Annotated in this window: 57 protein-coding genes (2 of these 57 only partly in view); 34 read left to right on the top strand and 23 right to left on the bottom strand. The window is 67.7% G+C overall.

Annotation, left to right across the window (positions count from 1 at the left end; genetic code table 11):
• The 6 genes in view from MHN84_RS00695 to MHN84_RS00670 are tightly spaced (at most 22 nt apart) and all read left to right on the top strand, a layout consistent with a single transcriptional unit that may run on beyond the window.
• Positions 1–168: the end of a mycofactocin-coupled SDR family oxidoreductase gene (locus tag MHN84_RS00695; RefSeq protein ID WP_241202719.1), read on the top strand. 639 nt of this gene lie to the left of the window's left edge; only the last 168 of its 807 coding nucleotides appear in the window; its start codon lies off the left edge, out of view; the stop codon is at positions 166–168.
• A complete protein-coding gene (locus tag MHN84_RS00690) occupies positions 165–998 on the top strand; it encodes a mycofactocin-coupled SDR family oxidoreductase (protein ID WP_241202718.1) in 834 nt (277 codons plus the stop codon). The genes MHN84_RS00695 and MHN84_RS00690 overlap by 4 nt, the downstream gene beginning before the upstream one ends.
• A gap of 22 nt (positions 999–1,020) precedes the next feature.
• On the top strand, positions 1,021–1,815 hold the full coding sequence (locus MHN84_RS00685; protein ID WP_241202717.1) for an SDR family oxidoreductase: 795 nt from the start codon (positions 1,021–1,023) through the stop codon (positions 1,813–1,815).
• 2 nt (positions 1,816–1,817) lie between these two features.
• Entirely contained in the window at positions 1,818–2,666 is an 849-nt protein-coding gene (locus MHN84_RS00680) for a TIGR03619 family F420-dependent LLM class oxidoreductase (protein ID WP_241202716.1), read from the top strand.
• Positions 2,663–3,178, top strand: coding sequence for a nuclear transport factor 2 family protein (locus tag MHN84_RS00675; protein ID WP_241202715.1), 516 nt, complete (start codon positions 2,663–2,665; stop codon positions 3,176–3,178). Before MHN84_RS00680 ends, MHN84_RS00675 begins: the two co-directional genes overlap by 4 nt.
• A 1-nt stretch (position 3,179) precedes the next feature.
• A complete protein-coding gene (locus MHN84_RS00670; RefSeq protein WP_241202714.1) occupies positions 3,180–4,049 on the top strand; it encodes an SDR family oxidoreductase in 870 nt (289 codons plus the stop codon).
• 47 nt (positions 4,050–4,096) lie between these two features.
• Here MHN84_RS00670 and dmpG read toward each other — a convergent pair whose 3' ends face one another.
• The 4 genes from dmpG to MHN84_RS00650 all read right to left on the bottom strand — a co-directional run bounded on the left by dmpG (position 4,097) and on the right by MHN84_RS00650 (position 7,895).
• Entirely contained in the window at positions 4,097–5,140 is a 1,044-nt protein-coding gene (gene dmpG, locus MHN84_RS00665; protein WP_241202713.1) for a 4-hydroxy-2-oxovalerate aldolase, read from the bottom strand.
• A complete protein-coding gene (locus MHN84_RS00660) occupies positions 5,137–6,087 on the bottom strand; it encodes an acetaldehyde dehydrogenase (acetylating) (RefSeq protein ID WP_241202712.1) in 951 nt (316 codons plus the stop codon). Before MHN84_RS00660 ends, dmpG begins: the two co-directional genes overlap by 4 nt.
• A gap of 33 nt (positions 6,088–6,120) precedes the next feature.
• Positions 6,121–6,915 (bottom strand): 2-keto-4-pentenoate hydratase, encoded by a 795-nt coding sequence (locus tag MHN84_RS00655; protein ID WP_241202711.1) that lies wholly within the window; start codon positions 6,913–6,915, stop codon positions 6,121–6,123.
• Between the two features lie 98 nt (positions 6,916–7,013).
• Positions 7,014–7,895, bottom strand: coding sequence for an alpha/beta fold hydrolase (locus tag MHN84_RS00650; protein ID WP_241202710.1), 882 nt, complete (start codon positions 7,893–7,895; stop codon positions 7,014–7,016).
• 212 nt (positions 7,896–8,107) lie between these two features.
• Here MHN84_RS00650 and MHN84_RS00645 point away from each other — a divergent pair, with 212 nt between their 5' ends.
• Genes MHN84_RS00645 through MHN84_RS00610 form a run of 8 tightly spaced genes read left to right on the top strand, consistent with a single transcriptional unit; the run spans position 8,108 to position 17,270 of the window.
• Positions 8,108–8,878, top strand: coding sequence for an ABC transporter permease (locus MHN84_RS00645; protein WP_241202709.1), 771 nt, complete (start codon positions 8,108–8,110; stop codon positions 8,876–8,878).
• Positions 8,875–9,738, top strand: a complete 864-nt coding sequence (locus tag MHN84_RS00640) for an ABC transporter permease (protein ID WP_241202708.1) — start codon at positions 8,875–8,877, stop codon at positions 9,736–9,738. Before MHN84_RS00645 ends, MHN84_RS00640 begins: the two co-directional genes overlap by 4 nt.
• Positions 9,739–9,769: 31 nt before the next feature.
• A complete protein-coding gene (locus MHN84_RS00635; protein WP_241202707.1) occupies positions 9,770–10,936 on the top strand; it encodes an MCE family protein in 1,167 nt (388 codons plus the stop codon).
• The gene (locus MHN84_RS00630; RefSeq protein WP_241202706.1) at positions 10,933–11,967 is read left to right on the top strand and encodes an MCE family protein; all 1,035 of its coding nucleotides are present in this window, start codon (positions 10,933–10,935) and stop codon (positions 11,965–11,967) included. Before MHN84_RS00635 ends, MHN84_RS00630 begins: the two co-directional genes overlap by 4 nt.
• Positions 11,967–13,049 (top strand): MCE family protein, encoded by a 1,083-nt coding sequence (locus MHN84_RS00625; RefSeq protein ID WP_241202705.1) that lies wholly within the window; start codon positions 11,967–11,969, stop codon positions 13,047–13,049. Before MHN84_RS00630 ends, MHN84_RS00625 begins: the two co-directional genes overlap by 1 nt.
• Positions 13,046–14,509, top strand: coding sequence for an MCE family protein (locus MHN84_RS00620; protein WP_241202704.1), 1,464 nt, complete (start codon positions 13,046–13,048; stop codon positions 14,507–14,509). Before MHN84_RS00625 ends, MHN84_RS00620 begins: the two co-directional genes overlap by 4 nt.
• On the top strand, positions 14,506–15,750 hold the full coding sequence (locus MHN84_RS00615) for an MCE family protein (protein ID WP_241202703.1): 1,245 nt from the start codon (positions 14,506–14,508) through the stop codon (positions 15,748–15,750). Before MHN84_RS00620 ends, MHN84_RS00615 begins: the two co-directional genes overlap by 4 nt.
• On the top strand, positions 15,750–17,270 hold the full coding sequence (locus MHN84_RS00610; RefSeq protein WP_241202702.1) for an MCE family protein: 1,521 nt from the start codon (positions 15,750–15,752) through the stop codon (positions 17,268–17,270). Before MHN84_RS00615 ends, MHN84_RS00610 begins: the two co-directional genes overlap by 1 nt.
• A 13-nt stretch (positions 17,271–17,283) precedes the next feature.
• Here the strand turns inward: MHN84_RS00610 and MHN84_RS00605 are convergent, their stop codons facing one another.
• The gene (locus tag MHN84_RS00605) at positions 17,284–17,793 is read right to left on the bottom strand and encodes a hypothetical protein (protein WP_374238287.1); all 510 of its coding nucleotides are present in this window, start codon (positions 17,791–17,793) and stop codon (positions 17,284–17,286) included.
• Positions 17,794–17,911: 118 nt separating this feature from the next.
• Here MHN84_RS00605 and MHN84_RS00600 point away from each other — a divergent pair, with 118 nt between their 5' ends.
• From MHN84_RS00600 to MHN84_RS00580, 5 genes are all read left to right on the top strand, one after another.
• The gene (locus tag MHN84_RS00600; RefSeq protein WP_374238301.1) at positions 17,912–18,289 is read left to right on the top strand and encodes a hypothetical protein; all 378 of its coding nucleotides are present in this window, start codon (positions 17,912–17,914) and stop codon (positions 18,287–18,289) included.
• Between the two features lies 1 nt (position 18,290).
• Complete coding sequence (locus MHN84_RS00595) at positions 18,291–18,722, top strand: hypothetical protein (protein ID WP_241202701.1); 432 nt, start codon at positions 18,291–18,293, stop codon at positions 18,720–18,722.
• 111 nt (positions 18,723–18,833) lie between these two features.
• On the top strand, positions 18,834–19,517 hold the full coding sequence (locus tag MHN84_RS00590) for a hypothetical protein (RefSeq protein ID WP_241202700.1): 684 nt from the start codon (positions 18,834–18,836) through the stop codon (positions 19,515–19,517).
• On the top strand, positions 19,514–20,098 hold the full coding sequence (locus MHN84_RS00585) for a twin-arginine translocation pathway signal (RefSeq protein WP_241202699.1): 585 nt from the start codon (positions 19,514–19,516) through the stop codon (positions 20,096–20,098). Before MHN84_RS00590 ends, MHN84_RS00585 begins: the two co-directional genes overlap by 4 nt.
• A gap of 111 nt (positions 20,099–20,209) precedes the next feature.
• Positions 20,210–21,073, top strand: a complete 864-nt coding sequence (locus MHN84_RS00580) for an enoyl-CoA hydratase (RefSeq protein ID WP_308192897.1) — start codon at positions 20,210–20,212, stop codon at positions 21,071–21,073.
• A gap of 9 nt (positions 21,074–21,082) precedes the next feature.
• On the opposite strand, the gene MHN84_RS00575 is transcribed toward MHN84_RS00580, so the two are convergent.
• The 3 genes from MHN84_RS00575 to MHN84_RS00565 form a co-directional block, all read right to left on the bottom strand.
• A complete protein-coding gene (locus tag MHN84_RS00575; protein ID WP_374238286.1) occupies positions 21,083–21,535 on the bottom strand; it encodes a hypothetical protein in 453 nt (150 codons plus the stop codon).
• Positions 21,536–21,617: 82 nt separating this feature from the next.
• The gene (locus MHN84_RS00570) at positions 21,618–23,564 is read right to left on the bottom strand and encodes a YhgE/Pip domain-containing protein (protein ID WP_241202697.1); all 1,947 of its coding nucleotides are present in this window, start codon (positions 23,562–23,564) and stop codon (positions 21,618–21,620) included.
• Positions 23,561–24,262 carry a hypothetical protein gene (locus MHN84_RS00565; RefSeq protein WP_241202696.1) on the bottom strand — a complete coding sequence of 234 codons (702 nt, stop codon included), beginning with the start codon at positions 24,260–24,262 and terminating at the stop codon, positions 23,561–23,563. Before MHN84_RS00565 ends, MHN84_RS00570 begins: the two co-directional genes overlap by 4 nt.
• A 91-nt stretch (positions 24,263–24,353) precedes the next feature.
• Between MHN84_RS00565 and MHN84_RS00560 the strand changes: the two genes are divergently transcribed.
• The gene (locus tag MHN84_RS00560) at positions 24,354–24,965 is read left to right on the top strand and encodes a TetR/AcrR family transcriptional regulator (protein WP_241202695.1); all 612 of its coding nucleotides are present in this window, start codon (positions 24,354–24,356) and stop codon (positions 24,963–24,965) included.
• Between the two features lie 13 nt (positions 24,966–24,978).
• On the opposite strand, the gene MHN84_RS00555 is transcribed toward MHN84_RS00560, so the two are convergent.
• Entirely contained in the window at positions 24,979–26,790 is a 1,812-nt protein-coding gene (locus MHN84_RS00555) for a serine/threonine-protein kinase (protein WP_241202694.1), read from the bottom strand.
• A gap of 108 nt (positions 26,791–26,898) precedes the next feature.
• On the opposite strand from MHN84_RS00555, the gene MHN84_RS00550 reads away from it, so the two are divergent.
• A complete protein-coding gene (locus tag MHN84_RS00550; protein ID WP_241202693.1) occupies positions 26,899–28,317 on the top strand; it encodes a DUF2252 family protein in 1,419 nt (472 codons plus the stop codon).
• Positions 28,318–28,326: 9 nt separating this feature from the next.
• Here the strand turns inward: MHN84_RS00550 and MHN84_RS00545 are convergent, their stop codons facing one another.
• Positions 28,327–29,199, bottom strand: a complete 873-nt coding sequence (locus tag MHN84_RS00545; RefSeq protein ID WP_241202692.1) for a lytic murein transglycosylase — start codon at positions 29,197–29,199, stop codon at positions 28,327–28,329.
• Positions 29,200–29,425: 226 nt separating this feature from the next.
• Here MHN84_RS00545 and treS point away from each other — a divergent pair, with 226 nt between their 5' ends.
• Complete coding sequence (gene treS / locus MHN84_RS00540) at positions 29,426–31,645, top strand: maltose alpha-D-glucosyltransferase (protein ID WP_241202691.1); 2,220 nt, start codon at positions 29,426–29,428, stop codon at positions 31,643–31,645.
• On the opposite strand, the gene MHN84_RS00535 is transcribed toward treS, so the two are convergent.
• The gene (locus MHN84_RS00535; RefSeq protein WP_241202690.1) at positions 31,646–32,890 is read right to left on the bottom strand and encodes a sulfotransferase; all 1,245 of its coding nucleotides are present in this window, start codon (positions 32,888–32,890) and stop codon (positions 31,646–31,648) included. It abuts the gene before it with no gap.
• 31 nt (positions 32,891–32,921) lie between these two features.
• On the opposite strand from MHN84_RS00535, the gene MHN84_RS00530 reads away from it, so the two are divergent.
• Positions 32,922–33,497, top strand: a complete 576-nt coding sequence (locus MHN84_RS00530) for a TetR/AcrR family transcriptional regulator (RefSeq protein ID WP_241202689.1) — start codon at positions 32,922–32,924, stop codon at positions 33,495–33,497.
• The gene (locus MHN84_RS00525; protein WP_241202688.1) at positions 33,494–34,609 is read left to right on the top strand and encodes a DUF1214 domain-containing protein; all 1,116 of its coding nucleotides are present in this window, start codon (positions 33,494–33,496) and stop codon (positions 34,607–34,609) included. Before MHN84_RS00530 ends, MHN84_RS00525 begins: the two co-directional genes overlap by 4 nt.
• A gap of 6 nt (positions 34,610–34,615) precedes the next feature.
• On the opposite strand, the gene MHN84_RS00520 is transcribed toward MHN84_RS00525, so the two are convergent.
• The 4 genes from MHN84_RS00520 to MHN84_RS00505 form a co-directional block, all read right to left on the bottom strand.
• Complete coding sequence (locus MHN84_RS00520) at positions 34,616–35,047, bottom strand: VOC family protein (RefSeq protein WP_241202687.1); 432 nt, start codon at positions 35,045–35,047, stop codon at positions 34,616–34,618.
• 63 nt (positions 35,048–35,110) lie between these two features.
• Positions 35,111–35,650 (bottom strand): nuclear transport factor 2 family protein, encoded by a 540-nt coding sequence (locus MHN84_RS00515; protein ID WP_374238300.1) that lies wholly within the window; start codon positions 35,648–35,650, stop codon positions 35,111–35,113.
• A 13-nt stretch (positions 35,651–35,663) separates the two neighbouring features.
• Positions 35,664–36,467 (bottom strand): aminoglycoside phosphotransferase family protein, encoded by an 804-nt coding sequence (locus tag MHN84_RS00510; protein ID WP_241202685.1) that lies wholly within the window; start codon positions 36,465–36,467, stop codon positions 35,664–35,666.
• On the bottom strand, positions 36,467–37,633 hold the full coding sequence (locus tag MHN84_RS00505) for an LLM class flavin-dependent oxidoreductase (protein WP_241202684.1): 1,167 nt from the start codon (positions 37,631–37,633) through the stop codon (positions 36,467–36,469). The genes MHN84_RS00510 and MHN84_RS00505 overlap by 1 nt, the downstream gene beginning before the upstream one ends.
• Before the next feature lie 114 nt (positions 37,634–37,747).
• On the opposite strand from MHN84_RS00505, the gene MHN84_RS00500 reads away from it, so the two are divergent.
• The 5 genes from MHN84_RS00500 to MHN84_RS00480 are packed head-to-tail and all read left to right on the top strand — an operon-like array spanning position 37,748 to position 44,712.
• Positions 37,748–39,109: an APC family permease gene (locus MHN84_RS00500; RefSeq protein WP_241202683.1), complete on the top strand. Its 1,362-nt coding sequence runs from the start codon at positions 37,748–37,750 to the stop codon at positions 39,107–39,109.
• Positions 39,110–39,140: 31 nt separating this feature from the next.
• A complete protein-coding gene (locus MHN84_RS00495; RefSeq protein ID WP_241202682.1) occupies positions 39,141–39,827 on the top strand; it encodes a PAS and ANTAR domain-containing protein in 687 nt (228 codons plus the stop codon).
• Positions 39,828–39,887: 60 nt separating this feature from the next.
• Positions 39,888–40,250, top strand: coding sequence for an STAS domain-containing protein (locus MHN84_RS00490; protein ID WP_241202681.1), 363 nt, complete (start codon positions 39,888–39,890; stop codon positions 40,248–40,250).
• Positions 40,244–44,398, top strand: a complete 4,155-nt coding sequence (locus tag MHN84_RS00485; protein WP_374238299.1) for a SpoIIE family protein phosphatase — start codon at positions 40,244–40,246, stop codon at positions 44,396–44,398. The genes MHN84_RS00490 and MHN84_RS00485 overlap by 7 nt, the downstream gene beginning before the upstream one ends.
• Positions 44,398–44,712, top strand: a complete 315-nt coding sequence (locus MHN84_RS00480; RefSeq protein WP_241202679.1) for an STAS domain-containing protein — start codon at positions 44,398–44,400, stop codon at positions 44,710–44,712. The genes MHN84_RS00485 and MHN84_RS00480 overlap by 1 nt, the downstream gene beginning before the upstream one ends.
• A gap of 1 nt (position 44,713) precedes the next feature.
• Here MHN84_RS00480 and MHN84_RS00475 read toward each other — a convergent pair whose 3' ends face one another.
• On the bottom strand, positions 44,714–45,679 hold the full coding sequence (locus MHN84_RS00475) for an ATP-dependent DNA ligase (RefSeq protein ID WP_255729725.1): 966 nt from the start codon (positions 45,677–45,679) through the stop codon (positions 44,714–44,716).
• Positions 45,680–45,939: 260 nt separating this feature from the next.
• Between MHN84_RS00475 and MHN84_RS00470 the strand changes: the two genes are divergently transcribed.
• Positions 45,940–48,762: an RND family transporter gene (locus tag MHN84_RS00470; protein WP_241202677.1), complete on the top strand. Its 2,823-nt coding sequence runs from the start codon at positions 45,940–45,942 to the stop codon at positions 48,760–48,762.
• Here the strand turns inward: MHN84_RS00470 and MHN84_RS00465 are convergent.
• From MHN84_RS00465 to MHN84_RS00455, 3 genes are all read right to left on the bottom strand, one after another.
• Positions 48,752–49,429, bottom strand: a complete 678-nt coding sequence (locus MHN84_RS00465; protein ID WP_241202676.1) for an HAD family hydrolase — start codon at positions 49,427–49,429, stop codon at positions 48,752–48,754. The genes MHN84_RS00470 and MHN84_RS00465 overlap by 11 nt on opposite strands.
• A gap of 8 nt (positions 49,430–49,437) precedes the next feature.
• The gene (locus MHN84_RS00460; RefSeq protein ID WP_241202675.1) at positions 49,438–49,761 is read right to left on the bottom strand and encodes a hypothetical protein; all 324 of its coding nucleotides are present in this window, start codon (positions 49,759–49,761) and stop codon (positions 49,438–49,440) included.
• A 72-nt stretch (positions 49,762–49,833) separates the two neighbouring features.
• A complete protein-coding gene (locus MHN84_RS00455; protein WP_241202674.1) occupies positions 49,834–50,580 on the bottom strand; it encodes a hypothetical protein in 747 nt (248 codons plus the stop codon).
• A gap of 178 nt (positions 50,581–50,758) precedes the next feature.
• Here MHN84_RS00455 and MHN84_RS00450 point away from each other — a divergent pair, with 178 nt between their 5' ends.
• Entirely contained in the window at positions 50,759–51,697 is a 939-nt protein-coding gene (locus tag MHN84_RS00450) for a DUF808 domain-containing protein (protein ID WP_241202673.1), read from the top strand.
• A 3-nt stretch (positions 51,698–51,700) separates the two neighbouring features.
• Here the strand turns inward: MHN84_RS00450 and MHN84_RS00445 are convergent, their stop codons facing one another.
• Positions 51,701–51,889 carry a hypothetical protein gene (locus MHN84_RS00445; protein WP_241202672.1) on the bottom strand — a complete coding sequence of 63 codons (189 nt, stop codon included), beginning with the start codon at positions 51,887–51,889 and terminating at the stop codon, positions 51,701–51,703.
• 84 nt (positions 51,890–51,973) lie between these two features.
• Here MHN84_RS00445 and MHN84_RS00440 point away from each other — a divergent pair, with 84 nt between their 5' ends.
• Complete coding sequence (locus MHN84_RS00440; protein ID WP_255729764.1) at positions 51,974–52,348, top strand: hypothetical protein; 375 nt, start codon at positions 51,974–51,976, stop codon at positions 52,346–52,348.
• On the opposite strand, the gene MHN84_RS00435 is transcribed toward MHN84_RS00440, so the two are convergent.
• From MHN84_RS00435 to crcB (MHN84_RS00425), 3 genes are read right to left on the bottom strand one after another with little or no spacing between them, the layout of a single operon-like run.
• On the bottom strand, positions 52,349–53,368 hold the full coding sequence (locus tag MHN84_RS00435) for a DUF190 domain-containing protein (protein ID WP_241202670.1): 1,020 nt from the start codon (positions 53,366–53,368) through the stop codon (positions 52,349–52,351).
• On the bottom strand, positions 53,365–53,730 hold the full coding sequence (gene crcB / locus MHN84_RS00430; protein ID WP_241202669.1) for a fluoride efflux transporter CrcB: 366 nt from the start codon (positions 53,728–53,730) through the stop codon (positions 53,365–53,367). Before crcB (MHN84_RS00430) ends, MHN84_RS00435 begins: the two co-directional genes overlap by 4 nt.
• Positions 53,727–54,122 (bottom strand): fluoride efflux transporter CrcB, encoded by a 396-nt coding sequence (crcB, locus tag MHN84_RS00425; RefSeq protein WP_241202668.1) that lies wholly within the window; start codon positions 54,120–54,122, stop codon positions 53,727–53,729. The genes crcB (MHN84_RS00430) and crcB (MHN84_RS00425) overlap by 4 nt, the downstream gene beginning before the upstream one ends.
• A 72-nt stretch (positions 54,123–54,194) precedes the next feature.
• Between crcB (MHN84_RS00425) and pgm the strand changes: the two genes are divergently transcribed.
• Complete coding sequence (gene pgm, locus MHN84_RS00420) at positions 54,195–55,829, top strand: phosphoglucomutase (alpha-D-glucose-1,6-bisphosphate-dependent) (RefSeq protein WP_241202667.1); 1,635 nt, start codon at positions 54,195–54,197, stop codon at positions 55,827–55,829.
• A protein-coding gene (locus tag MHN84_RS00415; RefSeq protein WP_241202666.1) for an MFS transporter crosses the window boundary here: on the top strand, positions 55,826–56,153 show its 5' portion. The gene runs 935 nt beyond the window's last position; the window shows 328 of its 1,263 coding nt (coding positions 1–328); the start codon lies at positions 55,826–55,828; its stop codon lies off the right edge, out of view. The genes pgm and MHN84_RS00415 overlap by 4 nt, the downstream gene beginning before the upstream one ends.

Here is a 56,153-nt window from a genome sequence, read left to right as displayed (position 1 = left end):
GAGGACGCCGCCGAGGTGCTCACAGCCCGCAATCTTCTTCCCGTGCCGTGGGTGCAGTGTGTCGACGTCGCCAACGCCGCGGTGTTCCTGGCGTCCGAGGAGGCCCGCTACGTCACCGGCGCACAGCTGGTCGTCGACGCCGGCCTCACCCAGAAGACCACGGTATGACCGGGCGGCTGAACAACAAGGTCGCGCTGATCACCGGTGCGGCGCGCGGTATCGGGCGCGCCCAGGCAGTGCGGTTCGCCGAGGAGGGCGCGAACGTGATCGCGGTCGATCTGTGCGGCCCCGTCGACACCGTGCGGGTACCGCCGAGCACGCCGGCCAACCTCGCCGAAACGGTCCGTCTCGTCGAGCACGCGGGAGGTCGCATCAGTACCTGCGTCGCCGACGTGCGCGACGCCGACGCCTTGGCCTCGACCGTCACCCGGAATGCCGAACACTTCGGGGGGCTCGACATCGTCTGCGCCACTGCGGGAATCACGTCCCGTGCAGCGGCCGTGGACATGTCAGAGGAGACCTGGCGAACCATGATCGACGTCAACCTCACGGGCGTATGGCACACCTGCACGGCAACGGCACCCCATCTCATCGAACGTGGCGGCGGATCGATCGTGTTGGTCAGTTCGATCGCCGGAATGCGCGGGTTGGGTGGCGTCGCCCATTACACCGCCGCCAAGCACGGGGTGGTCGGGCTGATGCGCAGCCTCGCCCACGACCTGGCACCGCATGCCGTGCGGGTCAACACCCTTCATCCCACCAACGTCGACACGCCACTGATCCAAAACGACGCCGTCCGCGCCGCCTTCCGTCCCGATCTCGACCACCCGCCGAACCGGGCGGAGTTCGCCGAGGCGGCAGCACGCATGAACCTGCTGCCGGTGCCGTGGGTCGACCCGGTAGACGTTGCCAACGCCAGTTTGTTCCTGGCCTCTGACGAGGCCCGCTACATCACCGCCGCTTGCCTGCCCATCGACGCGGGGGCCACCCAGCGCTGACCACAAGAAGAGGAGCTCATCGATGATCGATCGCAGCAAGTACGGACCGTGGGCCGTCATCGCCGGCGGGTCAGAGGGAGTCGGGGCCGAGTTCGCCAGGCAACTGGCCGAGGCCGGTATGAACCTGGTGCTCATCGCACGCAAGCCCGGACCGCTGGCCGACACCGCGCAGCGCTGTCGTGACCTGGGTGCTGACGTACGCACCATCGCCGTCGATCTGCTCGACATCGACGCGGTGGCCGAAATCGCCTCTCGGACCGCTGACCTCGAAGTGGGGTTGTTCGTCTACAACGCAGGGGCCAGCACGTGCAACGAACTGTTCCTCGACACCGACCTGAACGAGTTTCGGAAGGTGAACGACCTCAACGTCACTCGCATGATGGAGTTGGTTCAGCACTTCGGGCGACCCATGTCCGACCGACAGCGCGGCGGCATCCTGATCGTCGGATCGCTGGCGGGTTACATGGGTGCGTGGAGGCACACGGTGTATGCGGGCGCGAAAGCCTTCTCCCGGATCTTCGCCGAGAGCTTGTGGCTGGAGCTGCGAGACCGCAACGTCGACGTTCTCGAATTGGTGCTCGGTGTGACTCGCACGCCCGCAATGGAACGCGTGGGCCTGAACTTCGACGCCCCTGGTATCAGTGTCGACGAACCCGCCGATGTCGCTGCAGAAGGTCTGGCTCACTTGGGCGATGGGCCGATCTGGGTGGCTGGTGGCAATGCCGCGACCGCGGAGGCCAACAGTGGACCCGACCGGGCGCGCGTGGTGCTCGGCGCCCATGAGGCCATCAAAGCCTTGATCGACGGGGCGCACTGACTGTGCGCCTCGGGGTATCCACGCCCGTGGTGGTTCAGGCGCCCGGAGCCGCTTCGCCGTGGGAGGCCCACGCTGGGTCCGGGGATCTCTCGCGGATCGCGATGGCTGCTGATGAATTGGGCTTCGACTACCTCACCTGTTCCGAACACGTGGCCATTCCGACCCAAGGCGCCGAGCGGCGAGGAGCCACCTACTGGGATCCGCTGGCCACCCTGTCCTACCTCGCGGCGTACACCAGCCGCATCCGACTGGTAACGGCGGTGCTCGTGTTGGGCTACCACCATCCTCTGCAGATCGCGAAGAGCTACGGCACCCTGGATCGGATCAGTGACGGCCGTGTCACGCTCGGGGTGGGCATCGGCACACTCACCGAGGAATTCGAGCTCCTCGGCGCGCCGTGGCAGCAACGGGCGGCCCGCGCCGATGACGCGATTCGCGCATTGCGCGCGTCCCTGTCCACGCCGACACCGGCCTATCGTGGTGCTTTCTACGACTACGGCGCAATGACCGTGTTGCCCCACGCCCAGCAGGTTGCGATGCCGATCTGGGTCGGCGGTAGCAGTGCGGCCTCGCTCCGCCGCGCCACACTTTTGGCTGATGGCTGGATGCCTTTCGGCCTGAGCGCGCAGGAGGTGTCGGAGATGCTCTCCTCCGTCGACCTGCCGGGGCAGTTCCAGGTCGTGCTCTCCGCTGCCGTGGACCCGGAGGCAGATCCCGACGGCGTCCGCGTGCAGCTCGCGCGGCTACGCGACGCCGGCGCGACCGCGATCACATGCTCCGTGCGTGCCAACAGCGCGCCGCACTATTGCGACCAACTGTCCCGACTACGAGACCTCGGAGGCGCACGGTGAGCGATTCCACTCATGCTGTGGCGCTGCAACAGCTGCTCGACGAGCACGCCATCGCCAAGCTCATCGCGTCGTACGGCCCTGCGGTCGACGCCGGGAATGCGGATGCTGCAGCGCATCTGTGGGCAATCGACGGCGCTTACGACGTGGAGGGTTGGCAGATGACGGGCCGGCAGGGCGTTCATGACATGGTTGCCTCGTCCGCTCATCAGGACCTGGTGGCCAACGGCTGCTGCCACTTCCTGGGCCCTGCCGTCGTCAGCGTCGACGGTGACGAGGCGGTGGCGGTCTGTGAGTCGCTGGTACTGCTGCGCCACAACGACGATGGATCGGCCGGTGGCGATTACCGGGTGTGGCGAGCGACGGCCAACCACTTCGCGCTGCAGCGGATCGACGGGCGCTGGCAGATCACACGGCGAAGCAGCCGCGTGATCAACGGAGATCCACATGCTCGGGCGTTGCTCATCGCCGGTCTCACCGGGATCAGCGCCCCCGACGAGAAGGGCGATTGGTGACGTGGGGGTTCACGTTGTCACCGGAGCCGCATCGGGAATGGGATGCGCCGCCGCGCAACGGTTGCGCGCAGACGGTCATCGGGTGATCACCGTCGATCTGCGCGATGCCGACGTCATCGCCGACCTGTCGAGCCCGCAGGGGCGCGCACACGCCGCGGCCACTGTGCTCGAGGCGTCGCAGGGTCATCTCGATGGTGCGGTGCTGGCCGCCGGGGTGGGGCCACGCCCCGGGAGGGGGAGCGCGGAGACCATCCTCTCGGTCAACTACTTCGGTGTCGTCGACCTCGCACGAGCCTGGCGACCGGCGCTTGCGGCTGCCGGATCGGCCAAGGCGGTCGTCGTAGGGAGTAACTCGGCGACGACCATGCCGATGGTGCCCCGGCGCGCCCAGCGGGCGCTCCTGCGTGACGATCTACCCGCTGCGCTGCGCGCGGTCCGGGTGTTCGGCTCGACCGCGCCGGCGATGGCATATGGCGCGTCGAAGATCGCCGTGGCGCGCTGGGTCCGTCGCACGGCGGTGCAGCCGATGTGGGCCGGTGCCGGGATCCGGCTCAACGCGATCGCGCCCGGCGCGATCGATACCCCGTTGCTCGGAGAACAGCTCGCCTCGCCTCGTCAGGCCAAGGCCGTCAGGACCTTTCCGGTGCCCGTCGGCGGCTTCGGAGATCCCGAGCACATCGCGGCCTGGATACAGTTCATGCTCTCCGACGCCGCCGACTTCCTCTGTGGCAGTGTGATCTTCGTCGACGGCGGCTCTGATGCGTACTTCCGCGCCGACCACTGGCCCCGCCGGGTTCCCACGGCGACGATCCCGCGCTACCTGTACCGGATGGCTGCGTTCTCCAGAAACTCGCGAGTGCACGGTTTCTGACGTCGCGTCTCGCGTTCTGCGTCAGAAACCGTGCGTTCGGTGGCGGTCTACTGAGCTCCGTCCATCTCGCGTGTGATCTCCAGGGCGATGTCGATGAGTTGGTCCTCTTGGCCGCCGATCAGCTTGCGTTGTCCGGCGCGGTGCAGCAACTGGTGGGCGGGCACCCCGTAGCGCTCGGACTGGCGGATGGCGTGTTTGAGGAAACTCGAATACACCCCCGAGTAACCCATGATCAGCGCGTTGCGATCCAGCAGACACTCGGCCGGCATCGCCGGGGCCACGACCTCCTCGGCGGCATCGGCGATGTCGAAGAAATCGATGCCGGTCTTGACGCCGATCTTGTCGAACACCCCGATCAACGCCTCCACCGGCGCGTTACCCGCCCCGGCGCCGAACCGGCGGCACGACCCGTCGATCTGCTTGGCGCCCGCCCGCACCGCCTCGATCGAGTTGGCGACCCCGAGGCCGAGGTTCTCATGCCCATGGAAACCCACCTGGGCGTCGTCACCGAGTTCGGCGACCAACGCCGCCACCCGATCAGCGACACCCTCGAGGACCAGCGCACCGGCGGAGTCGACGACGTAGACGCACTGACATCCGGCATCGGCCATGATGCGGGCTTGCTTGGCGAGCTTCTCAGGACTGATGGTGTGGCTCATCATCAAGAACCCGACCGTCTCCAACCCCAGCTCGCGGGCGAGCCCGAAATGCTGGATCGACACATCGGCCTCGGTGCAGTGCGTGGCGATCCGGCAGATCGACCCGCCGTTGTTCTGCGCCTCTTTGATGTCTTCCTTGGTGCCCACCCCGGGCAGCATCAGGAACGCGATCTTCGACTCCTTGGCCGTCTCGGCGGCCAGTTTGATCAGCTCCTGCTCCGGGGTCTTGGAGAAGCCGTAGTTGAAGCTCGACCCACCCAACCCGTCACCATGGGTGACCTCGATGACCGGCACCCCCGCCGCATCCAAGGCCGCCACGATAGCCCCGACCTCGTCTTTGGTGAACTGGTGCCGCTTGTGATGCGACCCGTCACGCAGCGACGTGTCCGTCATCCGCACATCCCACATCGGATCGAAATAGATGCCGCTCATGCGTGACCTCCTGAGACTGTCTGCTCTTCGCGCGAGCGCTCATCGCGGGTCGCACCGAGCCTGTCTTTGGCGATCTCCTCGCCCACCTTGGTGGCCGCGGCAGTCATGATGTCCAGATTTCCAGCGTAGGGCGGCAGGTAGTCGCCCGCACCCTCCACTTCGATGAACGTCGTGACGACATGGGTGCCTCCGTTGACCACCGACGGCTCATCGAATTGCGGCTCGTTGAGCAACCGATAGCCGGGCACATAGGTCTGCACCTCGGCCACCACCTCCTTGATCGACGCCGTGATCGCGGCGTGGTCGGCGTCCTCAGGAATGGCGCAGAAGATGGTGTCGCGCATGATCATCGGCGGATCCGCCGGATTCAAGATGATGATCGCCTTACCGCGGGCCGCACCACCGATCCTCGACACCCCCGCGCTCGTGGTCTTGGTGAACTCATCGATGTTCGCCCGGGTGCCCGGACCCGCCGACGCCGAGGACACCGACGCCACGATCTCGGCATAGGGCACCCCCACCACACGACTCACGGCGTAGACGATCGGAATGGTCGCCTGCCCACCGCAGGTGACCATGTTCACGTTCGGCGCGTCCAGATGCTCGCGCAGATTCGCCGGCGGGATCACCCCCGGCCCCACCGCCGCCGGTGTCAGGTCGATCGCCCGGATACCGGCCTCGGCATAGCGCGGGGCGGCATCCCGGTGCACGTAGGCACTGGTCGCCTCGAACACCATGTCCGGCATCTCGTCCCGGGCGAGCAGCCAGTCCACCCCCTCATGGCTGGTCTCCAAACCCAGCGTGCGGGCGCGAGCCAAACCCTCACTGGCCGGGTCGATCCCGATCATCCAGCGCGGCTCCAGCCACTCCGACCGCAACAACTTGTACAACAAATCAGTACTGATGTTGCCCGAGCCCACGATCGCCACGGTTGCCTTGTCAGCCACAGGGCTCACTCCTGACATTGAAAGTTCACTGTTTCAGATGAATTCGACGAAGACTTCACCGAGTCCGGTGAGTTCGGCTCGGAAATGGTCACCCTTGGCCACATCGACAGCGCGGGTGCACGAGCCGGACAGCACGACATGGCCTGCGTCGAGCGTGACGTCGTATGCGGACAGAGTGCGCGCCAGCCACGCGACCGCGTTGGCGGGGTGACCGAGGACGGCGCTGGTGCAGCCGCGGGTCACCAGGACGTCGCGGCCGCCGAAGCCCGAGTACAGCGCCGCATCCACATCGGCGAGATCGACCGCATCGGGCGCCGCGCGGTCAGGACCCAGGACGAATTTGCCCGACGACGCGTTGTCGGCGATCGTGTCGATGATGCCGATGCGCCAGTTCGAGATACGGCTGTCGATGAGTTCGACTGCGGCGCAGACATACTCGGTGGATTTCAGGACATCCTCGCTGGTGCAATCCGCCGGCAGCGCGGCGCCGAGGACGAACGCCACCTCCACTTCGACGCGGGGGTGGCACAGCGACGACAGATCGACGGCGGCGCCGTTCTCGACGATCATGTCGGTCAGCAGGTGTCCGAAATCGGGCTCGTCGACGCCCATCATCTGCTGCATCACCGGCGAGGAGAGGCCGATCTTGTGTCCGCAGATCTGCGCGCCTGCGGCGAGTCGCTCGGCGATGTTGGCGCGTTGGATCGCGTAGGCGTCGGAGATGTCGAGGCCCGGGTAAGCCTCGATGAGCGGGTCGATCGGGCGGCACTGCTGTTCGGCGTGGCGCAGCATGTGCGCGGCGGCGTCGCGAGTCGTGGTGTCCAGCATGGGAATCCCTTCGGGCGGGCGGTGCGGCCGCCTGCGAATGCACCTTAGGAATGCGTCCGCGGGTGCCAGCCGGTCGTGTTCCGCCCAGTGGACGTGTGCTAGGCCACCCGGCGAAGGAACGCGGTGACCACCGACTCGAACGCGGCCTTGGCTTCGATCATCGCCCAGTGCCCGCACCGGGGGAACACGTGCAACTCGGCGTTGGGGATCGTCCGCATCGGTATCAACGCCATGTCGAGCGGGCTGACCCGGTCGTCGCGCCCCCAGGTCAGCAACGTCGGGGCCGCGACCTTGTGCATGCGCGCCCATGGCAGTGGCGCCTCGGAGGAGGCCATCGCCGTCATCATCGCGGCGAAGGCAGCCTTGCCGTACATGCGGCGCGCAGCCGCCAATGTCTCGGGGTCGGTGGCCAGAGCCCAGCGCTCGTCGATCAACTGCTCGGTGACCAGCGATTGGTCGTAGACCATTGAATTGAGCCAGTCGACCAGGCGTTGCCGCGTCGGGTCCTCGGTGAACTCTTGGAGCAGCCGGATGCCCTCGCTGGGGCCGGGGGAGAAGATGTTGGTGCCGATCCCGCCGATGGTCACCAGCCGGTCCACGCGTTCGGGCGCGGTGATAGCGGTGTTGATACCCACGCCGCCGCCCATGGAGTTGCCGACGATGTGAACCCGCTCGATGTCCAACGCGTCGAGGAACGGGGTCACCGTGCCCTGCGCGGTGACCATGGGATGCCCACCCCAGTCGTCGGACACCCCGAAGCCGGGGAACTCCAGGATCAAGCAGCGGAAGTGCTCGGCGAACGTCGGCAGGACGCCACGGAAGTTCCGCCACCCCGTCACGCCGGGCCCCGACCCGTGCAAGAACAACACCACCGGTCCCTGACCGATGTCGTAGTAGCGCAAAGCCCCCGCACTGGTGGGTGTTTCACGCAATGTCTCGGCTGCGCCGGACGTGCTCGGAACAGCAGCGGTATGTGACACGGGTCCTCTTCTCGTCGCCGCAGATCGTCATGCGCAGCGTCACACGCGGGCACCGGCACGCGCAACGCCGCGTTCCGGTGACCGGTGGCCCGCCGTTCTCCCCAGGCGCCGGATCGCGTTCTCCCGATGGGCGGGACGCCCCATGGTCCGGCCGCCGCGAAGCTGCGAGGGTTCCCCGGGGCCGAACGTGTCCCCGGTCACAGGAGGAAGCGATGCCGCAGCGACAACTCGCCGTCCCGCTGCAGGGGATCGGTGGCTTGTTCGCCATGTCGGTCGATGCCGCCAAGTTCGTCTTGCGCCGGCCATTTCAGTGGCGCGAGTTCCTCGACCAGTCGTGGTTCGTGGCCCGGGTGTCCATGGCGCCCACGCTGTTGGTGGCGATCCCGTTCACCGTGCTGGTGTCGTTCACCCTCAACATCCTGCTGCGTGAGCTCGGGGCGGCCGATCTGTCGGGGGCCGGCGCGGCCTTCGGCGCGGTCACCCAGGTCGGTCCGATGGTGACGGTCTTGATCGTCGCCGGGGCGGGCGCGACCGCGATGTGCGCGGACCTGGGGTCGCGCACGATTCGCGAGGAGATCGATGCGATGGAGGTGCTGGGCATCAACCCCGTGCAGCGACTGGTGACACCCAGAATGCTTGCCTCGGGCCTGGTCGCCTTGCTGCTCAACAGCCTGGTCGTCATCATCGGCATCCTCGGCGGCTACCTCTTCTCGGTGTTCGTCCAAGACGTCAACCCCGGTGCCTTTGCTGCCGGTATCACCTTGCTGACCGGCATCCCGGAGGTCGCGATCTCGTGCGTCAAGGCCGCGCTGTTCGGCCTCATCGCCGGGATGGTGGCCTGTTACCGCGGGCTGACCATCTCCGGCGGTGGAGCGAAAGCCGTCGGCAATGCCGTCAACGAGACCGTCGTCTACGCATTCATGGGCCTGTTCGTGGTCAACGTCGTGGTCACCGCCATCGGCATCCAGTTGACCAGCAGATGACAGGGAGTACCCAGGTGGCTCTTCAATCGACGTACCCGCGCCTGGCGAGGGCGACGAGACGCCCGGCGCTGATCGTCGGCGGCATCGGCGATCACGTGCTCTTCTACGGCAGGGCGCTGCGGGCCGTACCGTACGCAGCAGCGCACTACCGCAGCGAGGTCGTCCGCCTCATCGCCGAGATCAGCATGGGCGCAGGCACATTGGCGATGATCGGTGGAACGGTGGTCATCGTCGGCTTCCTGACACTGGCGACCGGTGGGGTGTTGGCGATCCAGGGCTATAGCTCGCTGGGCAACATCGGCATCGAAGCGCTCACCGGCTTCCTGGCCGCATTCATCAACGTGCGCATCTCGGCGCCCATCGTCGCAGGCATCGGTCTCGCGGCCACATTCGGTGCCGGTGTCACTGCGCAACTGGGGGCGATGCGCATCAACGAAGAGATCGACGCTCTGGAATCGATGGGCATCCGGGCAGTGGAATACCTGGTGAGCACCCGCATCGTCGCCGGTATGGTGGCGATCACGCCGCTCTACTCGATTGCGGTCATCCTGTCGTTTCTGGCCAGCCAGTTCACCACGGTGGTGCTGCTGGGCCAGTCCGGCGGTCTGTACGACCACTACTTCAACACCTTCCTCAACCCGATCGATCTGCTGTGGTCGTTTCTGCAGGCGTTGCTGATGGCGTTGGCCATCCTGCTGGTCCACACCTACTTCGGATTCTTCGCCTCCGGCGGCCCCGCGGGGGTCGGGGTCGCCGTTGGCAACGCGGTGCGCACCTCGCTGATCGTGGTCGTGTGCATCACCCTGCTCGTCTCGTTGGCCGTCTACGGCTCCAACGGCAACTTCAACCTCTCCGGTTAGCAGGAATCTGTTGTCTGCCAACGCTGTACGCATGTGGACCGGCGCGGTTGCCGTGGCGGTCGCCATCGCCGTGATCGCCGGCGCCGTCGTGATGTTCCGGGGCGGGGTCGCCCCGACGGCCTCGGTGACCGTTCTCTCGCCTCGTGCCGGTCTGGTGATGAACCCCGAGGCCAAGGTCAAACTGCACGGCGCCCAAGTGGGCAAGGTGGTCGCCATCGACGCACTGCCCGACGGGCAGGCCGCGATACGGCTGGCGATGGATCCCGACTACCTCTCGCTGATCCCGGCCAACACCGGCGTCCAGATCGCGTCGAGCACTGTGTTCGGCGCGAAGTTCATCGACCTGGTTCCCCCGCCGACGCCGTCGACCGACACGATGCACCCCGGCCAGGTGCTCGACGCCCGGCATGTCACTGTCGAGATCAACACAGTGTTCGAACAATTGGTCACGGTGCTGCGAGAAATCCAGCCCGAGAAGTTGAACGAGACCCTCGGGGCACTCGCCCAAGCCTTCGACGGGCGAGGCGACAAGCTCGGTCAGACCATGACCGACTTCGACGATCTGCTGGTCAAGCTGAACCCCAGCCTGCCTGCGCTACGCCGCGAAATGGCGGTAGCTCCCGGTGTTCTCAACGCCTACGCCGACGCCGCGCCCGACTTGGTCGCCACCGCCACCCACGCGATTCGGCTCAGCGACACCCTCGTCGATCGTCAGACAGACCTCGACAGCCTGCTCGTCAGCACGATCGGACTGGCCGACATCGGTACCGACGTCGTCGCCACCAACCGCGACCCGTTGATCGACGTCATGCGCCTTCTCGTCCCCACCACCACGTTGACCAACCAGTACAACCCCGCGTTGACGTGCGCGCTCAAAGGCGTCGAGCCGCTGGCCCTGGGCGCGCCGCAGCCACTGCCGGGAGTCATGCTGCTGGATTCGTTCCTCCTCGGCACGGAGCGCTACCGGTATCCCAAGAACCTGCCGAAGGTCGCCGCCACCGGTGGCCCCCAGTGCATGGACTTGCCGAATGTCCGCTTCGGGGCGCGCCCGCCGTTCGTGGTCACCGACATCGACGCCAACCCGGCCCAATACGGAAATCAGGGAATTCTGTTGAACTCCGACGGCCTCAAAGAAGCGTTGTTCGGCCCGTTGGACGGCCCGCCGCGCAACACCGCCCAGATCGGTCAGCCAGGATGAGCGGCGGCCGATACGGGACGGCGCTCAAGTTCGGCGTGTTCGGCGTGATCATGACGCTGCTGACAGGCGCCCTGTTCGTCATCATGGGGCAGTTCCGCACCGGGTCCACCAACGGCTACTCTGCGGTGTTCACCGACGCCTCCAGCCTCAAAGCCGGCGATTCGGTACGCGTCGCGGGATTACGCGTCGGCACCGTCGACGATGTGTCGCTGCAGCCGGACAACACGGTGGTGGTCCGATTCGACGCCGACCGCGACGTGGTGCTGACCACCTCCACCAAAGTCGCCATCCGCTATCTCGACCTGGTCGGCAACCGGTATCTCGAGTTGCTCGACAGTCCCGGCTCGACACGCTTGCAAGCGCCGGACTCACAGATCCCGCGGGAGCGCACCCAGCCCGCACTGGATCTCGATCTGCTGCTGGGCGGGCTCAAACCTGTCATCCAGGGCCTCAACGCGCAGAACGTCAACGCCTTGACCAACTCACTGATCCAGATCCTGCAAGGACAGGGCGGCACCGTGGAATCCCTGCTGTCGCATACGTCGTCGTTCACCCAGGCTCTCGCGGACAACGGCCAGACCGTGCAGCAGCTCATCGACAACCTCAACACCGTCATGGCGACGGTGGCCCACGACGGAGAGCAGTTCTCCGGCGCTGTGCAGCGTCTGCAAGAACTCGTCACCGGTCTGTCCGAGCAGCGTGATCCCATCGGGGAGGCCATCACGGCCCTGGACAACGGCACCGCGTCATTGACCGATCTGATGACCCAGGCGCGACCCCCGTTGTCGGGCACCGTGGACCAGCTCACCCGGCTGGCGCCGCTGCTCGCCAGCGACGACGGCAAGGCGCGGTTGGACCTCTCGCTGCAGAAGGCGCCGGCGAACTACCGCAAGCTCGTCCGCCTCGGTTCCTACGGCAGCTTCATCAATCAATACCTGTGCGGGATGAACGTCCGGGTCACCGACCTGCAGGGCAGGACCGCCTACTTCCCCTGGATCATGCAGACCACCGGCCGTTGTGGGGAGCCCTGATGTTGAAATATCGCGGGTCCCAGCTCATTCGCAGTGGACTCATCGGCTTGATCCTGATCGCACTCGTCATCGCTGTCGGATTGCAGCCCCAGGCGCTGTGGTCATGGGCCACGGCCATCAAGTACCGAGCTCTGTTCGCCGAAGCCGGCGGCCTCACTGCCGGCAATGACGTCAAGGTGTCGGGTGTGACGAAAGGATCCGTCACCGACGTCTCGCTCAGTCACGGAAAGGCATTGGTGACGTTCACCCTCGACAGCGGGGTTCACCTTGGCGCCGAAACCACCGCCCACATCCGCACCGGAACCGTTCTGGGTGCCCGGATGCTGACGCTGGAACCCGCCGGTGCCGGCACCCTGCACTCCGCGGACACCATTCCGTTGACCCACACGTCCTCTCCGTACTCCCTGACCGACGCCGTCAGCGACTTCACCGGCAACACCGCTGCGACGGACACCGGCGCGCTGAACCAATCGCTGGACACGCTGTCGGACACCATCGATGCGATGGCGCCCCAGCTGGGTCCGACCTTCGACGGCCTCACCCAGCTGTCGCAGACCATCAACGGTCGCAACGAATCGTTGGCCGAGCTTCTCAAGAGCGCCGCGGATGTGACCGGCATACTCTCCGAACGCAGCCAACAGGTCAACACCCTGCTGCTCGACGCCAACGCGCTCACCGAGGTGCTGGACCAGCGCCGCTACGCGATCGTCAACCTCCTGGCCAACACCTCGGCACTGGCGCAGCAGTTGTCCGGTTTGGTCCACGACAACGAATCAGAACTCGCGCCGACGCTGAAGCAGCTGAACTCGGTGAGCGAGATGCTCGAGAAGAACCGGGACAACATCGCCAGCGCCCTCGCCGGTCTGGCGAAATATCAGGTGACGCAGGGTGAATCGGTGAACAACGGCTGGTACTACAACGCGTTCATCGGCAACCTGTTGCCCTCGCAGACGCTGCAGCCGTTCCTGGACTACGCGTTCGGATTCCGGCGCGGTACCAATGCGGGCCAACCACCCGACAACGCCGGGCCACGCGCGGAGTTCCCGTGGCCCCACAACGGGATTCCCGGAGGTAGCCGATGATCACCCGCCATCGCGCATCCCTCACGCGCGTCGCGCTCATCGTGCTGATCGTGCTCGGTCTCGCCGGGGCGGGAGTGCTCGTGCGGCAGACCGTTTTCGGGCCGACCACGATCACCGCCGATTTCACCTCGGCCACCGCGATCTACCCCGGAGACGAGGTGCGTGTCGCCGGGGTCAAAGTCGGCAAGATCACTAGCATTGATCCTGCCGGGGACCACGCCACGCTCACTCTGGCCATCGACCACGGCGTGGCGATCCCCGCCGACGCCAAAGCGATCATCATGGCGCAGAACCTGGTCGCCGCCCGTTACGTCGCGCTCACCCCCGCCTACGAGGACAGCGGTCCGACGATGATCGACGGAGCACGAATCGGTCTGCAGGACACGGCCGTTCCGGTCGAATGGGACCAGGTCAAAGACCAGCTCATGCGGTTGGCCTCCGACCTCGGACCCCTGGGTGGTGCGTCAGCCACCTCACTGAGCCGATTCATCGACAGCGCGGCGGCAGCGATGGACGGCAACGGTGAAAAACTGCATCAAGCCCTCGGCCAGCTCGCCGGCGTCGGTCGGATTCTCGCCGAGGGCAGCGGCAACATCGTCGACATCATCAAGAATCTGCAGGTCTTCGTCACCGCACTGCGCGACAGCAACACCCAGATCGTCCAATTCCAGCATCGGCTGGCCAGCGTCACCAGCGTCATCGACGGCAGCCGCACCGATCTGGACGCGGCGCTGACCAACCTGGCGACCGCGGTGGGTGATGTCCAACGGTTCATCGCCGGTAGCCGCGACCAGACCGTCGAACAGCTGCAGCACCTGACGAACATCACGCAGAATCTCGTCGACAACAGACTCAAACTCGAGAACGTGCTGCACGTCGCGCCCAACGCGATCGCCAACGGCTACAACATCTACAACCCCGACAGCGGAACCGCCGTCGGCGCATTCGCCCTGTCGAACTTCTCCGACCCGGTGTCGGTGGTGTGCTCGGCGATCGCCGCGGTCAAGAACGCCACCGCCGCAGAGACATCGAAGTTGTGCGCGCAGTATCTCGGGCCGGCGCTGTCACTGATCAACTTCAATTACCTGCCACTGCCGTTCAACGCCTATCTGCGCAAGGCGCCCAGCCCCGAGAACCTCGTGTACACCGATCCCAACATCGCCCCCGGCGGCCAGGGCGGAGCGCCGCAGCCGTACTCGGAGCAGCCGGCCGTGTCGGCCTACACCGGAATCGGCGAAGTAGCGCCCCCCGCCGGATGGGGCGCGCCCCCGGGCCCGCCAGGGGCCTACGCTCCGAACCGGTCGGTGGCGGCGAATCCTTCGCCGGCACTGTTCCCCGGCGCGCCGATCCCGCCCGGTGTCCCCGCGCCGGCCCCGGCAGCCTCGCCGCGCTCACTGCAGGACATGCTGCTGCCGGCCGAGGCCGCGCCCGTCCCCGCGGCACCCGGACGTACCCCATGAAGCGATGCCTCGGCCGCCTGGCCGCAGTCGGGTGCACCTCGATGATCACGCTGACGGGTTGCGCGTTCAACGGCCTCAACTCGTTGCCGCTGCCCGGCACCGTCGGACGCGCTCCCGACGCGGCCACCTACCGGCTGCAACTGGCCAATGTGGGTTCGCTCGAGGCGAATTCACCGGTGATGGTCAGCGACGTGATCGTCGGCAGCGTGTCCCGGATGACCGTGCAGAACTGGCACGCGAACGTCGAGATCTCCGTCAAACCCGATGTCGTCATTCCTTCTAACGCCGTCGCAACCGTGGGACAGACCAGCCTGCTGGGCTCCATGCACATCGCGCTCGACCCACCGCTCGGCCAGTCGCCGACCGGACGGCTCTCTCCGGGGGCGACGCTGCCACTCGATAAGACGTCGACGTACCCGTCCACGGAGCAGACCCTGTCGTCGCTGTCCGTGCTGGTCAACGGGGGAGGCCTGGGCAAGATCGGGGAACTGGTCGGCGAATTCAACGCCGCGCTCGACGGCAGGCAGGGCAAGATCCGCGACCTGCTCACCCGCCTCGACGACCTGGTGGGCACGTTCGCCGATCAGCGCGACGACATCAACGCATCGATCGCGGCGCTCAACCGCCTCTCGGCGACGCTCGCGGGCCAACGCGCCGTGATCACCGATGCGTTGCACCGCATTCCGCCGGCATTGGACGTGTTGGTCAGGGAGCGGCCCCGCATCACGACAGCGCTGGAGAAGCTCGGTCACTTCAGTGACACCGCGACCACCCTGATCGAGGCGACCCAGGACGACCTGGTGACCAACCTGCGCAACCTCGAACCAACGGTGCGGGCGTTGGCTGATGTCGGACCCAATCTGGCTTCAGACCTGGCGTTCGTGCCGACCTACCCCTACCCGCAGAACTTCATCGACCGTGCCATCCGCGGTGACTACCTCAACGAGTTCATCACGTTCGACTTCACCATTCCCCGCCTGAAACGGGGTCTGTTCCTGGGCACCCGATGGGGTCAGGAAGGCGCACCCCTGGTGCCGGCACCCGGAGATCCCTGGTATGCCAACTACACCAAGGACCCGATCAACATGCCGATCACACCCGCGCCGACCGCTGTGTCGACGATGCCGCCGCTGATCGACCCACCGGCGGAGAACGCCGTCCCGTCGTCGACGACGAGCGCACCTGTTCCGCCCGCCGGCGCCGAACCCGCGCCGGTGCCCCCGATCGCAGGAGGCAACTAGTGCTCACCCGGCTGGTTCGCACCCAGTTGATCCTGTTCGCGGTCGCCTCGGTGATCGGGCTGACGGTGATGGTGGTGACGTATCTGCAGGCGCCCACCCTGCTGGGTGTCGGCCGCATGACGGTCACCCTGCAACTCCCCGGAACCGGTGGCCTGTACCGGTTCTCGAACGTCACCTACCGCGGCGTGCAGATCGGGACGGTGACCGACGTCCGACCCACCCGAGACGGCGCCGAAGCCACGCTGTCGCTGGCCACCTCACCGAGGATCCCGGCCGACCTGCACGCCGCGGTGCTCAGCGTCTCCGCGGTGGGCGAGCAGTATGTGGACCTGCAGCCCCGCACCGACGCGAGCCCCTACCTGCGCGACGGATCGGTGATCCCGGCGTCCGACACTTCGATCCCGCAAGCCGTCGGGCCGATGCTCGATCAGGTCAGCGCCTTGATCGGCAGCATTCCCAAGGACAAGATCAGCCCCCTGCTGGACGAGACGTTCACCGCTTTCAACGGAACCGGTTCCGACGTCGGCTCTCTGCTCGATTCCTCCTCGCGGCTGATCGGCGACGCCAACGCTCACGCCGACCAGGCCACCGCGCTCATCAACGACAGCGCACCCCTGCTCGACGGTCAGGCCGAATCGGTCGACGCCATCCGCACGTGGGCCCGCAGCCTCGCAGGCGTCACCGGGCAGGTCGCCGCCGACGACCCCCAGGTCCGCACGCTGCTGTCCACCGGACCGGGGGCCGCCGACGAGGCGTCCCGGCTGTTCAACCAGGTCAAACCCACGCTGCCGATACTGCTGGCCAATCTGACCAGCCTCGGTCAGGTCGGCGTCACCTACAAACCCGCCCTCGAGCAACTCCTGGTGCTGCTGCCACCTGTGGTGGCCTCCACCCAGGCCTACGGTGCTCCGAAGAACAATCCGACCGGCATGTCGCTGGGCGATTTCACCCTGACCATGAACGACCCGCCGGCATGCACCGTGGGATTCCTGCCCCCCTCGGCGTGGCGATCGCCAGAGGACACGACCGACATCGACACCCCGGACGGCCTGTACTGCAAACTGCCACAGGACTCACCCATCGGCGTTCGCGGCGCACGCAACTACCCGTGTATGGGAAACCCCGGCAAGCGTGCACCCACCGTCGAGATCTGCAACAGCGACAAGCCCTACGAACCTCTGGCGATGCGCCAGCATGCCCTCGGTCCTTATCCGATCGATCCGAACCTGCTGGCGCAGGGGATTCCACCGGACTCCCGCGTCGACCGTGACGGCGAGATCTACGGACCGCTGGAGGGCACACCGCCGGCAACTGCTGCGCCGCCACCAGCGGACACCGACCCCGCGCCGGCGGCCCCGAGTGCTTACCACCCGGGTGGGTCCGGCAGTCCGTCCGTGGCGTTCGCCACGTACGACCCGCAGACCGGCCGGTACGCCACACCCGACGGCGCTGTGTATCGGCAGACCGATCTCGTTCCGCGCACCGGGCAGCGAAGTTGGAAGGATTTGTTCCCCAGCTGAGAATGCCTGCTGCTCAGGTGATCTTGACGAGCTTGAACGGCATCGTGATGAACAGCACCTTGCTGCTTCCGCACGAGCCGCTCACTCCGGTCGTCGAGTCCTCACCCATCAAGGTGGTCGATGACGGATCGGTGCCGCTGCCGTCGGCGGTCGCCGGGTAGAACCGGAAAACCTGCAGCCCGGGACCGGCGCTGCCGTCGGGGCACGGTTGCCATCTGTCGACCATCTTCTTGACGTACCAGACCGAACTCTTCTGATAGATCGTTGCGTCCCAACCGAAGTCGCTGTGCACGGTACCGGTGCACTCGCCGGGGTAGCTGCACGTGGTGGTGATCGACCAGGTGCTGCGGATGCTGGCCTCGTCGTGGAAGACGTCGTTGGTCTTGGCCCACTCGCCATTGGACGTGGCGACGTAGTCGCCGTTGAGACCCCACTCCGGGGACGCCTCGGCGACCGGGCCGGACTGACCGGCCCCCGCTGCCATCAGCACCCCGAGCGCGATCGACATCGTCGACAACCGCATGGCTCTCTCCTCACCTCGAGAGCACACTGTCCTTGGTACGGCCGCGCCTGGCCGCAAACTCTCCCACCCAGTGGACGATGCGATGGCACCTGGCGATCGCGGTGGCACAGTGTCCGACGTGCAGGCACGGGCGATCGCGACCACGGCGCTCCTCGTCGCGGCTCTCGCGATCCCGGTGAAAGCCGCTGCCGCACCCCAGGAATGCAACGATCCATCCTGTGTGCCCGGTATCACCGGCGGCGTCGTCCTCGGCGCGCCGTGCGCCGACACCGCCCACTACGTCTTCGGCACCACATCCTGGGGGCGGTTGGTCTTCTGCGGTTCCCCGCGGCGGTATGCGCCCCGCTACTTCCGGTCGCCGCCGCTGCAGGGTGTCCGGGAGGAGAACTCGCCGTGCGAGGGCGCGGTGAACACCGTCGCGCAGGCGCCCGACGGGCTGTTCCTCTCCTGCATCGGCGTCGACGGGGCCGCGCGATGGGTTCGGGGAGACACCTGACATGACGATCACCTCGACGAACGGCCTGGCCGGCTGCGTACTCGCCCTCGGTGCGCTGTGCACGAGTGGAACATCGACCGCGGGTGCCGACGACGGGCCGCCGCTGCACCAGGTGACCTACACCGTCACCACGGATCGTCCCGTCGGTGTCGGCATCTACTACCGCGACATGGAACCTCCGACGTGGGCCGACTACAGCCACGACCCCTACCGGTACAGCCCACGCGACGACGTCCATCTCGAGCCCGGCGCCCCATGGGTACATCAGGCCGTGTTGGCCGATCCCGATCGCTGGGCAATGGTCACGGTGACCGCGGCCGGGCCGCCCACAGGAGTCGCGATCAGGTTGCGCTGCCAGATGACCGTCGACGGTGTGGAGGTCGATCACGCCGAGGGGCCACGCGGAGCGTTGTGCTCGATGCGGAACTGGTAGTCCGCAGTGACCGCTGGATGGGAAACCTCGGTGACCGTCAGGAGTCCCGCCGCTTACCGTGTGGCAGCAGTCACAGTGGAGCGATCCACGTTCCGTATCTGGAGGTAGGCCATGCGGCTACTGAGCCGCGTCGACAAGACGAGCGCGACGACGGATGAACAGTCCCTGCTGGGGCAGGCCGAAGCCGAGGCCGTCGAGGCGGAAGCCCGCGCTGCGCAGGCCCGCGCCCGCGCCGACGAACTGCGCGAGCGGGCGGCCCTGCAATCCGACGGCGTCGACATGTCGGAGCCTGCCGGCGCCCGATGGTGGCGGCCCCGGCCGGCATCGGTGGCGGTCGTCGTCGCCCTTCTCGCAGGCATCGCCCTCCTGGTCGCGAGCGGATACCTGCTGTGGGGACATCATCTCGAGCAGCGGGAACAGCACCGTCGTGCTGCCTTCGCCGCCGCCGCGTCGCAGGCAGTCGTCACCTTGATGTCCATCGACAGCGCCAAGGCCGAAGACAACGTCCGGCAGATCCTCGACAACTCGACCGGCCAGTTCCATGACGACTTCCAAGCCGAGGCAGCCGATTTCGTCAAGACCGCCCGGCAGTCCAAGGCGGTGACAAAGGCCAGCGCGCAGGCGGTGGCCGTGGAATCGATGACGTCGACCACGGCGACCGTGCTGGTCACCGCCGCGACAACCGTCAGCAATTACGCCGGCGCCGACCAACAGCCGCGCAACTGGCGCCTCAGCGTGGACATGGTCGACGACGGCCACCAGATGAAACTGACGAAAGTGGAGTTCGTGCCGTGACCGCCAGCATCGACGAGGACACCTCCACCGCACCTGCCGCACCCGAGGACGGGGACGAGAGCGAAGCGGTCCCCGCCGCGAAAACGTGGCGCCGATCGCTGGCGGCGCGCTGGCGGCTGCTCGCCACCGGCGGCTTCCTGGTGATGTCGGTGGCGGTCGCCGCGGTGGTCTTCTTCGGACCCCACCGTGACGACCGCGAGACGGCCGCTGCCTCGGAGCAGGCTCTCGCCGCCGCGCAGGAGGGGGCCGTGGCGTTGTTGTCCTACGCACCGGCCAGTCTCGATCAAGACCTCGCGACGGCGCGGTCTCATCTCACCGGCGATTTCCTGACCTACTTCAGCCAATTCGCCGATCAGATCCTGATACCGGCGGCCAAGGAGAAGGACGTTCACGCCAGCGCGACGGTCGTGCGCGCAGCAGTGATGGATGCGCATCCCGACAGCGCGCACGTGCTGCTCTTCATCAATCAGACGACGACCAGCCGCGACAATCCGACGTCGGCCCAGGCTGCGAGTAGCGTCAACGTGGGGCTGACCAAGGTCGACGGTACCTGGCGCATTTCCTCGTTCGACCCGGCCTGACGTCCTGCCATGTGATCCGCACGACTCCCGATGAGTGGAAGCCGTTCTGCCGCAGAGTCTTCCCGCGACGCACGCTTGACTCGACGACAACGACGCGGAAGCGGGGTCACTGTGGCGACATCTGACGACCACTTTGAACAGGATGTGGTGACGTACGAGGCCATCGGTCGAGTGGCGGTGGTGACGATGAACCGTCCCAGGTACCGCAACGCGCAGAACTCGGTCATGACCTATGCGTTGGATGCCGCGTTTCGACGTGCGGTGGACGACGACGAGATCGGCGTGATCGTTCTCGCCGGCAGCGGTGACCATTTCAGCGCCGGCCATGACATCGGGACTCCGGGCCGTGACCACCACGTGTCCTACGACAATCAGGCCGTGCTGTGGTGGGACCACGTCGGGAAGGACGGCGGCGATCAGCGCTACGCCCGCGAGATGGAGGTCTATCTCGGGATGTGCCGCCGCTGGCGCGACATACCGAAGCCCATGATCGCGATGGTGCACGGCGCGTGCATCGCCGGTGGCCTCATGTTGGCGTGGGTGTGTGACGCCATCGTCGCTGCCGACGACGCCTTCTTCGCTGATCCCGTTGTGCGGATGGGTATTCCGGGGGTCGAGTACTTCGCCCATCCCTGGGCTCTCGGTCCTCGATTCGCCAAGGAGATCCTGTTCACCGCCGACCGGTTCACCGCGCAGCGGGCCTACGAGGTGGGGATGGTGAACCGGGTGGTGCCGCGGGATGCACTCGAGCCGACGACGCTCGACCTCGCGGAGCGGATCGCGCAGATGCCCGCGTTCGGTCTGGCGCTGGCGAAAAGGGCCGTCAACCAGTGCGAGGATCAGATGGGTCTGCGCACCGGCATGGATTCGGTGTTCGGACTGCATCATTTCGCCCATGCGCACAACGCCGAGACAGGTGCGGGATCGCTCGGGGGGATGGACGCCAAGACCATGGCGGCCCGGGCCGACGGGTAGTGGTGGCTGCTACATGAGCGACAGGGAGAACGGATAGGTCAGTGTCCCCGGTTTGCCGTCGCATCCGGCCTCGAAGGAGGACGTGAGTACACCGACGCGGGTGGTGGCGTCCCACGTGTAGACGTCATGGGTGTGGATCGTCGTCCCGTAATACACATTGCCGCAGCGCAATCCGTCCGGAACATCCACCGTGAGGGTGTAACGGCCATCCTCGAGCCACGCATCGCCGGCATACGGGTAGGCCCTCGCGACGGGTTGGGGAATCGCCTGGACGAAAACGCAGTCGTCGTCGCAGCTCGCGAGCACCCAGATCCACGTGTGGAAGTCGTACCTGCCCTCGAGGTGCAGCGCGAAGTTGCCGTGTGGCGTGTCGGCCGGTGCGGGAGGCGCTGCTAGAACGGACGAACACACCGCGAGCAGGACCACCAGCACCGACCTCATGTCGTCGCCCTTCGCTCTCATCCATCCGCCTCCATCACACGGTGGCAGATGACGTCGGTGACCATGAACCGCGCGCCCGCTGAGCGGGAGACGGGCAGGACACCTACATCTTGACCACCGGCACCAACCGGGTGAGGTTCCACAGTTGGTTGCGCCGTGCCGCCAGCGATGTCAACAGGATCGACCCCACCCACAGCGCGACCAGGACGATCAGGGCCTGCCACAGCCGGCCGTCGATGCCGCCGAGGATCAACTGCCGAAGCCCGTTGACGCCGTAGGTCATCGGGTCGAGTCGATGCAGCGCTTGGAACGGCGTGGTGGTGGTCTCGACGGGGTAGAGGCCGCCCGCGCTGACCAACTGCACCATGAGCAGCATCATCAGGAGCACCTTGCCCAGCACGGGGCCGAGCAGGGCGCTGATCGCCTGCGCCACCGCGATGAACGCGCACGATGCCAGCATCATGAAGCCCAGCATGGCCACCGGGTGTTCCGCGTGGACGTGCAGAGCGAAGCGGACCACGCAGTACAGGATGATCGCCTGGGGAATTCCGATGAGCACCGCTGGCAGATAGCTCGCCAGGGTCACGCGGATCGGATTGATCTCCGCGGCGATCGCACGGTTCTGCAGCGGACGGAACGCCATCCACAGCAGCATGGCGCCGAAGAACAACGCCAGCGTGAGGAAGAACGGCGCCATGCCGGTGCCGAAGTTGGGCGCCGAGTTCTCGTGTGAGCTCGTCAGTTGAACAGGTCCACCGATGGTTCCGGCGATGGCGTCCTTCTGCTGGGGCGTCCAGTCGGGAACGCTCTGCGCGCCGTCGGTCAGCTTGGTCGCCAACTCTTTCGATCCGGAGCTCAGTTGCGCTGTCCCCGAGGCCAACTGCCTCGCACCATCGTCGAGTGTGGTGATGCCGGCGTTGAGGTTCGCGTTGCCGGCCGCGACCTGCTGAGCGCCCTCACGCAACTCGGTGAGCTTGTCGTTGAGTTCCTTACTCGTGGCGGAGATGTCGGAGAGTGCGGAACCGACGGGTCCGCCCGAGTCGGCGACGGCGCGGGCCTTGACGAGCTTGGCCTGGATGTCCGCGGTGCGCTGATGTGCCAGCAGTTGATCCCGGGTCTCGCGCAACTTCGCGGTCGCGATCGCCGACACCGGGTCCTGGTTGGCCGACAGGCTGTCGATGACCGACGTCAGCGACTGGGCGGCGGTGTCCTGGGCTCCGATGATGGTGTCGAGTTCGTCGGACGCCTCCGTCACTGCCGAGGCGCTGTCCTGCACTCGACCGTTGACCTGATCGCTCTGGGTACCGACCCGCGCCACCAGATCGGTGATCTTCAGCAACGGATCCGTCGCGGTGTCGATACCGTCGGAGAGCGTGCGAGACCCCGCGGCCAGTTGTGCTGACCCGGTGCGCGCGGTGTCGAGGCCTGCAGCCAATTGTCCTGCGCCGCTGTCCACTTGGGCTGCGCCGTCAGCGAGCCGATTCGCTCCGTCGGCCGCCTGCTTGATCCCCGTTCCCGACGTGGTGATCACCGACAGCACCTGGTTGACCGCCTGCCCAGAGATCCTGGTCGATACGGCGTTGAGAACTTGCTCCACGGCGGTACGGCCGATGCTCGACGAGATGTAGTTGTTGGCGTCGTTGTACTCGGCGATCAGTTGCGCCTTACGGGGATTGCCGGTGGTGGGTGAGGCGATGGCCTCGCTGAAGTCCGGCGGCAACTCCAGCATGAAGTAGTACTTACCGTGCGCGACTCCGTCGCGCGCCTCGGCGTCGTCGACCAGGTGCCAGTCCAGGCTCTTGTCGCTGGTGAGCCCGTCGGCCACCTCGGCTCCGGCGTTGATGTGCTGGCCGGACACCTCGGTACCCCGGTCCGAATTGACCAGTGCCACCGGCAATCTGTCGACGTGGCCGAACGGATCCCAATAGGCCCACAGATACAGCGCACCATAGGTCAACGGCATCAACATCAGGATGACGACGGCGATCCGCGTCATTCGATTGCGGGCGAAGCGTTTGATCTCCGACCCGAAGGCGAGTTCGCGCATCATCTCGTCAGTCCTTCCCTGCGATGGTCGCCGATGTGCACCTCGTGCTCGGGTGCCTGATCGCCGAGTGCGTTCGTCACGCCTACGACGACAAGGCGCTCGGCCGCGAGCGCGCCGAGCCGTCGCACCGCCTGCGCCCGCCGCTCGTTGTCGCGCACCTGCTCGAGATCCCCGACGACCAGGATCGGCCGGTCCGACAACTGCGCCAGCGCGATCTGCAGCAGAAACAGCTCCAGGTCGCCCAGGTCGCCGATGTAATCGGTCGGTGCCGGGCGGTCCAGCTCCCCGAACACCTCGCCCAGGACGTCTCGATCGGTGCGCGGCCGGCGAAGAAGGGGAGCGAGCCAGCGACGCTGCTCGGCCAGGACCGTTCCGACGGTGACGGCCTCGTCCAGATCATCGATGTCTGCAAAGGCCGCGATCGCGCAGTGCCGGCGGATCGCCCGCGGCGAGGTGTCGCCGAACACGGTCACCGTGCCTGCACTCGGCTCGAGCCGGCCGGCCAGCGTGAGCAGTAGTGCTTTCTGGCTGTGCCCGCCGGGCATCTGAATCGCATGCAGGCCGCGATCGAGGTCGAGGTCCACGTCGCGGAACAGTGGGCCGTGCTCGCCGTCGAACGTCAACCCGCGGGCCACGACGAGTGCGTCGCCGTCGGTACCGCGCAGCGTCTGCGGAGTGGGTGCCGCAGCGTGCCGGCTCATCGTCGCCTCCTGGTTGCCATCGAGAACAGTGGGTGCTTCAATACGATATGCATTCAATACGGAATGTATCGAGTTCGGGAGTCGGTTTGTCGTGAACGTCACAGAGGCGCAGAGAACCCGCCGACGCAGCAACACCCGTGCCCGGCTCATCGAGGCCACCGACGCGCTGATCGGCGACACGGGACGGACGTGGTTCAGCGTCGAGGAGGTGTGCCGCGCGGCCGGCTATACCCGGGGCGCCTTCTACTCCAGTTACGACGGCATGGAGAACCTGCTCTTCGAGGTGTACGGGCATCAGAACGACGCCCTCGTCGAGCGGTTGCGGAACATGGCCGAACCCCTGCTGAACTCAGCGGGCGTCCTGGAGACCGATCGCGTGGTGCGCCATCTGCTCAAAGCCGGCGTCGCCGATCAACCGCGCATCGCGCTGCACGCCGCCCTGGTGGCCCGCGCCGCGCACCAGCCCGACATCGCCCGCGCGCTGGACGCACAGGTGGAGCGTCTCCGCGAAGGGCTGCAGCAGATCTTCGTCGAGCTGATCGCCAAGACCGGCCGGACGTTGACCGTCACCCCCGAGGTGTTCACCCGCGCGTTGATGGCCGCCCAGGCCGGCGCCTCCGGCCAGTTCCTCAGCGACCGCGCCGCCACCGAGGAAGTCCGCTACCTGACCGCGCTGGCTGTCGTCGAGGGGTTGTCCACCTGAGACCGCCGGTCGGCTACCGGGCGGCGTGCAGTGTGATCTCGGAAATCGCCGTGCGACTCTTGCCGTCGGTGGTGCCCAGCTTGCTGATCCACACCAGCACATCGGACGTCGCCGTCGCGTCCGTGACGTCGATGCGGTTGTGTCCCGGCTGCAGGCCGATCGTGGGGGTGAGCGGGGTGGTGTCGGCCAGTGCGCCCGGATTCTGGGTGGGCGACGACCGGATCTGCACCTCGGTTCCGGTGCTGGACAGGTCGATCGTGACCGCGCTCAACGCCGTCGGTTCCGACAGATGCAGCATCAGGCCCTCACCCTCGATGAAGTTCGGGAAGGGCACGGGGTCGGTGTAGGTGACCGTGGACCAGGACGTCTCCGGATTGCCGTCGATCACCAGGTCCGCCTCGTCCGGGTTGTCGGCGGCGCCGGCCGGCGCGAACACGGTGACGCTCGCCGGCGTCACCAGCGGGCCCGGCCCCCGCTGCGTCGCCAGGCCGAACCCATCGGTGAACCATGCGATCGCACCCACTGCCACCAGGATCACGCCGGCCAGCGCCGCGAAGATCGCGGGTCGGCGGCCGCGGCGTGTCAGTGGCGTTTCGGGTGGCGTTTCGGGTGCCGCCTCGAATGCCGCCGTCGGGCGGGACGACCGCGGTGGCGGGGTCATCGGTGCCGGGTAGACGGTGATCTCGTCGGCATCGAGTGTCCGGCCGTCCCAGACACCGTCGACCTCGACCATGGCGCCATCGGCGAGCGGACCGGCCGCGAGGTGCACGTTGATCGCGACGGGGACCGACGCGGGCAGATGATCAGGTGGATGAGACAGCGTCAGGTCGAACGACACCGCCTGCATCTCGCCTCCGGCGTCGACTGGGCGGTGCTCCACGCGGCGCGCGGTCCCACGCAGCGTCAGCTGCTCGAGGCGTTGCGTGACCGGGCGACCCTGCGGAGCAATGGCCTGTGCCGTCGAGTGGGGTTGCGTGTCCTGGACAGGCGGACGCGGACGCGCCAGGGCCTCGGCGAAGTCGAGGCAGGTGGGGTAGCGCTGAGCGGGGTCTTTGGACAGGGCTTTCGCCAGGACGCGGTCGAGGTGCGCGAGATCGGGACGGCGGGCGGAGATCCGCGGGGGCGGTGTGCCCAGATGGTGACCGATGACGACCGCACGGTTGGCGTCATCGAACGGCGGCGCGCCGGTCAGCAGGTGAACCGTGGTCGCCGCCAACGAGTACTGATCGGCGCGACCATCGAGTGGCTGGCCGCGCAGCTGCTCGGGCGCCATGTAGCTGACGGTCCCGATCGCCATGTTGTCATCGGTGAGGTTGCTGACGTCGTCGATGCGACGGGCGATGCCGAAATCGGTCAGCAGCACGCGGCGCCGTCGTCCGTCCGACGCGGTGACGAGGATGTTCTCGGGTTTGACGTCACGGTGGAGTAGGCGCCGTTCGTGGGCGAAGTCGAGCGCATCGGCCACCGCCGTGACGATGTCGACGACCTCGTTCTCGGGCATCCCCTGCGGATAGGTCTGCGCGAGCAACCGCCCCGCGTCCGTGCCGTCCACGTAGTCCATGGAGATCCACAGCCGGCCGTCGAACTCACCCCGGTCGAGCACGCCGACGATGTGCGGGTGGCGCAGCGTCGCCGCCATCTCGGCCTCCCGGATGAACCGGGCGCGGAACTCCGTGTCCGCCGTCGACGTGGGCGCGAGGATCTTCAGCGCGTCGTGACGAGGCAGGCGAGGATGCTGCGCGAGGTAGACCTCACCCATCCCGCCGGTGCCGAGCGGCCGCTCGATCAGGTACCCGGCGAAGTGTTCGCCCGTGTTCAGCGGCATGCAGCGAGCCTACAAACCGCTCCCGCGGCGGTGCGGCACCCCGCGTGGGGCCGACGAGCCCCTGCCGAAAACCTCCGCGTCGTCGCCGACCCGCGCACCATGGGACCGGTGACCACTGCCGAGCCGACACGACACACCGTCCTGGCGGAGACCGACAGCGCGGCGTACCACTCGCTGCGACGACAACCGGTGACGCGCGCCGAGCGGTACGCGCTCGGAAAGAGCCTGCGCAAGCGGGTGCCCCGGCGGTCACTCGCGCAGTGGACCCCGCCCGTCGACAGGCCGGACCCGGTGCGGCTCATCGAGGAGAACCATCGCGGCCGGGTCGATCGGCTCGTTCCCATTCGGGTGGGACGCATGGTCGCCTCGCCCTACGGATTCCTGCGCGGGAGCGCGGTCGTCATGGCCGAGGACGTCGCTCATCTACCGTCGACCGGCATCACGCCGGTGGTGTGCGGTGACTCCCACCTCGGCAACTTCGGGTTCTACGCATCCCCCGAGCGCGATCTGGTCATCGACCTCAACGATTTCGACGAGGCCCACCCCGGCGGATGGGAGTGGGACGTGCGCCGTCTGGTCGCCAGCATCTGGGTGGCCGGCCGCCACAACGGTGCCTCCGAGGACGACTGCGGCCACGCGGTCCGATCGTGCGTCGCGGCCTATCGCAGTGAGGTGCGACGGCTGGCCGACGAGCCCCTGTTCTCGCGGTCATTTACCCGGATCGACGTCGACCGGCTGGCCGGTGAAGCGCACGGGCCGCTGGCCGACGAAGTGCGTCGCTCGGCCAAGCGTGCCCGGCACCGCACCAGCGATCGTGCGCTGCCCCGGTTCACCGAGGAAGTCGACGGGGACCGCCGGATCGTCGAGGAGCCTCCGCTGATCACACGGCTTCCCGCGCGGGAGGCCGACGCACTCGCCGAGGCGCTCGACGCGTACCTGCCGACGCTGTCCTCCCACTGGCGTCGCGTGCTCGGGGGATACACGCTGGTGGACGTCGCCCACAAGGTCGTCGGCGTGGGCAGCGTCGGTCTGCGCGCCTATGTGGCGCTCCTCGAGGGTTCCTCACCCTCCGACGTCGTCTTCCTGCAGCTCAAGCAGGCGCGCCGCTCCGTCCTGGCGCGGTACGTGCACGGGGAGTCGGCGTGGCACGCGCACCAGGGGCAGCGGGTGGTCGAGTACCAGAAGGCCCTGCAGACGGTCAGCGATCCGCTGCTGGGCTGGACGACGGTCGACGGCCTGCAGTTCTACGTCCGCCAGTTCCGCAACATGAAGGGCACGATTCCGTTGGACGCGATGGACGCAGGGGCGCTCATCGACTACACCGCGGTGGTCGGGCAACTGCTCGCCAAAGGGCATGCTCGCACCAGCGGCGCCTCGATGATCGCCGGGTATCTGGGCGGCTCCACGAAGGTGGACAAGGCGTTGTGCGCGTTCGCCCGGCGATACGCCGATCAGACCGAAGCCGACCACGCCGCACTGGTAGCGGCTGTCGACCGCGGTCGGATGCCCGTCGAACGCGGGGTGTGACGACCAGAATCAGCGTCCTGCAACGGGTTTCGATACCCTTTTCGATGCCAGATAGTCCTCCACCGGAATCGGCTCGGTGGCTGCGTAGTCATCGGGCAGCAGTACGTCACCGGCGGTGGTGTTGACGTAGACGCCCCAGCAGTAGAACCCCCGCAGTCCCGCCGGGTCGGCGGCGATCACCGTCGCGTAGTCGGTGATCGCCCGCACGTACTGCCGCGAGTTGTTGTAGCGGTACAGCGCATGGTCGCGGTCGCGCGCGAAGCCGTTGGCGGAGAGGTAGCGGCCGGCGGCCATGATGGCGTCGCGCGGGTCATGGATGTCGCCTCCGGCGCCGTACGCCGCGAACGTCGCCGGCATGAACTGCATCGGGCCCTGGGCACCCGCCGTGCTGACCCCGGCCACCCGCCCGAACGCGGTCTCGACGAAGTTGACGGCGGCGAGCACGTGCCAGTCGACGCCGAAGGCGGCCTCCGCCTCGCGGTAATAGCGCATCAGCTCATGGACGGGCCGCGGCGCCACGAGCCGCCACGCCGGCAGGGTCGCCCTGGGCCGGGCCATGGCTGCGAGCTCACGGCGGGCGTCGATGTTGAGGTCGTAGGCGCCACGCAGCCCGTCGGGCACCCGCGCGCGGGCGATCCCGTCCCATTCGGGACGGCGGGCGAGCAGCCGGTAGGCCGCCTGCTGGCGCCGGGCGGCGGCGACGACGAGCGCGTCCGGCGACGCAGGGTCGCGCAGCGCCCGTTCGTCGGCGACGACCCCGTCGGCGAGACCGACCGGGTCGGTGGCCAACACCCGAGGTGCCGGCGCGGAGACCGGCGGCGGGGAAGGTGCGGTCGCCGCGGGCGGCTCCGTGCCGGCTGAGCAGCCGGACAGCACCGGCACGCCCAGCGCGACGAGCGCCGCTGCGATGCGAACTGCGGTTCTCGTGCTCAGGCCGTACTCCTCTGCTGTGACGTCGCGTCAATCCCGCCCGGCCGCCAGTATCGTCGTCACTGGCGATCGCGCCACAGTATGCGTCGAACGGTTTCCAGCCACGGTGTGGTGGCAATACCGCCGGGATACGGGCTGGGAAATCCGGGCACGAACGCCGCCAACGAGGAGGAGATGCATGTCGGAGTTGGAGGTCACCGACGAGGGCCACGAGTCGGTCGAACCCACCTACGCCGAGCACCTTCATCCGGCGCGGCCTCGCACGCTGCGATTCCGGCCGCGGGTCAAGACGTCGTTCGTGCGCCGCTCTGTCGCTCAGGACGGCCCGGCCAACGGGAACAATCCCGCCTACGTGGAGTGGCTGCGCGCCCAGTCGATGCTGGCCGATGCCAACGAGATCAGCGCCCAGTTCTCCGGCCAGGGGTCGATGTGGCAGAACCCCTTCGCCACACCGAATCCGCGCGGCGCCGTCGACACCGCCTCGGTGTGGTTCACCGCGTACCCGCTGTCGCTGATCACCCGCCCTGACGAATCGTTCCTCAAGGCGATGGCCAGTGAGGACATGTGGAAGGCGTTCGCCGAGATCGGCATCGAGGCCGTCCACACCGGCCCGGTCAAACGGGCGGGCGGCATCTCCGGGTGGCAGTACACCCCGAGCGTCGACGGTCACTTCGACCGGATCGGCACGCAGATCGATCCGGCGTTCGGCACCGAGGACGAGTTCCGCCAGATGTGCGCGACGGCTGCGTGGTACGGCGGCACCATCATCGACGACATCGTCCCCGGCCACACCGGCAAGGGCGCCGACTTCCGGTTGGCCGAGATGAAATACGCGGACTACCCGGGCATCTACCACATGGTCGAGATCGATCCGCGTGACTGGCACGAGTTGCCCGACGTCCCGGCCGGCGCCGACTCCGTCAACATCGACGCGGCCACCGAGGAGTGGCTCGACAAGGCCGGTTACATCATCGGTCGGCTGCAGCGCGTCATCTTCTACGCCGAGGGCGTCAAGGAGACCAACTGGAGCGTCACACGCCCGGTCACCGGAGTCGACGGTGTCGAGCGTCGGTGGGTCTATCTGCACTACTTCAAGGACGGTCAGCCGTCGATCAACTGGCTGGATCCGTCGTTCGCGGGTATGCGGCTGGTCATCGGTGATGCGCTGCATTCCCTGGCCGATCTGGGCACCGGTGCGCTGCGCCTGGACGCCAACGGCTTCCTCGGTGTGGAAAAGGCGGCGGCCGAAGGGTCGTCGGCGTGGTCGGAGGGGCATCCGCTCTCCGAGGCGGCCAACCATCTGATCGCCAGCATGGTGCGCAAGGTCGGCGGGTTCACCTTCCAGGAGCTGAATCTCACGATCGACGACATCCGCCAGATCGGTGAGGCGGGCGCCGACCTGTCCTATGACTTCGTCAACCGCCCGGCCTACCATCACGCCCTGGCCACGGGCGACACCGAATTCCTGCGGCTGACGCTGCGCACCACGCTGGAGCTCGGCGTCGATCCCGCGTCGCTGGTGCACGCGCTGCAGAACCACGACGAGCTCACCTACGAGCTGCTGCACTGGGAGAACGGGCACCGCGACGACGTCTACAGCTTCCGGGGCGCGGAGGCCACCGGCGAGCAGATCGCAGCGAGCGTGCGCAGCGATCTGATCGAGCACCTCACCGGGCCGGACGCACCGTACAACCGGACCTTCACGACCAACGGAATCGCCTGCACCACAGCAACGGTCGTGTGTGCAGCCTTGGGCGTGTCGGACCTCGACGAGATCGACGACATCGATCCCATCCGGCGTGCGCACCTGCTGCTCGCGATGTTCAACGCGTTGCAGCCGGGCGTGTTCGCTCTGTCGGGCTGGGATCTGGTCGGCATGTTGACCCTGCCGGTCTCCCAGGTCGCCGAGCTGGTGGCCGAGGGCGACACCCGGTGGATCAACCGCGGCGCGCACGACCTGATGGGGACCAACCCGAATGCACGACAGTCCTCCGCCGGAATGCCGATGGGCCGCAACCTGTACGGGCCCATCCCGCAGCAGCTCGCCGACGAGACCAGCTTCATCCGGCAATTGCAGGCCATCCTGAAAGTGCGCTCGCACTACGGGATTGCGACCAGCCGTCAGCTCGACATCCCCGAGGTGTCGCACCGCGGCATGCTCGTGCTGGTCCACGAGCTCGACGGCGAGGGACGCTTGCAGCTCACCGTGCTCAATTTCGCTCAGGAGCACATCGCCGGCACCGTGCGGTCCGAGCATCTGCCGCCCGGCGCGGTGGTGTCGGACATGTTCAGCGGCAACGAGATCGCCACCGTGGACGATCTGCACAGCTTCGCGACCGAAATGCCGCCGTTGCACGGGATGTCGCTGCTCGTGGAGGCTCCGGCCGCGCCGGAGTGATCACCTCAGGAATCGTCGGACGTAGCCGCTGAACCGTGCGGCCAGTTCCTGCTCGTCGAGTCCCACCATCGCGCCGGTACACGCCACGCGGCCGAACCGGTTGCGTTGGTGCCCGGCCAGATAGCCGTCGATGGCGGTCCGCGCCTCCTCGGTCAGAGCTTCGCCGGCCAGGGCGTACACCCGCTCGGCGACGCCGCGTTCGTCGGCCATGAACTCGTCGAAGCGGACGTCGGCCGACTCATCCGGACCCACGGTGTCGCGATCGCGCACCAGCGCCTCGAGCAGCTGCTCGAGCCGATCGGCCCAGGAGGACGCGATCGTGCGCACGGGCGGTGCGGCGCTGTACATCCGGGCGGTGTAGGCCACCATCGCCACCATGGAGATCGCCACCGGGACGGGATCGCGGTGCGTGCACACCACCACGGCACCGGGGAAGACGCGCCTCAGCACGGTGAGCTGCTCGAGGTGCTGTGGTGATTTGAGCAGCCAGCGGCGGCCGCCGCGCAGGAACTGCATCGCTTTCAGCTGGGTGCGCAGATACTCGTAGTGCGGTGTCTGGTCGTGGGCGCGGTAGTACTCGCGCCAGGTCGGTACGTGTGCCAGCGTCTCCATCAGCATCGTGGAGAAGTCGTTGGCCAGCAGTTGAATCTCCTCGTGCACGTGCTCGCTCGTCATCTCGTGCATCGCGCGGAAGTGCGGGAGTAGCAGATCCATCATCGACACCGCCAGCTCCATGCGCGCCACCCGCGGGTCGGGCTCCATCCCGGTCTCGGCCGGCAGGGGAAACGGCTCGGCGCTCTCCCAGTAGGGCATCGTGCGGAAGGTGGGGCCGGCGGCGAGCATGTTGTGCAGATGCGTGGTGCCGGTGCGGGGGAGCCCGGCGATGACGACCGGCGGGACGAGTTCGACGTCGTGGATCTCGGGATGGCGGCGCAGCAGATCGGTGAGAAGCAACCGATTGGTCAACCACTGGGACAGCTGGCGGAAGAAGTTCACCCGGCCGCACTCGTGCATGTCGTCGAGGTCGGCCAGGGCGCCGAGGTAGACGTCGAGGCGTTCCCGGTAGTCGTCGGCGCCGAAGTCGTCCAGACCGGTCGCGTCCCGTGCGGCCGCGTGCAGCGCGTCCGAGGTCAGTTCGCAGCCATCTGCGACCGACGCGATCATGTCCCGAACCTGTTGCGCCTCAACGGTGTAGCGCGGTCGCGCCAGGTCGGTGAGCTCGATGACAGCGGGTGTGGTGTGCATCACAGCAAGTTATGTTACTCTGAGTCACGTAATGACGACAGAGCTCGGCCGGCCCCGCGACCGGCGCATCGACGACGCCGTGTTGACGGCCGCTGCCGAGATGATCGCCGAGGTGCCGTACGCCGAACTGTCGGTCGATGCGATCGCCCGGCGGGCCGGGACCAGCAAGCCCGCGATCTACCGGCGCTGGCCGAGCAAAGCGCATCTGGTGCACGAGGCGGTCTTCCCGATCGGGGAGGCGACCCGGATTCCGTCGACGGGATCGCTGCCCGCCGACATCCGCGAGATGGTGCGTCGGGTCGCGGCTCTGCTCACCGCACCCCCGGCCCGGGCCGCCATCCCGGGCCTGATCGCCGAGATGGCTGCGGACCCCACACTGCACGCCGCACTTCTGGCACGGTTCGGCGACGTAATCACCCGTGGACTGGGCGACTTCCTGCGCGCGGCCGTGCAGCGCGGCGAGGCCCGCCCGGACGTTGACGCGGCAGAACTCGCCCAAGCCGTCGCCGGCATCACGATGCTCTCGCTGCTGACCCGCCCCGATGTGCCCGATGACGGCTGGCTGGACCGGACCGCCACCCTGATCACGAGAGGAATCGCCACGTGAGCGCCGAATCCACCACTGCCTGGCGGGAATTGGTCCAGACCCTGGGTGAACTCGACCGCGGGTTCACCGAGGGCGACCGGGCCGTCGCCGACGACCGCCACCTCGCCGACGGCTATCGGATGCTGGCCACCACGCTCGGCGTCGCCTTCGACACGTACCTGTTCGCCGAGCGCAGCAGACCCCAGTTCGTCGAGCTCAACACGCCGTTCCGCCGAGACCGCCGCTGGGGAGGAGACAACACCGACGCCTGGTACCACCTGTGCCCCGTCGACGACCGCCGTCGGTACCGGATCAGTGGCAATCGCGGTGACAGCGTGTACTTTTCGGTCACCGCTTACAACGAGCCATCGCCCGGCAGCTGGTCGGACCGGATCGTCGCCATCGTCAACGATTCCGACCTCGAGGCCGACGGCCGGATGGACGCCGACGGCGACTTCTCCTTCGAGATCGGACCGCTACCTCAGGTGGCGGTGCTCGTCACGAGGGACTATCAGGCCGATCCGCTGACCGGCAGGCCGGTGCGCTGGCACATCGAGGCGCTCGACCCGCCCGACCCGATCCGACACTCAGATGCCGAAACCGCAGCCTCGCTGCGCGCCTGCGCAACGTGGCTGCGCACCATGTTCGCCATCGTTCCGTTGACGGTGGGCACCCGGGTCGACGATGCGCACGCACTCGGCCACGAAACCGGCCAGGTGGCCAATGAATTCGGCGAGCCCTACCAGGTTCCCGACGCGAACTTCGGGTGGTCGGCCCGTGACGCCTGCTATGCGTATGCGAGCTTCGTTCTCGACGACGACGAGGCGCTCGTCGTCACCCATCGCCCGCCGGCGTGCCGCTTCTGGAACCTCGTGGTGTGGAACCAGTTCATGGGCGGCCACATCGTGACCGACGCCCGGGTCTCGATCAACGGCGCGACGGCGGTGCCCAACAGCGACGGTTCGGTCACCGTGGTCATCTCGAAAAGCCAGGCAGCACACCCCAATGCGATCTCCACGGTCGACTATCCGCGTGGCAACCTGGCGTTTCGGTGGTTCCACGCCGACCACGTGCCGACGCGCCCCCACGTCGCGCTGGTGAAACTCTCCGAGGCGCCGACGCAGGTGGGGTGACGCCGTTCAGTCCAGCGGTGCGGTCAGTTCGATGTTGATGTCGTCGGGATCCTGGAAAGACAGGATCGCGATGCCGGCCTCCTCCAGCACCGTGATGGCGCCGTGGGGGATTCCGGCGTCGGCCAGCGCGCTCTGCGCCGCCGCCAGTTCGCCGCGCCCGGCGACGGCGAAGCTGACGTGGTCCAGGCCCGTGTGTTGCGGATCGAACTCGCCGTGGCCGCCGGGCCGCAGGCCGAACAGGGTGCCCTGGGGTGTCTGGTACACGGCCCCGCCGAAGAACCGTTCGGGTGACTGCGCGATACCCGGGTCGTCAGCCATCGATGACGTGTCCACCACCAGCGGCCAGCCGAACACCGTGTCGTAGAACTTCTTGGAGCGGGCGATGTCCTTGACGGTGATGCGGACATGCGCGAACCCGGTGCTGTCGACGAGAGCCATACCGTCCGGCATACCCGTCACGAGAGGGGTCCGATACCGGGGCGGAGCATATTCACCGAATCGTCATCCGCCCCGCCCGAGGAGCGAGAAGAAACCGTGCGACGGATCGTCGTCACCGGGACTGCCGATCGCGGTGTGGCGGGTGATCGGGTGGCGCAGGTCGGTCTGCGAGGGGTCGCTGACCCGGGCCCAGTCGGTGACGATCATCCGATGCGTGAAGCCCCATCGTCCGGAACGCTTTTCGTACGTGTCGAGATAGCGTCCGCCGACGATGACGTCGACGTCGTGGTCGCCGGCCGCGAGGGTGTGGGTGGCCAGCATGTACACCTCGCCTTCGGCAGCGTCTCCGTCGATCGCGAAATTGACCGTCGTGACGTGATGTTGCATCGCTCTCAGGTACGGCCGCGCGGCGGTGATCTGCGCGACGAGATCCGTGGCGGTCCCCGTCGAGAAGCCGCCGTGCTGATCACTCGCACCGGCGTGATAGAGGCTGCGGAGCAGGTCGGCGTCGCCGCGGTCGACGGCGCGGCAGTATCGATGGACCAGTCGCTGCAGGGCGAACTCGTCGAGCATCAGCGTCAGATTCGGATCGGTCATCGACAGTCACCGTATGCGGTCAGTCCTGAACCGCTTTGGCGATCGCGAGATAGCGCGTCACCTCATCCGGTCCGACATCGGCCCGGGTGGCCGCCCGCACCATGCGCACGATCACCCAGGCGCGCGTGCGGTCCTCGTCGAGTCCCGCGACGTCGACCAGCGTCCAGAAGCGTTGCCGGATACCGTCGCGCACTCGCCCGGCGATCTCGTCCCAGCGATGGGTCAGCATCGGCGCCACGTCGTCGTTGCGGTCGCCGTTGACGGGCAGCGGGTCGACGGCCAGCCACGGTGTGCGGTCGGCGGCGCGCACCGTCGCGGTGTGCAGGTTGCCGTGCAGGACCACCTCGGCGCCCTTGCCGTCGGCGAGCAGGTCACGGCCGAGGGCATGCGCCTGCTCGACCAGGCGGCGCGGCACGGTGGGGGAGACCGGTGGCGCGTCATCGAGCCAGCGGCCCAATTCCTGTGTCGCGGAGGGAAGTTGGGGCATCGAGGGCACGTGCAACCGCGTGTACAGGCCGGCCACCACCTCGCAGGCGTCCGTATCGCGCATCGTGTCCAGCGTGGCCGGCCCGGCGCGTTCGGTCAGCACGACGTGGCGGTGCGGATCCGCCCGGAGCAGTCGGACCGCGCCGTCGCCGTTCCACCGGCGTAGCACCAGATGCTCGTGGGCGAATTCCGGTGAGCCGATCTTGAGCAGTGCCGGTACGTCGTCGGCGGTGCGCACCGGCAGTGTCCTCGCATCGGGTCCGTCCTGAGGTGGTCCGTCGGCGCGCAGCTGCCATTCCTCGATCAGGGGCCGAGCCAGGGAATCCCGGTCGAGCACTACGGGGCGGCCGGGGAATGCTTGGCCTGTTGTTCGGCGGCGTGGTCCTCGATCGCCTTGCCGATGGCATGCGCCGCGCGGTCGACGAATTCGCGTCCACTCGCGGTGACCCACTCCTGCGACGAGCGCGGTGGGGTGAGCTGGCCGGTGAAGTGCGGGATCACGTACTGCGCGAACAGCTCATAGCTTTTCAGCTTGGCCGTGGGCGGCGCCCAGTCGTGGTCGAACAGCAGGAATGCCCCGAATCCACCGTCGCTGGCCTCGATCAACTCGTCGATCTTGGCGACCGCGTCATCGGGGGTGCCGATCACTGCGAACCCGGACTCCCGATTGTTGGCGATGATCTCGGCGACGGTGTCGCCCTGCACCGGTCCGGCGGGCAGGATGTGGCTGAAGTAACGCGAGAACTCGGCTATGCCGTACGCGACGTCGCGCTCGGCCTGCTCGCGCGTCTCCGCCAGATGCATGGGTCCGACCAGGCGCCACTTCGACCGGTCCGCGATGTGCCCGTGCTCGAGCGCCACCTCCTCCCACGTCTTCCAGTGCTGGGCGAGCAGATCCATCCCCTGTCGCGCCGTGGCCGCGATCGACAGCATCCCGATGCCGTGCCTGCCCGCTCCGCGCGGGCCGGTGGGGGAGAAGGAAGCGGCGACCGCGACGTCGAAACACGGATCGCTGTAGGGCGCGAGCTGCAGCCGGGCGTCCTGCAACGTGAAGCCGTCGGTGTGCATCGTGACGGTCTCGCCGCGCAGCAGCCGCATGATCGCCTCGAGGCACTGCTCCATCCGGGGCCGCTGTTCGTCGGCCGGGATGCCGAGCATGTGCGCGTCGGAAGTCAGCTGACCCGGCCCGCAGCCGAGCATCACCCGTCCGCGGGTCAGATGGTCGAGCAGCACCATGCGGTCGGCCAGCATCAGCGGGTGGTGGTAGGGCAGCGAGCTGACGCCGGTGCCGAGCTTGATGTGCTTGGTGCGCTCGGCGGCCACGCCGATCATGACCTCCGGCGAGGCGATGATCTCGAATCCCGCCGAATGGTGCTCGCCGATCCATGCCTCGTGAAAGCCCAGCCGGTCCATCGCCACGATCAGATCGAGATCGCGTTCGATCGCGAGCGTCGGATTCTGTCCGGTGGGGTGAAACGGTGCCATGAAGTTCCCGAAGCGCATCGGTTCATTCTGCGGTGTCGTCGGGGTTCCTCGGGCCTAGATGGCGACGCAGTGGGTACTGATTCGTGCGGACCTGCGCGTGAGCGCCCTGAACCGGCCCGGGAAGGACACCCGATGTCATCTGACACCGGCACGGCGAACGACGCCGGCGCCTCGACGACGAAACTGGCCCGCCGGATCACGGGTCCCCTGCTGTTCCTGTTCATCCTCGGCGACGTCCTGGGCGCCGGCATCTACGCGTTGATGGGCGTGCTGTCAGAGGAAGTGGGCGGTGTGTTGTGGGCGCCGCTGGTGATCGCCCTGGTGTTGGCGTTGCTCACGGCCGGGTCCTACGCCGAGCTGGTCACCAAATACCCCCGTGCGGGTGGGGCGGCCGTGTTCGCCGACCGCGCGTTCGGCAAGCCCCTGCTGTCGTTCCTGGTCGGATTCTCGATGCTCGCCGCCGGCGTGACGAGTGCCGCCGGGTTGGCGCTGGCGTTCTCCGGTGACTATCTCGCGACGTTCGTCGACGTCCCCGTCGTACCGGCGGCGCTGGTGTTCCTGCTGTTGGTCGCATGCCTGAACGCGCGGGGGATCTCCGAATCGTTGAAGACCAACGTGGTGATGACCGTCATCGAGCTGTCCGGTCTGTTGATCGTCATCGCGGTGGTGGCGGTGATGCTCGGTCGCGGGCAGGGCGACGTGGGCCGCGTCGTCGAGTTCCCGGATGGGTCCACGCCGGCGCTGGCGATCCTGGGCGGGGCCATCATCGCCTACTACTCCTTCGTGGGGTTCGAGACCTCGGCAAATGTCGTGGAGGAGATCAGGGACCCGAGCCGGGTGTACCCGCGAGCGCTGTTCGGAGCACTGATCACCGCCGGGGTGATGTACGCGCTGGTCGGTGTCGCGAGCGCCATTGCGCTGCCGGCGAGTGAGCTCTCCGAGTCCTCGGGGCCGCTGCTGGCCGTCGTCGCCGCGTCCGGTGTGGGTGTGCCCGACTGGGTGTTCAGCCTCATCGCGTTGATCGCCGTGGCCAATGGCGCCTTGCTGACCATGATCATGTCCAGCCGCCTCACCTACGGAATGGCGGAGCAGGGCCTGTTACCCGCGGTGCTGACCCGGGTGTTGCCGCGCCGCCGCACACCGTGGGTCGCGATCGTCGCGACCACAGCGGTGGCGATGCTGCTCACGCTGGTCGGTGACCTGTCCACGCTGGCCGAGACCGTGGTGTTGCTGCTGCTGTTCGTGTTCCTGTCGACCAACATCGCGGTGCTGGTGCTCCGCCGCGACGAGGTCGCGCACCGGCATTTCCGGGTGTGGACGTTCGTGCCGGTGCTCGGCGTCGCGTCGTGCCTGCTGCTGCTGACCCAACAGAGCGCGCAGGTGTGGCTGTTCGCCGGGGTCCTTCTGGTCGTCGGCGTCGTCCTCTACGTCATCGCCCGCGGGGTCACGCGGCGACAGGTGTTGCGGGACGGCCACATCGGGCCAGAAAGCTGACCTGAGGCAAGCCCGATGGAATAATGGCGCAATGCCGGAACCCGCCTCCGCTCCCGAGCTGCAATCAGCCGGGCAACGGTCGTCGACGAGCCAGCTGCCGGCCGGTGGTTTCCGCTTCTGGTTCGTCGGGCAACGCTGGGAGTGGTCCGACGAGGTCGCGCGCATGCACGGATACGAACCCGGCGCCGTCGAGCCGAGCACCGAACTGCTGCTCTCCCACAAACACCCGGACGATCGTCGGCACGTTCAGGAAGTCCTCGACCACGCGTTGCACCATGGCGGCTCCTTCAACAGCAAGCATCGCTTCGTCGACACCGGCGGCGTGGAGCACAACGTCATCGTGATCGCCGATCGGATGTACGACGACGAGGGCGCGGTGGTGGGCACCGAGGGCTATTACGTCGATCTGACCGAAACCCTCGACAGGGAACGCCGGGCCGCGCTCGACGAGTCGCTGCCCGACCTCTTCGAAGCTAGGGCCGCGATCGAACAGGCGAAGGGCGCGTTGATGCTGACCTACGGCGTCGACGCAGATCAGGCGTTCAAGCTGCTGATGTGGCGGTCGCAGCAGACCAACACCAAGCTGCGGGCCCTTGCGGCGCAGCTGGTGTCCGAGCTGAGTGCGGTGACGGTCGACGACGCAGGGTTGCGCCGCCGGGTCGACCATTTGTTGCTCACGGTGCACGAGCGCGTCGGCCAGAACGCCGAGCGCCGATGATCAGGACACGGTTGACGATGGTTGACGATGGCGGAGCGGTGACAGTGGATACGAGGATGCGTGGGGCAGCTGGACGTCGAACATGATGTTGACAGTGGCGCAGCGGTGGTGTGCGTCCGCGGCGAGATCGATTCGAACTCGGTCGAGGTGCTCGCCGAAGCGCTCGACAGCGGGTTGTCCGCCGCCTCCAGGGCACCGGCGAGGGCGTTGATCATCGAGTTGACGCGGGTGACCTACTTCGGCAGCGCAGGACTCAACGCAGTCCTGAGCTGCTTCGAACGGGGTCGCGACGCACGGATCGCGGTTCGCGTGGTCGCCGACAACCCGGAGGTGATCCGGCCGATCGAGGTGACGAAGCTGGACACGGTGCTGCGGCCCTATCCCACCGTCGCGGCAGCCGCTGCGGACGCCGGTCCATTGTGACGGCCTCAGGTTTCTTCAGCGAGGGCGGCGAAGTCGGCCGCGATCTGGCGCGCGTGGAATGGTCTGCCACTCCGCTCGGCGACCCGGCGGGATGGGCGCAGAGCCTGCAGACCGCGGTCAGCATCCTGCTGTCGTCGCGGTTCTCGATGTGGATGGCGTGGGGTCCGCAGCTGACCTTCTTCTGCAACGAGGCGTATCGCCGAGACACGTTGGGCCGCAAGTATCCCTGGGCTCTCGGCCGGCCGGCGCGCGAGGTGTGGGCGGAGATCTGGGACGACGTGTCCGGACGGATCGAGCACGTGATGTCCACCGGAGACGCCACGTGGGACGCCGCGCTGTTGCTGTTCCTCGAACGGTCCGGCTATCTGGAAGAGTCCTACCACACGTTCTCCTACAGCCCGCTGCGCGACGATGCGGGCACCGTGGTCGGGATGCTCTGTGTCGTCAGCGAGGACACCGAGCAGGTCATCGGCGAACGCCGGATGGCCACGCTGCGTGAGCTCGGGTCCGACCCCAGCGTGGCCCGCACCGAAACCGAGATCCTCGCGTTCGCCGACCGGCAGTTGGGTCACAACCTGCGCGACCTCCCCTTCACGCTGACGTATCTCTTCGACGCCGACGGGACGGCGCACCTGGCGGGCATGAGCGGGATCGGAGTGGATCATCCCGCCGCGCCGGCCGTCATCGAGCCGGACGGCGGGATCTGGCCGGCCGCGCCGACCGCGGCCGGCGAGACGGTCGTCGTCGATCTCGCCGAGTTCCCGCCGATGCCGACCGGAGAGTGGCGAGATCCCCCCACCCAGGCGATGGTCACCCCGTTGCTGCAGCAGGGTGGCGGCGCGCCAGTCGGGTTCCTGGTTGCGGGCCTCAACCGCTATCGACCGCTCGACGAGAGCTACCGTGGCTTCGTCACGCTGGTGGCCGGCCACCTCGCCGCGGGCGTCAGCCTGGCCCGCAGCTACCGGGCGCAACAGCGCAGGGCCGAGGAGCTCGCCGATCTCGACCGGGCGAAGACCACGTTCTTCTCCAACATCAGCCACGAGTTCCGCACACCCCTGACCCTGATCCTCGATCCCGTCGCCGAACTACGGCGCCGCGCGGATGTCGACACCTCCACCCGCGAGGAGCTCGACGTGGTGTGGCGCAACGGTTTACGGCTGACCAAGCTGGTGAACACGCTGCTGGATTTCTCACGCATCGAAGCGGGCCGGGCGCAGGCCACCTATGTGCCCGTCGACATCGGTGCGGCGACCGCCGAGTTGGCGAGCGTGTTCCGGTCCGCGGTCGAACGTGCCGGGCTGACCTACACCGTGGACTGCGCGACGCTCGACGAACCGGTCTATCTCGACATGGACATGTGGGAGAAGATCGTCTTCAACCTGCTGTCGAACGCCGTGAAATTCACGTTCCAGGGCGCGATCTCGATCACCGTCCGCCGCGACGGCGGCCGGGCGTTGATCACCGTGTCGGACACGGGAACCGGGGTGCCCGCCGATGAGCTCCCGCGTCTGTTCGAGCGGTTCCACCGCATCGCGAATGTCGCCGCCCGTTCGCACGAGGGCAGCGGTATCGGGTTGGCTCTGGTCAAAGAACTCGTCGAATTGCACGGCGGCACCATCGATGTGGACAGCACTCAGGGCGTGGGCACCACCTTCCGCATCCGGGTGCCCTTCGGGACCGATCATCTGCCCGCGGATGCGATCGCAGCGGCGTCGGTCCGTCGACTGGGTGCCTCGGCGGACGCCTACGTCGAAGAGGCGATGCGCTGGGAGGTCGGCACCGCAACCCGCACCGATACCGCAGATGACTTTCGTTCCGCCGCAACGACATCCGATCCGGGCGGCGCGGGCGCAGTGATTCCCGGTGGCCCGGTCCGGGTGCTGGTCGCCGACGACAACGCCGACATGCGGGACTATCTGACCCGCCTGCTGCGCTCCGACGGCTACCAGGTCGACACGGTCACCGATGGTGTGCGCGCATTGGAGTCGGTGCGCGCCGACCCTCCGGAAATGGTGATCAGCGATGTGATGATGCCGGGGCTCGACGGTCTCGCCCTGGTGTCGGCGTTGCGTGCCGACCGGCGGACCGCCGCGGTGCCGGTGTTGCTGTTGTCCGCCCGGGCCGGGCAGGAGGCGTCGATCAGCGGCCTGCAGGCCGGCGCGGACGACTACATGGTCAAGCCGTTCGCCGCGGCCGAATTGCTGGCACGGGTGCGCGCCAACGTCGAACTCGCCCGCCTTCGTGACCACCACGCGCGGTGGCGTACCGCGCTCGTCGATTCCCTGCAGGAAGCGTTCTTCGTGTGCGACGAAGACGGCGCGGTCATCGAGATCAACGGTGCATTCACCGACATCCTCGGATACGACGCCTCAGGGTTGCCGTACCCACCGATGCATCCCTGGTGGCCTGCAGCCGACACCGATGCCGATGCTCATCGCGAGGTCGTGCAGGCGTTCGACAGCCTGATGGGCCGACCGCACGGAACCATCAACGAGGTGCCCGTCACCCATCGCGACGGGCATCGGCTCTGGGTGACCGCCACGTTCACGCATTCAGAAGATCCCGACAGCGGCCGCAAGGTGGTGGTCGGCACGATGCGCGACGTCACCGCCGAGCACTACGTGGTGCAGCGCGAGTCGGCCCTCGCATCGCTCAGTGATGCTCTGGCGCAGGCGGACACGCTCGACGACGCAGTACGCTCCGCCGCCGAGCAACTGCGGGTGGTCTGGCACGCCAGAAGAGTGGTTGCGGCAACCCTGCCCTCGGGGGAAACCGAATCACGGTCGGGCGCCCCTCATGTCGTCTGCGCAGGGGACAGTGTCGCGAGCTGGGACGCGTTGTCGGAACAGACCCGCAACGCGATCACCGCACTTCGCGATGGCGACCTGCTCGATCCGGTGACCTCGGTGCCGGGATCGGCCGGTGTGGCTCTGCAACACCCGCGCGGCGAGCTGGTCATCTACATCGAGCTCTTCGAGAAGAGGCGATTCACCGCCGAGGACCACACGCTGCTCACGGTGCTCGCGGGCCGGCTCGGTCAGGGTCTGCAACGGGTGCATCAGATCGACCAGCAGCGCGAGACCGCGCTGGCGCTGCAGCACGCGATCCTCGGACCCGCCCTGTCGACGGGCTTCGCCGTGCGCTATCAGCCCGCCACTCGACCGCTGCAGGTCGGCGGGGACTGGTACGACGTCGTCGACCTCGACGACGGCCGGATCGGGTTGATCGTCGGTGACTGCGTCGGGCACGGATTGGCCGCTGCCACCGTGATGGGGCAGTTACGCAGCGCGTGCCGCGCGCTGCTGCTCGAGCATCCGAGTCCGGCCGCGACGCTTTCGGCGCTGGACCGCTTCGCCGCTCGCCTCCCCGGGGCGCGCTGCACCACCGCCTTCTGCGCGGTGCTCACCCCCGCCACCGGGGCACTCACCTATTCCTGCGCCGGGCATCCGCCGCCCATCCTCGTGCTCGCGGACCAGGAGACGCAGTTACTCGACGAGGCACGCTCCACACCGCTGGCTGTCAGGTACTCGGAGTCGCGGCCCGAAACAAGTGTCACGATGCCGCCGCGCGCCACCCTGCTGCTCTACACCGACGGCCTCGTGGAGCGGCGCCGTGAGTCGATCGACGACGGTATCGCCCGAGCCACCGGCGTGGTCGGCGCCCATCGCGGGACCGCACTGGACGAACTGGCCGACGTGATCATGGCCGGGCTCGCGCCCGTCAAGGGTTATGACGACGACGTGGCGCTGCTGCTCTATCGGCAGCCCGCGCCACTGGAGCTGGACATCGTCGCAGACGTGGCGGAATTGGCGCCCAGCCGCGCGGCCCTGCGGACCTGGCTGGGCAGCGCCGGTGTCAGTCAGGAACAGACGCTCGATGTGCTGATCGCGGTCGGCGAAGCGATGGCCAACGCGATAGAGCACGGGCATCGGGACCACCCCGGCGGAACGGTCAGCCTGCACGCCAGCGCGTTCGCCGATCATCTGCAGGTGACCATCCGTGACACCGGCCGCTGGAAACCGCCGGCCGAGACCCCCGCGATCCATCGGGGACGCGGTCTGGGGCTGATGCGGGCCCTGATGCAGGATGTCTCCATCGACCCCCAGCTCACCGGGACCACGGTGCACATGCAGACGAGGATCGGATGATGGCGACGCCGCTGCAGGTGCGCACCGACCGCCGCGATGACGGCACGACGGTGGTGACGGCGGCCGGTGAACTCGATCTGAGCAATGTCGCCGAGTTCTCCGAGGCCCTCGGGACCGCGGTGCGTGCGGGCCGAGACGGCACCCCGGTGCGCGTCGACCTGACCAGGATCGAATACCTGGACAGCGGCGCCATCAACGTGCTCTTCGACCACGCCGATGCCATCGACGTGCTTGTCAACCCCATCCTGATGTCCGTGCTGACGGTCAGCGGCCTGGACAAGGTCACGAAGGTGGCGGCGGGGCCCCCGCAGTGAGTCAGGTGTCGGTCTGACGGCGGGCCCGGGCGCGTCGCTTCCCTTCGTGCATCGCGGCCACCCGGGCGACCGGAATCGTCCGCCCCTGCGCGATCAGATCGTCGGGCAGCCGTTGAGCTGCCGGCATCTCTTCTGCCCACGGATCCCGGCCGCCCAGGCGCTGCACCGCCGTGGTGATCGTGAAGTCCGTGGGGTGCACGCGGTCCAGCTCCGACCACGCGACCGGAAACGACACCGGCGTCCCGGGCCGTAACCGGGGGCTGTAGGCCGCGGCCACAGTGGCGCCGCCGGAGCGGGTGGCATCGATGAACACCTTGCCGGCCCGATCGGAGACGATGAACGCCGTGGTCGCGATCGACGGATCGAGCGCCTCGGCCCGAGCCGCGAGTGCGCGCGTCGCCGCGGCCACGTCCTCACCCGGGGTCTGCAGCCCACCGAGATCGAGCGGGACGAAGACGTGTACACCCCGCGAACCGCTGGTCTTCACCGCACCCGACAACCCGGCGTCCGCCAGCGCCCGGCGCACCAACGTCGCGGCCGAAACGACCACCGCGAAATCCGCGCCGTCCGGCGGGTCGAGGTCGAGGATCAGATGGGTCGGCCGGTGGACGTCGGCGGCCAAGCCCAACGCCGGGTGGTATTCGATCGCCCGCTGATTGGCCAACCACATCAACGTGCGACGGTCGTTGCAGAGCGGGTAGCGGATGTCGCGGTGCGAAGCCTCGGCCCACATCTGCACGCTCGGCACCCACTCCGGCGTGTACGCCGGCAGGTTCTTCTGCATGAACGGGGCGCGGCCGCGCAGCGCGCGCAGGACGGTCAGGGGGCGGTCGGTCAACACCGGGAGCATCCGGTCGGCGATGGCATCCAGGTAGTCGACGAGGTCGCGCTTCGTCGCTCCGGCGTCGTCGGCGAGGGGCGCCTCGAGGTTGGTCAGTTCCACCCCGGCACGCTGCTCGGGAGACATCACGACAGCCTACGGAGCAAACGCAACAATGACATTCCCGGACATTCCGGGACATCGCTGAGATTCGAGGACAGTCGGTCGAAGGCACTGTGGCGAACCGGTAACGTCTGCCCGGATCGACAGCGAATGATTTGATGAGCTAGTTGTATGTATCTTCGGCGCGCCGGGTGATGCGCGGGCGGCTCCACGACGTAGGTCCGGAACGGGCCGGGAACGGGCCGGGGAAATGGCGAGGTCGCACTTGATGGGGACGATGCACGATGGCGAATGAGCACAGGGGGGTGGCGCGCGTCATCCGCGCCCTCGCGGTGCCCATTCTGCTCGGCTGGCTCGCGCTCACGGTCGCGACGAACGTGCTCCTGCCGTCGCTGGAGAAGGTCGGCGAGGACCGCACCGTGGGGCTGGCCGCCAAGGACGGTCCCGCCTACATCTCGATGAAGCAGATCGGGGAGAACTTCGAGGAGTTCGACTCCGACAGCACCGCGATGATCGTGCTCGAGGGGGATCATCCGCTCGGCGACGAAGCGCACCGCTACTACGACACCCTGGTCGACAAACTCGAGGCCGACACAGCCCACGTCCAGCACGTGGCCGACTTCTGGGGCGATCCGCTGACCGCTGCCGGCGCGCAGAGCGCGGACGGCAAAGCCGCCTACGTGCAGATCAACCTGCACGGGAACCAGGGCGAACCGCTGGCCAACGAGTCCGTCGCCGCGGTGCGCGAACTCATCGACTCCACACCCGCACCACCGGGTATGACGACCTACCTCACCGGACCGGCGCCACTGATCGCCGACCAGGCGCACGCCGGCGACCGGAGCATCTTCCGGGTCACGCTGATCACCATCGGCGTCATCGCGGTCATGCTCCTGCTGGTCTACCGATCCGTCGTCACCATGCTGCTGATCTTGTTCATGGTGTTCATCGAGCTCGGCGCGGCCCGCGGCATCGTGGCGTTCCTGGCGATCAACAACGTCATCGGGCTGTCCACCTTCGCGGTGAACCTCCTCGTACTGATGGTCATCGCAGCGGGGACGGACTACGCGATCTTCGCCATCGGGCGCTATCAGGAAGCGCTCGGCGCCGGCCAGGACCGGGTGTCGGCGTTCTACACCATGTTCAGCGGCACCGCCCACGTCATCCTCGGCTCGGGGTTGACGATCGCGGGAGCCATGTCGTGCCTGAGCTTCACCCGGCTGCCGTACTTCAATTCGCTCGGTGTGCCGTGCGCAGTCGGCACCCTGGTGGCCGTGCTGGCGGCGATGACGCTCGGGCCCGCCGTGGTGGTGGTGGCGAGCCGCTTCGGAGCATTCGCCCCCAAGCGTGCGATCAGCTCCCGCGGCTGGCGTCGGGTCGGCGTGATGGTGGTCCGCTGGCCCGGACCGGTGCTGGCCGGGACTCTGGCGCTCGCGCTGGTCGGACTCGTGACGCTGCCGGGCTACAAGACCAACTACGACGCCCGCAACTACCTGCCCGCCGACATCCCGGCGAACATCGGGTACGCCGCGGCCGATCGCCACTTCGGCACAGCGCGGATGAACCCCGAACTGCTGATGGTGCAGAGCGACCACGACCTGCGCAACCCGGCCGATTTCCTCGTCATCGACAAGATCGCCAAGGCGCTGTTCCGAGTGCCCGGTGTCGCGCGCGTGCAGACGATCACCCGCCCCGACGGGAAGCCGATCAAGCACAGCACGATCCCGTTCCAGATGAGCGTGCAGGGCACCCTGAGCCAGCTGAACCAGAAGTATCAGCAGGACCGGATGGCCGACATGCTCACCCAGGCCGACGCGATACAGAAGACCATCGACACGATGCAGAAGATGTACAGCATCACCCAGCAGATGCGCGACACCACCCATCGCATGGTCGAGAAGACGAAGGACACTGCCGTCGACGTCGCCACCCTGCGCGACAACATCGCCAACTTCGACGACTTCATCCGTCCGCTGCGCAGCTACTTCTACTGGGAACCGCACTGCTACAACATCCCGGTGTGTTGGGCGATCCGGTCGGTGTTCGACACCCTCGACGGCATCAACACGATGAGCGACGACATCGCCGCGATCGTTCCCGACCTGGAGCGCCTCGACACGCTGATGCCGCAACTGGTCGAGTTGCTGCCCTCGCAGATCGAGACCATGCGGTCGATGAAGTCGATGATGCTGACGATGTACCAGTCGCAGAAGGGCATGCAGGACCAGATGGCGGCGCAGCAGGAGAACGCGTCGGCCATGGGGGAGGCCTTCGACGACTCCCGCAACGACGATTCGTTCTACTTGCCCCCAGAGGTCTTCGCCAACAAGGACTTCCAGCGCGGCATCCAGCAGTTCATCTCGCCCGACGGCAAGTCGGTGCGCTTCATCATCAGCCACGAGGGCGATCCGGCGACCATCGAGGGTCTCGACAAGGTGGACCCGATCAAGACGGCGGCCAAGGAAGCGATCAAGGGCACGCCACTGGAGGGCTCGAAGGTCTTCCTCGCCGGGACCGCGGCCACCTACAAGGACATGAAGGACGGCTCACAATACGACCTGCTGATCGCGGGAATCGCCGCCGTCACGTTGATCTTCGTCATCATGCTGATCATCACGCGCGCCGTGATCGCCGCGGCGGTGATCGTCGGCACCGTCCTGCTGTCCCTCGGAGCGTCCTTCGGTCTGTCCATCCTTTTGTGGCAACACCTGATCGGCCTGGAACTGCACTGGATGGTGCTGCCGATGTCGGTGATCCTGCTGCTCGCCGTCGGTTCGGACTACAACCTGCTGATCGTTTCGCGGTTCAAGGAGGAGCGTGAGGGCGGTCTGAAGACCGGCATCATCCGTGCGATGGCAGGCACCGGGTCTGTGGTCACCTCGGCGGGGCTGGTGTTCGCGTTCACCATGGCCTCGTTCGCCTTCAGCGATCTGGCGGTGATGGCTCAGGTCGGCACGACGATCGCGCTGGGCCTGCTGTTCGACACGCTGATCGTGCGATCGTTCATGACGCCGGCGATGGCGACGATGCTGGGCCGGTGGTTCTGGTGGCCGCAGCACGTGAGCAGTCCCGCGTCGCGACGCAGACTGGCCGCCATCAGGCAGTAGCGGCGAGCGCTCCGATCGGCGTGCTGTCCAGGTGCGCCAACAGGTCGGCGGTGTCCTCGAAGACGGCTGCCGCACCTGCATCCGACAATTCGCCTCTCGACACGCCACCGGTGAGGACGCCCAGCGAGGTCAGGTCCACCCGGCGGGCGGCTTCGCAATCCCAGATCGCGTCGCCGACGAACACCGCCTCGGCGGTGGAGACGCCGGCCCGGCTCAGCGCCACCTCGACGATGTCGGGCTGCGGTTTGGCCGTGTCGACGTCCTCGGACGAGGTGACTTCGGACACCACATCGTCGCAGTCCAGAACCTCACGCAGCGTGCGTAATTCGTCCTCGGGCGCCGATGTCGCCAGCACCACCTGCAAGCCCAGGTCGGCGACTCGGCGCAGCAGATCCCGCGCACCGGGCAGCGGAGTCAGCAGATGGGCGCTCTCCTTGTAGAACTCGCTGTGCCGATCCTTGAGCTGATCGAGCTGCCCCTGGCCGGCCCCGTCGCCGGCCAGGGTCTTCACCAACGTCGTGCCGTCCATGCCGATGCACCGGTGAATGCGCCACGCCTCGACGTTCACTTTTTCGGCCTCGAATGCGCGGACCCAGGCGTAGATGTGCAGATAGTTCGAATCCACCAGGGTGCCATCGACATCGAACAGGACAGCAGGCTGTGACATCAGCCGGCTCAGGGTACCGAGATGCAGCCGACGCCGGGCACGCAGCCGCCGCCACCGCCGGGTCCGCCGCTGCCGGTCGGGCCGCCGGGGATGGAGCCGCCGCCACCGTTGGCGTCGCCGCCGCCCGTCGCGCCACCGGGCGCGGGGCTGGTGCTCATCGAGGGCGCGGTACTGGCCGGCACCGACGTGCTGGTGGTGCTCGTGGTGCTGCTCTCGGTCGTCGACGACGTGCTGCTCGAGTCGCCGCCGTCACCGCCGCCGCAGCCGACGGCGAACACGAGAAGCGTCGCGCCGCCGAACACGGCCAGTCGAGTCCTCGGATGGGATTTCATGAGCCACCAATCTGTCGCAGGGTGCCCCGCAGATACCCGAGCCTCCGCGACCCGAAACTCTTCGGCGCTGCACTACTCCGACGGTGCGTCGGCTTCGGCAGCCGTGTCGTTCTGCGGCGCCGGTGCCGCGATCGTGTCGCCGATGTCTCGCAGCGAACGGATGAGATAGTCGACCGGCCCGGAGATGTCCTCGCTCACGGGGGCTTCGACGACAGAGCCGAGAAGGCCGAAGTACTCGTCACGCCCACCGTCCACGCGGCCGTTGAGCAGACCGTCGGCAGTACGGGCGGGCAGGTTCACCAGTCCGCCGGCGACACGGACGGGATCGAGGTCGGCCGCCGCGTCGACGATCTCGGCCGTGCCCGCCGCGCCGGCCAGAACACCACTGGCTGCCGGCACGGTGAGTCGGACCACCATGCTGTTGGCCGTCCGGAACGGCTCGCCGCTGCCGACGACGCGTGCGAGGCTCGCGACCGGCCGATTCGCCGCCGCGAGAACGGCGTGCGCGAACGCTTCGGGGTTCAGCTCGGCGGCGGCGCGGAACACCTCGACGACGCCGCGGCGCTCGTTGTCGGCGATCGCTCGAACGATCGGCAGCGGCTGCTCGAGGTATTCGTCAACGAGATGTCCGGCGTTGGCCACCGACCGAGACAGCACGTCGGGGTAATAGTGCAGCGGGTTGTGCGTCGGATTCTGCACGACTGCCGAATTCTCGACGCGCACTGAGCCTTCCGAGGATGGTGGCGGTGCGGCGACGATGGTGCCCACCCCGATGACGGCCACCCCTGCCGTGAGCCACGGGCGGACGACCTTCGGCATGTGGCACCCCCCGTTTCGGCGATCCCGTCGCGCTGCCCCCCGGCGATCTGAGCGCAAAGTAGCACCCAGTGGTGACAACCGGTGAGAGCTCGTGCGGCGGTTCGACGCTGGGAGAGTCCTGGGAGGCGGCTGCGGGTAACCTTCCGGCCATGGCCGCAGGTGCGATGGGGACTGTCCGATGAGCGGGGGACTGTTCGCGCTGCTCGACGATGTCGCGGCACTGGCCCGGCTGGCGGCCGCGTCCGTCGACGATCTGGGGGCGGCGGCGGGACGGGCGACCGCCAAGGCGGCCGGGGTCGTCATCGACGACACCGCGGTCACGCCGCAGTACGTGCACGGCATCACCGCTGAGCGAGAGCTGCCGATCATCAAGCGCATCGCCGTCGGCTCCTTGCGCAACAAGATCGTGTTCATCCTGCCGGCGGCCCTGCTGCTCAGTCAGTTCGCGCCGTGGTTGCTCACCCCCATCCTGATGCTCGGCGCGACTTATCTGTGCTACGAGGGCGCCGAGAAGGTGCTCGGCAAGCTCCTCGGCCACGAGGGCCATCAGCAGGCCGCCGCCACCCAGGGGCCGGATGCCGAGAAACAGATGGTGGCCGGCGCGATCCGGACCGACTTGATCCTGTCCGCCGAGATCATGGTGATCGCACTGAACGAGGTTGCCGCCGAATCGTTCTGGCCACGCCTGATAATTCTGCTCGTCGTCGCGGTGGTGATCACGGCGGCGGTCTACGGCGTGGTCGCAGGCATCGTCAAGATGGACGACGTCGGTCTGCGCCTCACTCAGCGATCGACCGGCTTCGTCGGCCGCGTCGGGCGCGCGCTGGTGACCGGCATGCCGAAGCTGCTCAGTGCCCTGTCCGTCGTCGGAACGGCGGCGATGCTGTGGGTGGGCGGGCACATCCTGCTCGTCGGCACCGACACGCTCGGCTGGCACGGCCCCTACTCGCTGGTGCACCACGCAGAGGAGTACGTGCACCACGTCAGCGGGGTCGGCGCGGTACTGGCCTGGCTGGTCAACACCGCCGCCTCCGCGGTGATCGGGCTCGTCGTCGGTGCGCTCGTCGTCGGGATCGTGTCGGTGCTGCCGTTCGGTAAGAAGAAATCCCACGCCTGACGTTCAGTCGTCGCTGCTCCTGCGGTCGGCGACGTGGGCCAGCAGCGCTGGATCGGAGGTGGTGAAGCGCGACGCTTCCTCACCTCCGTCGCAGCGCAGCAGCGCGACGGTGACGGTGCCGGCGGAGCGTCCGATCACCTCCCACACGGCACCCGAATCAGCCCAGCGCTGCAGTTCGGCGACACGGTCCATCGCCTCAGCCTGCCACCACCTAAGCTCGCCGCTGTGCACGCTGGTTCCGCGGTCGCCATCGCGGCGACGTTCACCTGGCTCGGCATGGTGCTGGCGATCTCGTTCCTGGAGGCCCCGCTGAAGTTCCGGGCGCCGGGAGTCACAGTGCCCGTCGGGCTCGGTATCGGGCGACTGGTCTTTCGTGCACTCAATGCCTGCGAGGGGGTCCTCGCGGTGGTGGTGGTCGCCGGCGTGCTGACCGCCGAGGTGGCCGGTGGCGCGTCGATCGCCGCCATGCTCGCTGTCGCCTTGTTGGCGGTCCAGGTCCTGCTCGTGCGTCCGGCGTTGAGCCGGCGATCCGATCGCGTGCTGGCGGGCGGGGAGGCGCCGCGATCGCGGGCGCACCTCGCCTATGTCGGCCTGGAAGTGGTCAAGGTGGTCGCGCTGGCCGTCGGCGGTGTGTGGATGCTGACGCTCTGATCAGTCGAGGGTCAGCGTGCCCTGCCGACGGCCGTCGTGCACAGCGATCAGAGCGTGCACCGGCTCGCAGGTGACCACGCCGTGCTCTGCGGTCACCCGGTCGACGACGGCGTAATCGGCGGCGAGTGTGCTGCCGGTGCCCAGCAGCGTGGTCGTCACCGGGACGTGGCGCCCGATCTGCAGGACGCGGTCGCCGTGCGGGCGTTGACCGCCGCGGAATCCCCACAGCCCGCGCAGCGTGGTGGCGCCGGCGGCATGGTCGGTCGCGCGCAGCCGAGCCGTCAGCTCGCGGTGCACGGGACGACCGTCATGGCGGGAGTCCTCATTCGTGTGCACCGTGAGTTTGTGCGAGCGCCAGTTGCCGGGCGGATCGGCCACGGTGCGGCCCTCGACCTTGCAGACCACGACGGGTGCGATGCTGATCGGCGTCGTGTCCACCAGGGTGGCGAGCTCGTCGATCGCCGCCACCGCCTGTGCACGCGCACCGACACCGGTGACGAGCACCGGCACGTCGGTGTTGTGGCCGAAGAAGCGCGCTCGGCGTCGCTGCCCGGCGACGACGCCGTCGACGCCGAGGAAGACGTCAGCGGTGACGAAGCCACGGCGGTGCAGGATCTCGCACACCGTCACGAACCCCGCCGCACCCGCGACCTGCTGCTTTCGTCCCAGCAGAAGGGACAGCCGCACCGCCCCGTCGCCCGGCGGTGCGCTGGGTGCCACCCACGACCGTTCGAGGGTGATCAATCCGCGCGCCGGCAGCTCGACAACGGCGTCGGCCAGCGCGCGAATCCGTTCGGGCCGATCAGCGGCTGTCACGGTGACCGGCGGGTCCTCGGACAGCGTCAAGGAGCGGTCGGTGCGCAGCACATGCGTGGTGCCGAACCCCGCGATGCCGCGCAGGCAGATACTGGCGGCGAGGTGTTCGCGTGCGCAGACCTCGAGCAGCGCATCAGCCAGGAAACGGCCGCGGCTGCGCTGTCGCTCGGCGAAATAGGCTGTGAGGGTGTGTATTTCGGTCACAATGTCGCTCCCACGTGGTGGCCGAGCCAGGCGGCGAGCAAGCCAAAGGCCACACTGAGGCCGATGTTGGCCAGCGCCGAGACCAACTGGCGCTCCTCGGCCAGGCGCTGTGTTTCGAGCATCCATGTCGAGAACGTCGTATACGAGCCGACAAAGGCCGTGCCGACCAACAGCGCCAGGTGCGGGGGCAGCGCCAATCCGGCCAACGCGCCGAGCAGGAAAGCGCCGCTGACGTTGACGACCAGCGTGCCGAACGGGAACGGCCTGTCGATGCGTCGTGACACCGCCTTGTCGACGGTCAGGCGAGCGAGCGCGCCCACGCCTCCGAGCAGCGCGACGCCCATCCACAGCAACGCGGTCATCGCCGAGTCCGGACCCGGCGGACGAGCGCCGTCGCCAGATAGACCGCCACCAGACCCGCGGCGACACTGGCCACGGTGTACGCCACAGCCAGGCGATAGTGGCCGTGTTCGAGCATCCTGAGGGTCTCCACCTGCATGGTGGAGAACGTCGTGAGCCCGCCGCAGATGCCGGTGCCCAAAAACGGCCGGCGGTAACTCGACACGGGCAGCCGTTCGAGCAGGCGGGTGACGAAGACCCCCAGCAGGAATGCGCCGACGATGTTGGCCGTGAACGTGGGCCACGGCCAGCGCGCCGGATCAGAGGCCGCGAGTTCTTCCAGCCCCGCGCGCGCGAGGGTGCCGACGGCTCCGCCCGCGAACACCGCGGCCAACTCCCGCCGGTCTGAAGCCATGCCGCACAGTATCGAAGATCGGACACCGGTCCCCGGTGTTGCGTGAGCGCGCGGCGTAGCAGAATCGAATCCATGGCTGCGAACCCACGTGCCGGCCAGCCGGCGCAACCCGACGACCTCATCGACATCGCTGCGGTGGTGACGGCGTACTACTCCGTCGTCCCGGATGCGGACGACGTCGATCAGCAGGTCGCCTTCGGCACGTCGGGCCACCGCGGGTCGAGTCTCGACGCGGCGTTCAACGAGTTGCACATCCTGGCGACCACGCAGGCCATCGTCGAGTACCGCGCAGCCCAGGGCACCACCGGTCCGCTGTTCATCGGGCGCGACACCCACGCGTTGTCCGAGCCGGCCTGGGTGTCGGCGCTGGAGGTGCTGGCAGCCAATGACGTTGTCACGATGATCGATTCGGCTGACCGCTACACCCCGACGCCGGCGGTCAGCCATGCGATCCTGTCCTACAACCGGGGCCGCGACACCGCGCTGGCCGACGGCATCGTCGTCACGCCGTCGCACAATCCGCCGCGCGACGGTGGGTTCAAGTACAACCCACCCAACGGCGGGCCCGCCGACACCGATGCCACCGGCGTCATCGCTCGGCGCGCCAACGAGCTGCTGCGTGATGGGTGCAAGGGCGTCAAACGCGTGCCGCTGGCGCGGGCGCTGACGACGGTGCAGCGCCACGACTACCTCGAGGCGTACGTGGCCGACCTGCCGAACGTGGTCGACATGCACGTCATCTCCGCCGAGGGCATCCGCATCGGCGCCGACCCACTGGGTGGCGCCAGCGTCGATTATTGGGGTGCGATCGCCGAGCGGCACAACCTCTCGCTCACCGTGGTCAACCCGCTCGTCGACGCGACGTGGCGGTTCATGACGCTCGACACCGACGGCAAGATCCGGATGGACTGCAGTTCCCCGAATGCCATGGCCTCGTTGATCGCCAATCGAGATGCCTACCAGATCGCGACCGGTAACGACGCCGACTCCGACCGGCACGGCATCGTCACCCCCGACGGCGGACTGCTCAACCCCAACCACTACCTCGCCGTCGCGATCGACTACCTGTTCGCGCACCGGCCGGACTGGGCCGCCGACACGGCGGTCGGCAAGACCGCGGTGAGCTCCTCGATCATCGACCGGGTGGTGGCCGGGTTGGGGCGCACGCTGGTCGAGGTCCCGGTGGGCTTCAAATGGTTCGTCGACGGGCTCGTCGGCGGGACGATCGGCTTCGGCGGCGAGGAGAGCGCCGGGGCGTCGTTCCTGCGCCGCGACGGTTCGGTGTGGACCACCGACAAGGACGGCATCATCCTGGCGCTGCTGGCCTCGGAGATGCTCGCGGTGACCGGCTCGACGCCGTCGCAGCGCTATCGCGAACTGTCCGAGAAATACGGTGCGCCAACGTATGCGCGCATCGACGCGCCGGCCAACCGCGAGCAGAAGGCGCGGCTGGGCAAGCTCTCACCCGAGCAGGTGAGCGCCACCGAGTTGGCGGGTGAACCGATCACCGCGAAGTTGACGACCGCGCCCGGCAACGGGGCACCGCTGGGCGGACTGAAGGTGACGACGGAGAACGCGTGGTTCGCGGCGCGGCCGTCGGGCACCGAGGACGTGTACAAGATCTACGCCGAATCGTTCCGCGGCCCTGACCATCTCGCCGAGGTGCAGGAGGCGGCGCGGGAAGTGGTGTCGGCGGTCATTTCGTGAGTTCTGTCGCCGACGGCGACGCTCGGACGACGCCTCGCCTGCCGCGCGAGGTGTGGGTTCTGGTCGCCGCCAACGTGGTGGTAGCGCTGGGCTACGGCGTGGTCGCACCGGTGCTGCCGCAGTACGCCCGGCACTTCGGCGTCAGCATCAGTGCGGCCACTTTCGTGATCACGGCGTTCGCGGTCATGCGGCTGGTGGGCGCGCCGCCGGCCGGGATGTTGGTGCAGCGGCTGGGGGAGCGGCGGGTCTACATCACCGGCCTGTTGATCGTCGCGGTGTCCACCGCGGCGTGTGCGTTCGCCGGAACGTATTGGCAGCTCTTGG

It is taken from the genome of Mycobacterium sp. PSTR-4-N (assembly GCF_022348085.1).
GTDB lineage: Bacteria > Actinomycetota > Actinomycetes > Mycobacteriales > Mycobacteriaceae > Mycobacterium.
The sequence above is the reverse complement of the archived record's forward strand: the minus strand, read 5'-3'. Positions and strand labels throughout refer to the sequence as shown.

What these genes read in the sequence shown, in the direction of transcription:
- MHN84_RS00690 (WP_241202718.1), top strand. Translation starts at nt 165, where the DNA reads ATGACCGGGCGGCTGAACAACAAGGTCGCGCTGATCACCGGTGCGGCG.
- MHN84_RS00685 (WP_241202717.1), top strand. Translation starts at nt 1,021, where the DNA reads ATGATCGATCGCAGCAAGTACGGACCGTGGGCCGTCATCGCCGGCGGG.
- dmpG (WP_241202713.1), bottom strand. Translation starts at nt 5,140, where the DNA reads ATGAGCGGCATCTATTTCGATCCGATGTGGGATGTGCGGATGACGGAC.
- MHN84_RS00655 (WP_241202711.1), bottom strand. Translation starts at nt 6,915, where the DNA reads ATGCTGGACACCACGACTCGCGACGCCGCCGCGCACATGCTGCGCCAC.
- MHN84_RS00645 (WP_241202709.1), top strand. Translation starts at nt 8,108, where the DNA reads ATGCCGCAGCGACAACTCGCCGTCCCGCTGCAGGGGATCGGTGGCTTG.
- MHN84_RS00640 (WP_241202708.1), top strand. Translation starts at nt 8,875, where the DNA reads ATGACAGGGAGTACCCAGGTGGCTCTTCAATCGACGTACCCGCGCCTG.
- MHN84_RS00635 (WP_241202707.1), top strand. Translation starts at nt 9,770, where the DNA reads ATGTGGACCGGCGCGGTTGCCGTGGCGGTCGCCATCGCCGTGATCGCC.
- MHN84_RS00630 (WP_241202706.1), top strand. Translation starts at nt 10,933, where the DNA reads ATGAGCGGCGGCCGATACGGGACGGCGCTCAAGTTCGGCGTGTTCGGC.
- MHN84_RS00625 (WP_241202705.1), top strand. Translation starts at nt 11,967, where the DNA reads ATGTTGAAATATCGCGGGTCCCAGCTCATTCGCAGTGGACTCATCGGC.
- MHN84_RS00620 (WP_241202704.1), top strand. Translation starts at nt 13,046, where the DNA reads ATGATCACCCGCCATCGCGCATCCCTCACGCGCGTCGCGCTCATCGTG.
- MHN84_RS00615 (WP_241202703.1), top strand. Translation starts at nt 14,506, where the DNA reads ATGAAGCGATGCCTCGGCCGCCTGGCCGCAGTCGGGTGCACCTCGATG.
- MHN84_RS00605 (WP_374238287.1), bottom strand. Translation starts at nt 17,793, where the DNA reads ATGCGGTTGTCGACGATGTCGATCGCGCTCGGGGTGCTGATGGCAGCG.
- MHN84_RS00595 (WP_241202701.1), top strand. Translation starts at nt 18,291, where the DNA reads ATGACGATCACCTCGACGAACGGCCTGGCCGGCTGCGTACTCGCCCTC.
- MHN84_RS00590 (WP_241202700.1), top strand. Translation starts at nt 18,834, where the DNA reads ATGCGGCTACTGAGCCGCGTCGACAAGACGAGCGCGACGACGGATGAA.
- MHN84_RS00575 (WP_374238286.1), bottom strand. Translation starts at nt 21,535, where the DNA reads ATGAGAGCGAAGGGCGACGACATGAGGTCGGTGCTGGTGGTCCTGCTC.
- MHN84_RS00570 (WP_241202697.1), bottom strand. Translation starts at nt 23,564, where the DNA reads ATGATGCGCGAACTCGCCTTCGGGTCGGAGATCAAACGCTTCGCCCGC.
- MHN84_RS00565 (WP_241202696.1), bottom strand. Translation starts at nt 24,262, where the DNA reads ATGAGCCGGCACGCTGCGGCACCCACTCCGCAGACGCTGCGCGGTACC.
- MHN84_RS00555 (WP_241202694.1), bottom strand. Translation starts at nt 26,790, where the DNA reads ATGCCGCTGAACACGGGCGAACACTTCGCCGGGTACCTGATCGAGCGG.
- treS (WP_241202691.1), top strand. Translation starts at nt 29,426, where the DNA reads ATGTCGGAGTTGGAGGTCACCGACGAGGGCCACGAGTCGGTCGAACCC.
- MHN84_RS00535 (WP_241202690.1), bottom strand. Translation starts at nt 32,890, where the DNA reads ATGCACACCACACCCGCTGTCATCGAGCTCACCGACCTGGCGCGACCG.
- MHN84_RS00530 (WP_241202689.1), top strand. Translation starts at nt 32,922, where the DNA reads ATGACGACAGAGCTCGGCCGGCCCCGCGACCGGCGCATCGACGACGCC.
- MHN84_RS00520 (WP_241202687.1), bottom strand. Translation starts at nt 35,047, where the DNA reads ATGGCTCTCGTCGACAGCACCGGGTTCGCGCATGTCCGCATCACCGTC.
- MHN84_RS00505 (WP_241202684.1), bottom strand. Translation starts at nt 37,633, where the DNA reads ATGCGCTTCGGGAACTTCATGGCACCGTTTCACCCCACCGGACAGAAT.
- MHN84_RS00500 (WP_241202683.1), top strand. Translation starts at nt 37,748, where the DNA reads ATGTCATCTGACACCGGCACGGCGAACGACGCCGGCGCCTCGACGACG.
- MHN84_RS00495 (WP_241202682.1), top strand. Translation starts at nt 39,141, where the DNA reads ATGCCGGAACCCGCCTCCGCTCCCGAGCTGCAATCAGCCGGGCAACGG.
- MHN84_RS00480 (WP_241202679.1), top strand. Translation starts at nt 44,398, where the DNA reads ATGGCGACGCCGCTGCAGGTGCGCACCGACCGCCGCGATGACGGCACG.
- MHN84_RS00475 (WP_255729725.1), bottom strand. Translation starts at nt 45,679, where the DNA reads ATGTCTCCCGAGCAGCGTGCCGGGGTGGAACTGACCAACCTCGAGGCG.
- MHN84_RS00470 (WP_241202677.1), top strand. Translation starts at nt 45,940, where the DNA reads ATGGCGAATGAGCACAGGGGGGTGGCGCGCGTCATCCGCGCCCTCGCG.
- MHN84_RS00465 (WP_241202676.1), bottom strand. Translation starts at nt 49,429, where the DNA reads ATGTCACAGCCTGCTGTCCTGTTCGATGTCGATGGCACCCTGGTGGAT.
- MHN84_RS00460 (WP_241202675.1), bottom strand. Translation starts at nt 49,761, where the DNA reads ATGAAATCCCATCCGAGGACTCGACTGGCCGTGTTCGGCGGCGCGACG.
- MHN84_RS00455 (WP_241202674.1), bottom strand. Translation starts at nt 50,580, where the DNA reads ATGCCGAAGGTCGTCCGCCCGTGGCTCACGGCAGGGGTGGCCGTCATC.
- MHN84_RS00450 (WP_241202673.1), top strand. Translation starts at nt 50,759, where the DNA reads ATGAGCGGGGGACTGTTCGCGCTGCTCGACGATGTCGCGGCACTGGCC.
- MHN84_RS00445 (WP_241202672.1), bottom strand. Translation starts at nt 51,889, where the DNA reads ATGGACCGTGTCGCCGAACTGCAGCGCTGGGCTGATTCGGGTGCCGTG.
- MHN84_RS00440 (WP_255729764.1), top strand. Translation starts at nt 51,974, where the DNA reads ATGGTGCTGGCGATCTCGTTCCTGGAGGCCCCGCTGAAGTTCCGGGCG.
- crcB (WP_241202669.1), bottom strand. Translation starts at nt 53,730, where the DNA reads ATGACCGCGTTGCTGTGGATGGGCGTCGCGCTGCTCGGAGGCGTGGGC.
- crcB (WP_241202668.1), bottom strand. Translation starts at nt 54,122, where the DNA reads ATGGCTTCAGACCGGCGGGAGTTGGCCGCGGTGTTCGCGGGCGGAGCC.
- pgm (WP_241202667.1), top strand. Translation starts at nt 54,195, where the DNA reads ATGGCTGCGAACCCACGTGCCGGCCAGCCGGCGCAACCCGACGACCTC.